A 57,671-nucleotide genomic window follows, 5' to 3' on the forward strand; every position below is an offset into this window, starting at 1 on the left:
GATCCGCACCGACTTCGGCTACCACGTGATCAAGCTCGAAGACGTTCGCGATCTGAAGGTGCCTCCGTTCGAAGAAGCCAAGGCACAGATCGCCCAGCGGCTCGAGCAGCAGACCATCGCGGCGCACGTGAACGAACTTCGCCAGAAGGCTTCGGTCAAATAGGCCTGCGTCCGGTCCCGGGTGCGCTTACCTCAACCTGCGTGTCATCGAGCCGTTAAAGCGGACGGATGAGATGAAGAAGGAGGACGCGAAATGTCTCGCGAAGCACCCGAACCCGGCGTCGAGCCGGGTGACCCGCTGACCATTCCGGCCGAGCCGTTCTGGCGCGTCTGGTGGCGTTTCTTCTGGCCTTTCCTGTACTTCCGTGACTGCACGCGTGGCAGCTGGCTGGAGCGCGTGCAGAGCTACCGTCACAACCGGTCGATGCGACGCTACCTGCCGGGCTTCATCCTGAAGTGGCTGGTATTCACGGCGTTCTTCTTCACCTTCGGCCACTTCTTCGACGATGCGGCCGGTCTGGTCATTCCGGCCGCCTGCTGTTTCGTGACCGGTACCTGGACCGGTGTGGTGTCGATCGTGCTGTTCATCGCCTGGGGATGGCTTGAACGTTTTCCGGAACTGTATTGAGTCGAACAGCGGGTGTCGCCTGACGCCCGCTGCCCTGCCCCTCAGCGGGCGGCCAGCCGCGCCGCCTGCTCCGCCACCCGCCGGCCGAACAGCCGTGCAGTCTGCAGGTCCCCATCCAGCATTTCGTCGACCGACGCATCGGACGGCGTCGAGGCCATCGCGCCGGCGAAGGACGCCACGTAGTTGATGTCGTTGCGCGTGGCGGCCTTGCTGTTGCTCGGCATCAGGCCGGTGCCGACCCACAGCATGCTGTGCTGCATCGCCAGCGTCACCAGGTAGTGCAGTGTCGAGTGCTTGTCACCATTCATAGAGGCGGAGTTGGTGAAGCCGGCCGCCAGCTTGTCCTTCCATTTCTGACCGAACCAGGGCTTCGAACTCGCATCGGCGAATTTCTTGAACTGCCACGACACGGTGCCCATATAGGTCGGGCTGCCGAACACGATGGCATCGGCGGAGGCCAGCGTGTCCCATGCCGCGTCAGGCACATTGCCTTCTGCATCGACTTCGATGGCATGGACTTCGGCCGCCAGTGCGGCGCCGTCGGCGACGGCCTGTGCCATGCGGCGGGTGTGGCCATAGCCACTGTGATAAACGATCGCTACCTGTGTCATGTCGGACTCCTTCGTCAAGATGCGGGGTTGCCAAGGTCGAACAGCAGCACATGTGCGCCCTGCCCGTTTTCAAACTTCACTTCCGTTTCATCGTCCAGCTTCAATGCGTCGCCGCCCTGCAGCCGCTGCCCATTGACGGTCAGCGCGCCATCCACCAGATGCACGTAGGCCTTGCGGCCGCGGGCCAGCGGGTGTTTGACCGACGCGTCGCCGGCATCGAGTCGCATGGCGAGCAGGGCCACATCGGAATGGATACCCAGCGCGCCATCGCGTGCCGGCGGATGGACCAGCGTCTGCAACCGCCCGCGTTGGGCAGCGCCTGGAAAGTGTGCCTGTGCATAATCTGGCGCGATGCCGCGCGCTTCCGGAAGCAGCCAGATCTGCAGCATGCGTACGGTGTCATCGCGGCCGTGATTCCATTCGCTGTGCAGCACGCCCTGGCCGGCGCTCATGCGCTGCACATCTCCAGTGCGCAGCACACCGGCATGGCCCATCGAATCGCGATGGGTCAGTTCGCCGGCCAGCACGACGGTGACGATTTCCATGTCGCGATGCGGGTGGGTGCCGAAGCCGCCGCCGGGCGCAATCGTGTCTTCCATCAGCGCACGCAGCACACCGAAGCCCATGTGCTCCGGATCGTGGTAATCCGCAAACGAAAAGCTGAAATGAGAGTGCCCCCAGCCGTGGTCGTCGAAACCGCGTTCTGAAGATTTGCGCAGACTGATCATGGCCCATCTCCTTGATTCATATGTCGATGACGGAATTCTGCTGAAGCGGAGCCCTGGCGTGTCCGCATGGCGCTGATATCATCGTTCAAAATATTTGATCTCAAGCCAGGCGCGATCGCACGGCCTGCCACCTGCCCACTTCACATCTGGACACCCGATGAGCGACCACGACCACCCGCTGACACCGGAAGCGATCCGCCTGATCGCCACCATCGATGAAGCGGGCAGCTTTGCCGCCGCGGCACGCGTGCTCGGCAAGGTGCCGTCGGCGCTCAGCTACAGCGTGCGTCAGCTTGAAGACGCGCTTGACGTGCTGCTGTTCGATCGCGCCAGCCGCAGCGCCGTGCTGACGCCGGCCGGTCGCGAACTGCTGTCCGAGGGGCGGCGCCTGCTGATCGAAATGGATGCGGTCGCCAGTCGGGTGAAGCGGGTCGCCAGTGGCTGGGAAGGTCAGCTCGCGATCGCCGCCAATGCGCTGCTGTGCCCGCACACCTTGCTCGACCTTGTGGACGCCTTCTACAGCCAGCGCGACACCGCCCGCCTGCCGCCACCGACGCGTATCCGCCTGCGCCAGGAAGTGCTGTCCGGTACCTGGGAGGCCCTTCTGACCGGTGCGGCCGACCTGGCGATCGGCGTCGATGCCGACGACAGCCGGGTCAGCGGCGTTCAGATCGAGCCGCTGGGCGATATACGGTTCGTGTTCGCGGTGGCACCGCAGCATCCGCTTGCACGCATCGAGTCGGTGCTGACACCCGCCGTGATTCGCGCGCATCGTGCCGTCGCGGTAGCAGACAGCGCGCTGAAGCTGTCGCCGGTGTCGCGCAACCTGCAACCCGGCCAGGATGTGCTTACCGTGCCGACACTCGACATGAAGATCGACGCGCAGCTGCGCGGACTGGGCTGCGGCTTCCTTCCGGAAAGCCGCGTTCGCGGGCACATCGCAGCGGGACGTCTGCTGGCGAAGGACACCGGTGACACAAGGGTCTGCGGCTTTTCGATCGCCTGGCGCAGCGGCCCGCGCGGTCGCGCGCTCGACTGGTGGCTGCAGCAGCTGGCGACCCCACGTACCCGAACCGCACTGCTCGAGGGTGTGCCCGCATGAACGACAGCCCGCTTCCGATCATCCTGTTGAGCGGGTTTCTGGGCAGCGGAAAGACCACGCTGCTGAATCGCCTGCTCGCCTCACCCGGCATGTCCGATACGCTGGTCGTCATCAACGAGTACGGCGACGCCTCGCTCGACCATCTGCTGGTGACCCATTCGGCGGAACAGCCCGTGGTCGAGCTGCCGGGCGGCTGCGTCTGCTGCAGCCTGCGCGGCGACCTGGCGCAGACGCTGCGCGACGCGCACTGGCGCTTCGCGCGCGCCGGACGCAGGCAATTCGAACGCATCGTCATCGAAACGACCGGTCTCGCCGACCCGGCGCCCATCCTGCGTACGCTGACGCAGGACGCCCGCATCGCCGCGCGCTACCGCCTGCGCTGCACACTGACCGTGGTGGACGCGCTGCACGCCGCCGGCACGCTGGCGACACAGGATGAAGCCGTGCGCCAGATCGCCGCCGCCGACCGCCTGCTGATCAGCAAGTCCGATCTGACGGACGCCGACGCGCTCGGTGCGCTGCGTACCAGGCTTGAAGGCATCAATCCTTTTGCGCCGCAGACCGACCTTCAGTCGACGCCCGACGGCGCTGAATTGATGACGCTGCTCGACGCGCCACCACTCCTACCGGCCCGCTTCCGGGCGGTGATGACGGATGCACCGCACGCCATCCGTGCAGACAGCTTTGCCTTCGACCGGCCGATTGCCGCCGAGCGACTGGACGCCTTGCTCGCCGGCTGGCCGCACATCGCAGGACCTGGCCTGCTGCGCATGAAGGCGCTGCTCGATGTCGAGGGGCACACCAGGCCGGTGGCGATACACGGCGTGCAGCACACACTGCATCCGCCAACGCCGCTGGCGGGCTGGCCCGACGCGGTCCGCGGCTCGACCGTCGTGTTCATCACGCGCGGCATCGCCGCCGAAGCACTGCGCGAATATGTGGCGCTGCTCGGGCTCGATTGAACCTGCAGCCAGTTACATCGCTCACAATAGGGTCTTGCGTACGCCCTGCCTCGCCCGAGCCCATCACCCATGTCAATTGCCACCCGACGGCTCGATGAAATCGAGTTCGACAACCTGTTCGTGCGCAGCCTGCCCGCCGATCCTTCGGCTGACATGCGTTCGCGCCCGGTCATCGATGCGTCCTACACGCTGACGTCACCGACGCCGGTCGCGGCACCCGAGCTGCTGGCCTGGTCGGACGTGCTGGGCGCCCAGCTCGGTCTGCGCCGCCCGGCGCGCGTCGATGCCGCGGTCGAGGCGCTGGCCGGCAATCGCATCCTGCCCGGCATGCAGCCCTACGCGGCGCGCTACGGCGGCCACCAGTTCGGCAACTGGGCCGGCCAGCTCGGCGACGGCCGCGCCATCACGCTGGGCGAGATGATCGATACCATGGGTCAGCGGCAGGAACTGCAGTTGAAGGGCGCCGGCCCGACGCCTTACTCGCGGCGTGCCGACGGCCGTGCCGTGCTGCGTTCGTCGGTACGCGAATTCCTGTGCAGCGAAGCCATGTTCCACCTGGGCGTTCCGACCACGCGCGCGCTCAGTCTGGTCGCGACCGGCGACCGGGTGGTGCGCGACATGTTCTACGACGGGCATCCCGAATACGAGCCGGGCGCCATCGTATGCCGCGTGGCCCCCAGCTTCGTGCGCTTCGGCCACTTCGAAATCCTCGCGTCGCATGAGGAGCTCGACCTGCAGCGCCGGCTTGCCGACTGGGTGATGACGCACCACTTCCCGCACATCACCGGGTACGCCGACTGGTTCGCCGAAATCTGCCGCCGCACGGCGGTGCTGATGGTCGAGTGGATGCGCGTCGGCTTCGTGCATGGCGTGATGAACACCGACAACATGTCCATCCTCGGCCTGACCATCGACTACGGCCCTTACGGCTGGCTCGAAGGCGTCGACATGATGTGGACGCCGAACACGACCGACGCCCAGGGCCGGCGCTACTGCTACGGGCGCCAGCCGCAGATCGGCTACTGGAACCTGACGCGACTGGCTGCCGCGCTGTCGCCGCTGATCGACGATCAGGCGGCGATCGATGCCGCACTCGAAGGCTACGAGCAGACCTTCTCCGACCGCTGGACACGCATGCTGGCCGACAAGCTCGGTTTGCCGGCAGCAGCGGACGAAGCGGAACAGGACATGCGCAGCGAACTGTTCCAGTTGCTGCAGGCGGAGGAATGCGACTTCACGATCTTTTTCCGCGCGCTGGCAGAGGTGCCTGTGGCGACAGCCCTCGCCGGCGATGCGGCTGCACTGGCGCCGCTGCACGAAGCCTTCTACAGCGCTGATGGCCCTTCCGCTGACCACGGTCGCGCGCTGCTTGCGTGGCTGCAGGGCTGGGCTCAGCGCGTCACGGCCGGCGGCGAAGCGGACGCGGCGCGCATCGCACGCATGAACGCGACCAACCCGAAATACATCGTGCGCAACTGGCTGGCGCAGCGCGCCATCGACGATGCGGGCGCCGGCGACACCGCGATGATCGAGCGACTGCTGAAGATGATGCAGCGGCCGTACGACGAACAACCTGAATTCAATGATCTGGCCGGGCGCCGCCCCGAGTGGGCGCGCAACAAGCCCGGCTGTTCCGCCCTGTCCTGCAGTTCATGAACCACCTTCCACCCCGATGAATCCATCCACGCACAGCCTCACCTCTCACACCTTCCACGGCCTGGAAGCCGGACCGCGCCTGATCGTGCTCGGCGCCGTGCACGGCAACGAAATCGGCGGCACGCGCGGCATCGAGCGCGTGCTCGACGAACTGGCGCGCGGCGACCTCGTCATCGTGCGCGGCACCGTCACCTTTGTACCGATCACCAATCCGCTCGCCTGGACGCTGAAGCGGCGCGCCGGTGACCGCAACCTGAACCGCAATCTGCGCCCGGTGGCCGAGCCGCAGGACTACGAAGACCGCATCGCCAACGTGCTGTGCCCGCTGCTCGCCGCGCACGACGTACTGCTCGACCTGCATTCCTTCCACACCGGCGGCGAACCGTTCGCCATGCTGGGGCCGCAGGACAATGACGGCACGCTGGAAGCCTTTTCACACGCGGCCGCCGAAGAGGCGCTGGCGCTGCGCCTCGGTGCGCGCCGTCTGGTCGAGGGCTGGCTCGACACCTACGCGACCGGCGTGCGCAAGCGACTGGCCCGCACCGCGCCCACCGAACGCGCCCACCTGTTGTCGACCGATCCGGACTACGGCATCGGCACCACCGAATACATGCGCCGCATGGGCGGCTATGCCGTGACGCTGGAATGCGGCCAGCACGACGATCCGGCCGCGCCTGAATTTGCCTGGCGCGCCATCCGGAACACGCTGGCGCACCTGAAGCTGGTCGAAGCGCCCGCGCCGGCGGCGCGCGACAGCTTCGAACTGCTGCGCCTGACTGAAGTGATCGACCGGCTGCACCCGGACGATCAGTTCGCGCGCACCTGGTGCAGCTTCGACCCGGTCAGCGCAGGCGACGCGATCGGCACCCGCCATGACGGTACCCCGGTCATTGCGCCGCAGGACGGCTACATCGTGTTTCCGAACCCGACCTCGACACCGGGCAACGAGTGGTTCTATTTCGCGCAGCGCAGCACGCGGGCGCTGCACCGGAACTGAGCTAGAAGCGCCAGCGCAGGCTGGCGTAGCCATTGCGTTCGGGCATCGGGTAATAGGTTTCCGAAAAGGCGATGGTCGAATACACCTTGTCGAACACATTGTTGATGCCGGCCGCCAGTTGCGCACCGCCGCCCAGATCGAGGCGCAGCGCAAGATCGAACACCGTGTAGGACGGCAGTTCGGCGAAGCTGCGGTTGTCGAGGTCGTTGCCGTCGAAGCGCCGACCGGCGTGGCGCGCGGCGACGATCCAGCGCAGCGACGGCGTCTGCAGCCACTCCGCACGAGCATTCGCGGTCCAGCGCGGCACCAGCGGAATGTCGGCGTCAGTGCCCTTGAAGCGTGGCTGCACATACCCGGCGTTGGCAGCGAACAGCCAGGCGGCCGACGGCTGCCAGCGCGTTTCGAGCTCCACGCCGGTGCGTTGGGTCGGCAGGTCGTAATTGCGGTTCACGCTCGGCACGCCGGTGCTGTCGAAGTAGATTTCATCCTGGTTGCGCAGGCGGAACAGCGTCAACCCGAGCGAAAGACTGTCGTCGGGCTGCAGGCGCACACCGGCTTCGATCGTGCGACCGCGCTGCGCGCGCAGATCGGACGACGCCAGCGCCAGTTCGTCGATGTTCGGGGTGCGGAAGTTGCGCGACACACTGGCAAAGGCGACCAGCGCCTTCACCGGCTGCCAGCTCACACCCAGCTCCGCAGCATGGCTTTTCGTGCTCGACGCGTAGCGGCTGTCAGATTCGAAGCCGGTGACGCAACTGCCCGGAATTTCCACCGGAATGAAGCCCAGTCCCGGAATGAACACGTTCTGGAACTGGCAGGTGCGCCGATAGGTGGCTGCTTCGGTGCGGCTTTTCGTGTCATCGCTGCGCCAGCCGGCGTTCAGGCGCAGCGCATCGGTCGCGCGGAACACCGTCTCGGCATACCAGGCCTGACCGTTCAGGTCGCCGGTACGCACTCTTGACTGGTCGATCACGGTGCGGCCGACGTCGCGCCGCAGGTAGTCGGACGACTGCGTGACAAAGCCCGCACCGAAAGAATGGATGCGGCCGAAGGCGCTGTAGTCGAGGTCGTAGCGCAACTGCACGTCGCGCCGCGTCGATTCGATCGTGTATTGCTGATCGCTGAGCGGCTGTGCCGGATTGACACCGATCAGGTAAGGATTGTCGCGCGTACGGTGGTCGGTCTGGAATTCGACCAGACCGAAATCGCCCAGATCGAAGCGCCACAGCGTGCCGAATTTGCGGTCGTCGGTGCTGCCGCCATCCAGCGGCGACGCCGTGCTCGAACGACGCAGCGCAGCACTGCCGGACAGGAAGCGTTCGCGCGACACCGGACCGGGCAGCTTGTATTCATCGGTGTGGCGCGACACGCGCAGCAGCACGTCCATGAAGGACAGCGCTCCGTCCGGCATGATGCGCAGTTCCGCCGCTGTATCGCGCCGGCGCTGTTCGTCGTTGTCCCGGTAGCCGTTGCCGTCGAGCCGCCCGACATCGATGCGGCCAGACAGGGGCCCCGCGCCGCCGGACGCGCTGAAGCGCAGTTCATGCGTGTCGTACGAAGCGGTGCGCGCCTCGAATTCGCCCTTCAGCGGCCCGTTGCGCGGACGCCTTGTCAGTACGTGGATGATGCCGCCCACAGCGCCGTCACCGTAGCGCACCGCGCCACCGCCACGCAGCACTTCGATGCGTTCGACCTGGGACAACGCGACCGACGACAGGTCGGCGCCTGACAGATCCGATGCGTTCAGCCTGACGCCATCGACCAGCACCAGCACATTACTGACCGCCGTGGCGCCGAAGCCGCGCATGTCGACGGTGGCACCCTTGTCGCGGCCGAAATAGCTCTGGATGTTGAGGTTGGCTTCGCGACCCAGCACTTCGGCCACGGTGCGCGATGGTGAATGCTCGATGTCTTCGGTGGTGATGACGGACACGCTGTGCGGCACCATGCGCAACGTGTCGGCCGCCGACGGTGCGCTGATGACGACTTCGTCGAGCTCGTGCACGCGCGGCGCCGAAGCCTGTGCAAGGGCCAGGCCGGGCAACACGGTCAGCAACAGCAAAAGGCGGAAGCGATGCATCAATGCGCATCACCCGCGAACCGTGGAGGGCGCGCGGGTGATTCCTGGACCGATCAGCCGCGACGGCGACGCGCGACCGCGCCGACCAGCGCCAGACCGGCCAGCAGCAGCGCTGCCTGTTCCGGTTCCGGCACCGCGGTGACGGTCAGATTGTCGAGTGCGAAATAGGCCGGCGTGTTGATGCCGAATTCACCGCTGTCGCTCGAAACCAGCGCGAACTGCAGACTGCTGACCGTGCCGAGCGCCGCGAGATCGACCCAGCGCCAGTCGGTCACCACGTAGTCCTGCGCGTTGTCGGCGAACCGGTAGTCGGCCAGCATGAAGTCGACGCTGCCGGTGGTCGCACCGCCACCGTCCTTGCCGATGATGGTCAGCTTCAGATAGTCGGGGTCATTGCCGCTGGCGCCGCCGAACTTCTTCGAGAAGCCGAACACGGTGTCGCCGTCAAGCATGGTGCGTCCGGTGAACGTCGTGTTGGTGACGTACGCACCCTGCACGCTGACCGCCGACGCAAAGCTGATCGTCGGCGCGCCGAAGTTGGCGATCGCGTAATGGGCCGATCCGTCGACGCCGCCGCCGGTGATCGCGCTGTGCTGGTTGGTGTAATTGCCGGTCGTCGTGTCGGTGCGGTTGGAATACACCCAGTCAACATGGCAGCAGCCGCCGCCGAAGTCCGAGTAAGTGTGATTGAAGGTGGCGGCTCCGCTGGAGAAGGTGGTCGTCACTTGCGGGAAGAAGTGGCTTTCGGACGCCAGCGGCACGTCTTCGAACGTGGCAACCGAGGGCGTCGCTGCATGCGCGCCATGGCTGACTGCCAGTGCGCCCAGCGCGAAGGCGAGAAGTGTCTTGTTCATGTCAGTGATCTTTCGTGGTGAGCTGGGGCGGCATCAGCCGCGGCGACGGGCGACCAGACCGAGCAGGCCGAGTGCGGCGCAGTACATCGCCCATTGCGACGGCTCGGGCACGGCCGGCAGTGCCGCGTAGTGGATGACGCCGACCGCGTCGAGGTCGAAGCCGCTGCTGCCGGTGGTCGGATACGGGTCGTAGATGGGGTGCGGGCCGCCGAATTGGGCCGGGAAGCTGTCGAAGGTCGAGCCATTGCCGACGACATCGATCAGGCGCACGTACTGCACCTTGTTGACATCCAGACCGGCGACGCCGCTCAGCACATCGAGATCGAACGGCGTACCGAAGCCGGCGCGGTACTTGCCGGCCAGACCGTCGATATTGGTCGGGTCGATCAGGCCGAAGCCGCCGACCGGGCTGGCGGTGAAGGAGAAGTTCGGAAAGCGGAAAAAATCGGTACCGTTGGACGACACCTCGACGAACGCCAGTTCGAGGAAGGTGTCCATGAAGCCGTTTTCGAACACCGCGAAATCGGCGCCCGCACCGTTCGTGATGTAGCCGCCGAAGGTGAGCGTGATGCTGCCGCCGTCGCCGAGCACGACGATGTCGGTCGCGCCGCCCTGGGCAACGCCCAGTCCCTTTTCCGGCGTTTTCCACGTGGCATCGACGTTTGCGCCCGGCAGGTAGTCACGGTAGCCGGTCGCCCACTGGACGAAAGCCGGACTGTCCTTGCTGATGGCCGTTGATCCGGGCTGACCGGCGGCCGGCGCGAACGGGCCGGCCTGGGCGGAGCCGGCGAATGCCAGCCCGATGAGGGATGTGAGAAGAATGGTACGCATGCAGACCTCCTTGCAGCGCCGGCAGCACCCGCCGGCGAATTGCGGAAATCCGATGATCTGAAACGAACGGGAAGCGACGCACGACCTGCGCGGAAGAACGACCGGGCAACGGAAATACGCACCTCCGCCGCCCACCGCAGCCATCGGTCAAATGCGTCAGGCCGGTCTCCGGGCTCGCGAGGGAAATGTGCGATCCGCCTTCCCATGCATGGCGCACAGTGGCTGATTGGATCGCTACGACTCGCTTACCGTTGCGGGGGCAGCGCCGGGATCGCGACCTGATTGCAGGCACTCACCGGACTTCCCGTTTCACCCCTCGCAGCGAACGCTGGTCAGGACACCTGAAGCACGCGCAGGGTAGCCGTCAGCCTCACCTGTCGTCAATGACAATACTTGATGCAGGGTCAAAAAAAACCGGGGCACTCGGCCCCGGTTTCAAACTAACGATTGACGGATCAAGCCGTTACCATTTTCGCCTGACCGCCGCCGTAGGTCGTCAGTCGGGTCGGCGTCCCGCCCTTCTTCAAGCGCACCGCGCAGTACTTGAACTCCGGAATCTTGCCGAACGGGTCCAGCGCTGGATTGGTCAGCATGTTGGCGGCGGCTTCGTAATACGCGAACGGGATGAACACGGCACCGATCGGCACGTTGCCATCGACACGCGCGTACAACGCGATCTTGCCGCGGCGCGATTCGACCGTCACCACCTCGCCCGGCCGCAGTTTCAGCTTCGCCATGTCGGCCGGGTTGATCGTGACGGTCGCGATCGGCTCGATGTTGTCGAGAACCGACGCCCGGCGCGTCATCGAGCCCGTGTGCCAGTGCTCGAGCTGGCGGCCGGTGATCAGCACCATCGGGAAATCGGCATCCGGCTTTTCGTTGGCGCTGATCAGCTTGGCCGGCACCAGCTTGGCGCGGCCGGACTGGGTCGGGAAGCGTTCGATGAACACCACCTCATCGCCCGGGTCGCCCTCGTTCTCGCACGGATAGGTGACCGAGTGCTCCGCTTCCAGCCGTTCCCACGTGATGCCGGCGATCGAGTGCATCGCCTTGCGCATTTCGTTGAACACGTCCTTCGCGCCGTCGTAGTGCCAGTCCAGCCCCATGCCGTTGGCCATCTGCTGGATGATCCACAGGTCCTGCCGCGCATCGCCCGGCGGATTGATCGCCTGACGACCCAGCTGCACCTGGCGGTCGGTGTTGGTGAAGGTGCCGGTCTTCTCCGGGAAGGCCGACGCCGGCAGCACGACATCCGCGAAATAGGCGGTTTCGGTCAGGAAGATGTCCTGCACGACCAGGCAGTCGAGCTTGGCCAGCGCATCGCGAGCGTGCTCGACGTCCGGATCGGACATGGCCGGGTTCTCGCCCATGATGTAGCAGCCGTTGAGCTTGCCGGCATGGATGGCGTCCATGATTTCGACCACGGTCAAGCCGGGGTTGGCATCGAGGCGGCTGCCCCACAATTCTTCGAACTTGTCGCGGATGGTCTTGTTGCCGACCGCCTGATAGTCCGGGAACACCATCGGAATCAGGCCTGCATCGGACGCACCCTGCACATTGTTCTGGCCGCGCAGCGGATGCAGACCGGTGCCGCGACGACCGATCTGGCCGGTCATCATGACCATCGAAATCAGACAGCGCGCATTGTCGGTGCCGTGCACATGCTGCGACACGCCCATGCCCCACAGGATCATCGACGCCTTCGAGGTCGCGAACATGCGCGCCACCTCGCGCAGCGTTTCGGCCGGAATGCCGCAGATCTTGGCCATGCGTTCCGGGCTGAAATCGGCCACGTTCTTCTTCAGCGCATCGAAACCCGAGGTGCGGTCGCGCACGAAGGCTTCGTCGACCAGACCTTCTTCGATGATGACGTGCATCATCGCGTTCAGCATGGCCACATCTGTGTCCGGCTTGAACTGCAGGAAGTGCGTGGCATAGCGCTGCAGGTCGTTGCGGCGCGGGTCGCACACGATGAGCCGCGCCCCCTGCTTGACCGCGTTCTTGATCCAGGTGGCGCCGACCGGGTGATTGACCAGCGGATTGGCGCCGATCAGGAAGATCACGTCGGAGTGCAGCACATCGCGTACCGGGTTCGACACCGCGCCCGAACCGACCGCTTCCAGCAGCGCGGCGACCGACGAGGCGTGGCACAGGCGTGTGCAGTGATCGACGTTGTTGGTGCCGAAGCCGGTGCGGATCAGCTTCTGGAACAGGTAGGCCTCTTCGTTCGAGCCCTTGGCCGAACCGAAACCGGCCAGCGCGTTCGGCCCCTTGGTGTCGCGGATCGTGCGCAAGCGGCTCGTCGCGTACTCGATCGCCTCTTCCCAGCTGGCTTCGCGGAACGCCGACAGCGGATTGGCCGGATCGACGACAAAATTCTTGTGCTTCGGTGCATCGGCGCGACGGATCAGCGGCTTCGTGAGCCGCTGCGGGTGACGCGCGTAGTCGAAGCCGAAGCGGCCCTTGACGCACAGGCGCTCTTCGTTGGCCGGGCCGTCGCGGCCGGTCACCATCAGCACGCGGTCGTCCTTGACGTGATACGTCAGCTGGCAGCCGACGCCGCAGTACGGGCAGACGGAATCGACGGTCTTGTCCATCTTCACCATGCCGACACCGCCGGCCGGCATCAGCGCGCCGGTCGGGCAGGCCTGCACGCATTCGCCGCAGGCGACGCAGGTCGACGCGCCCATCGGGTCGTCCTGGTCGAACACGATCTTCGACGCCGAACCGCGGAAGGCATAGCCGATGACGTCATTGCCCTGCTCTTCGCGACAGGCGCGCACGCAGCGGTTGCACTGGATGCAGGCGTCGAGGTTTACGCTCATCGCCGGATGCGACTGGTCGCATGCCGGCTGATCACGGCCTTCGAAGCGCGACCCGGTGACGCCGAGCTTGTCCGCCCAGTGCGCCAGTTCGGAATCGGGCTTGTAGGTCTGGTCCGGCATGTCCGACAGCAGCAGTTCGACCACCATCTTCTGTGCCTTCAATGCGCGCTCCGATTCGGCTTTCACATTCATGCCGGGCGTCGGTGCGCGGCAGCAGCTCGGCGCAAGCACGCGTTCGCCGTCGATCTCGACCACACAGGCGCGGCAGTTGCCGTCCGGACGGTAGCCGTCCTTGTAGCAAAGGTGGGGGATGTCCACACCCTGGCGGGCGGCCGCCTGCAGGATGGTTTCGCCGACACGGGCCGTCATCGACTGACCGTCCAGGGTGAATTCGATCGATTGCGCGATCACCGAAGCATCAATGGGTGCATTCATTTGGGTTGCCGTCCCTTCACTTGATTTCGTCAGGGAAATACTTGATGACGCAGCGCACCGGATTCGGTGCCGCCTGCCCGAGGCCGCAGATCGATGCGTCCACCATGGTCTGTGACAGCTCCTCGACCAGATCGGTGTCCCACACCGGGGCTTCCATCAGCGTGTTCATCTTGGCCGTGCCAACGCGGCAGGGCGTGCATTGACCGCACGACTCATGTTCGAAGAAGTGCATCATGTTGCGTGCCGCATCGGTTGCACGGTCATGGTCGGACAGGATGATGACCGCCGCCGAGCCGATGAAGCAGCCGTAGGGCTGCAGGGTGTCGAAGTCGAGCGGAATGTCGCCGAGGCTGGCCGGCAGGATGCCGCCGGACGCGCCGCCCGGCAGATAGCCGTACAGGGTGTGACCCGGCAGCATGCCGCCGCAGTATTCGTCGATCAGTTCGCGCACCGAAATGCCGGCCGGCGCCAGATGCACGCCCGGCTTCTTCACCCGGCCCGACACCGAGAACGAACGCAAACCCTTGCGGCCGTTGCGGCCGTGGCCGGCGAACCATTCCGCGCCCTTCTCCACGATGTCGCGGATCCAGAACACGGTTTCCATATTGTGTTCCAGCGTCGGATGACCGAACAGGCCGACCTGGGCGACGTAGGGCGGACGCAGGCGCGGCATGCCGCGCTTGCCTTCGATCGATTCGATCATCGCCGACTCTTCGCCGCAGATGTAGGCGCCCGCGCCGCGGCGCAGGTGGATCGGCGGCAAAGCACAGGGCGGATCGGCCAGCAGCTTCTTCAGTTCCTTCTGCAGGATGTCGCGCACGTGCGCGTATTCGTCGCGCAGATAGACGTACACCTCACCGATGCCGACGCAGTACGCGGCGATCAGCATGCCTTCCAGAAAGCGGTGCGGATCGCGTTCGAGGTACCAGCGATCCTTGAAGGTACCCGGTTCGCCCTCGTCGATATTGATTGCCATCAGCCGCGGCGCGGCCTCCGCACGCACGATGCGCCACTTGCGGCCGGCCGGGAATCCGGCGCCACCCAGGCCGCGCAGGCCGGAGTGCTCCATCGTCTGAATGACCGACTCGACATCGCGACGGCCTTCGACCAGATCGCGGAACAGCTGGTAACCACCGGCCTTCAGATAAGCCTTGTAGCCGACGTAACGGGGCAGCGGATGGGTCGATTCACTCGCCTTCACGGCGGCCTTCACGTCCGCTTCGGTGGCGCCGCCGAGCGCGTTCTGGCCGACCACGACGACCGGTGCCTGTTCGCAGCGGCCGACACAGGGTGCCGGAATGACGCGTACTTTGGTGCCCAGGATGCCCGGCAGCTTCTTCAGCAGGTCGTCCGCTCCGGCCATCTTGCAGGACAGCGTGTCGCACACCCGGACGGTCAGTTCGGCCGGCGCGCCCTCGCCCTCGCGCAGCACGTCGAAGTGGTGATAGAACGTCGCGACCTCGTACACCTCGGCCTGCGACATCTTCAGTTCGGCCGCCAGCGCGGCGAGATGGCGCGCATGCACCGCGCGGTAGGTGTCCTGCAGCAGGTGCAGGCATTCGATCAGCAGATCGGGACGGCGCGGCATGCGGCCGAGCAGCGCCTGCACCTCTTCGACGGCAACCGGGTCGAGCGCGCGCCCCTTGGGCGTGGGCTTGACCATGCGGCGCATCTGCTCAAGCGGTATGGAAAACGGTTCCGACATGTAGGCTCATCCTCATCGATCAATCTTGTTGTGTGGGGCACGGCTGCGAGCCGTATCCTGATTCACGTCTGACTTCACTGCGGGCCGAAGGCACGCGATTCCCGGTGCAGATAGGCGAAATGCACGTTGCGGCGGTGCCACAGGGCATAGCCGTGCCAGTCGCGGAATTCCGCCAGTTCGACCTGATCCAGTGCCTCCTCGAGCGTCGCGCCGCCAACGAACAGCGCATCCACGCGCTCGACCAGTTGCTGCAGATAACGGCGCGGCGCGTCGAGAACTTCACGTCCACCCGGCGCGCCATGCGCCGGCACCACCTGCCGCGCGCCCAGCTCGATCAGCGCATCGAGCGCGGCGACCCAGCCGGTTTCATTCGCGTTGTACAGATCGGGCAGGTAATGCGTCGCCGCCAGCTCGCCCGCGAACAGCGTGCCGCTGGCCTCGTCCAGCAGCGCGGTGGCGCCGGGCTGGAAGGTGTGTCCGTAGTGCAGCAACTTCAGCCGCCGGGTTACGCCGGTCAGCCAGCCTGAATGTTCGAAGGTCACGCTTGCGGGGGTGGGTTCAGTACCTGACATCATATTTTCGCCCAGCGCCGCCGTCAGGCGCTCGACACAGGTGTGGCAACTGGCCCGGATGAAGCGGTCTGTTTCAATATGCGCTGTAACCGGCACACCCCGTGACACAAACACGCGGTTGCCCAGCACATGGTCGCCACCGCCATAAAGATTGACCGCCGCGATGACCGGTTTGCCCAGCTCGCGTTCGACGAAGGCGAGCAGATGCTGCGCAAAACGCTGACTGGTGCCGGTGCCGACCAGGATGAGGCCGCGCGGGTCGACCAGCACCCCGATGTGTGTCACGAAACCGGCGTTGTCGGGACTGACTTCGGACGAAGCCGGACGCAGTACGAAGACGCCATCGGCCAGCCGCGTCAGGCGCAGTTCAGGCAGTCGCTGCGCGAGCGCGGGCGCTGCGCTGGCCAGACATCCCGCGAAAATCACGATGACGGCGCACAGCCATCGGGAAAGAATCCTGTGCAACTCGGGCGGCAAATCGGTGGTCTGCGTTGATGTGCTAGCCTTTTTTTCAATGCCAGCCAGCGAGCCCCTGCGGTTCATCAAAAACAAATGAGGAGATCCGGTTTGAAATTTCATCGCTTCCACGTGACAGTCGCTGCGATCGGCGCGCTGATGATGGGTGGCCCCGCTGCAGCCGCCAACGACTACCCGACCAGCTCGCGTGTCGAATTTGCGCTCGAATGCCTGCAGGCTTACGGCAGCAACCATGAGTACATCTACAAGTGTTCGTGCCTGATCGACGAAATCGCGACCAAGCTGACACACGACGAGTACGTCGAACTGTCGAGCTTCAGCCGCACCCAGTCGATGAGCGGAGAGCGTGGCGGCATGTTCCGCGGCACCGACGAGACCAAAGGTGCGGTCAAGAAATACCTGGCTGTCGTTGCAGAATCCAAGAAGCGCTGCTTCATCAAGTAATCGATTCGCGCAGCGCGGCGGTGCGGCTTGCGCCGCACCGCTCAGGAGCCGCGCAGGCCCGGCTTGATCGCCACCGAACTTTCGAAACGCAGGTCCTTGGAATCGACGACGACCGCCTTCAGTTCGCCCTCCTTCGCCGGCAGCACGTAAAACCGGAAGTTCGGATTTTCGCTGATCGAGAAGTCGACGTCCGCGGTCATCACGGGCTCGCCGCCGAATGTGACCTCGACGCGGCGCACGAAATGCGGCGGCACGAAGAGGCGCGTCATCTGATCCATGGCCAGCCCGGAACTGTTCGGGTGGCTGATCATCAGCTGCGCAACGCTGGGCTGGCCGGCAGTGGCCTCCTCGACCTTGAACTTCATCTTGCCCAGCCGTGCCAGTGCCTCTTCCATGTCCTTGCCGGCAGGCGCCGAACAGCCGCCCGACGCCTTGACGAAGCGGCGCGCGACATAGACTTTGCCGTCGCTCGTTTCGGCGATGGCACGTACCCAGCTGTAGGCTTCGATGCGCACCCGGGTTTCGATATCGGCGCGACCGGCCAGCGGCGTGAAGGTGAAGGTGCCACCGATCGGTGACGGGTTTTCGTCGATCACCAGATGCACCTTGCTGACGTAGACACCACCCGGCAACTGCTTGGTGCGGACGGAGATCGGCACTACCGCCGCGTCTTCGGCTCGCACCGGCGCGTCGATTTCCAGGACCGAGCCGATCGTGTCCTCGATCACCGGGCGGTCGCCGACCAGCAAGGTACGCACCTTGCCCCAGATCGGCGTATCCGAACCGTCGTCGGCAGCGTGCGCAACCGGCAGATTCAGAAAGAGGCAGGCCAGCAGTGCCGCCGACCATCCGTTAGTGTGTTTCATCTCGTTCTTGGATTTCATCGTCTTCTCCTCGTGGCCATTCTGCAGCAGACCGCCCGCTGACGGGAATGCTGACATGCGTCATCCATCATTCTTCCCACTCGAGCTCGGCAAACGCCGAAGTCACATTGCGCCGGTGGAACAGATCGACAAGCCCCCAGTCTTTCGCGTCCCCCGGCTCGACTTCGCCAACTGCCTGCGACAGCGTCTTTCCGGCTTTCAAGGCTCTGCGGGTTTGATCGACCAGCCCCTGCAGGTAGTTCCCCTGCTTTGCAAAAGCTTCGCGCCACGCGTCGCCGGCGTCACCATGACCGGGTACGACGCGCTGCACGTCCATCGCCGCCAGTGCTGCGCCGACCTTTATCCAGCCAAGTATCTTTCCGTCCACCACCGGCAGGTGGCCGACGAAAAGCAGATCGCCGGCAAACAGCGTGCCGGTCGCCTCGTCGAGCACCGTGAGGTCGTTGTCCGTATGCGCCGTCGGCCAGGCGCGCAGCTTCAGCGTCCGCCCGCCCAGATCGAGTTCGTCCTCGACCGCCACGGTGCGCGACGGTGGCACCGGCTGAAGACCCTTGCCGGCTTCCCCCATCAGTCGCTCGGCTGCCGCCAGATAGTGGCCGCTGCGCGCCGCCAGCGCGGCCGGCAGCCGGGCATGGCCGACGAACACAGGCTTGTCATCGACAAAGGCCTGATTGCCCAGAATGTGGTCCGGATGCACATGGGTGTTGATCACGTAACAGACCGGCAGATCGGTCTTGCTGCGGATGCTGGCGCGCAACGCCGCGCCCACGGCAGGCGAGCCACCGGTATCGATGACCGCCACACAGCGGCTGCCGACGATGAAGCCGAGGTTGGATATCGCTCCCAGATTCCGCGTGTCCTGCTCGGCGATTTCGCCCTGGAACAGGAAAACGCCGGGCGCCACCTGCCGCACCTCAAGCGCCTCAAGCGCCTGTGCGGCAAGCGCTGTCATCACAAGTATCGTACCGATCAACTTGTGGATGCAGGAGACCCGCGAGCCGGGGCTGAGTTTGCGCACAACAGCGTGCATGGTTAGCATTCGGTGTTGATCAGCTGCCCAGAATAACAAATCAGGATGCAGTGCCTCACCCCTCCGTTCACCTTGCTGCTGCCCTGTATCGTCCTCAGCGCATGTGCGATGCAACAGGTGCCGCCCGCACCGCTGAATGCACAGGCACACCAGACCGCCTTCCTTGGCCGCTCGCTGACCGACGACTCGACGCGCGAGTTTCTTGCGCAGCGCAGTATCAATGCATCGACCTGGCCGCCTGAACGCTGGACGCCAGAGCAACTGGTGCTGGCCGCGCTGCTGCAGCACCCGGCCGCTGCGCAGGCGCGCGCGCGCGCGGCACTCGCCCGCGCCCAGCTGACGACTGCCGGGCTCACACCGCGCACGCTGCTGGCGCCGGAGTCCGAACGCACCAACGAACGCGATGCCGGGCAGTCGGCGTGGAGTGTCGGCCTCGCACTGGACCTCGCGCTGACCGGCGAATCGGTGCGTGAAGCGCGCGTCGAGCGCGCCCGCCTGCTGGCCGATGCGGCGCTGCTCGACGAAGCCGATGCTGCGTGGGCGGTCCGCAGTGGCGCCCAGCGCGCACTCATCGAGTTGTGGTCGGCCAATGCCGAGCTGGCACTGCTCGACCGACTCGTCGTCACCACGCTCGAAGCCCAGGCGGTGATGCAGAAGCGCTATGACCTCGGCGCCGCCGACGCGCTCGAACTGACGCAGACCCGCACCGCCGCCGCACAGGCCGAGTCACGCTATGTACTGGCCGAACAGCGGCAGATCCGTGCGCGTGGGGATCTGGCCCAGGCGCTCGCCCTGCCGCTGTCGACCCTCGACGCACTGCGCATCGATTACACCGCATTCGACGAGCCGGTCGCGGTGCCGGCGATGGAGGCGCTGCGGGCGAACGCCACGCTCGATCGCATCGACCTGCGCCGTGCGCTGGCGCAGCATGCTGCGGCCGAAGCGGCGCTGACGATCGAACTGCGCGCGCAATATCCGGAAATCCGCATCAAGCCCGGCCTGTTGTGGGATCAGGGCGCCACGGTGTGGAGCCTGGGCGCAGCATTGCCGCTGTTCGCGGCGCAGCGTCAGGCCGGACCGATCGCCGAAGCGGTCGCACGGCGCGACATGGCCACGCAGGATTTCCTGGCGCTGCAGTCGCAGGCGCTGGTCGCACTCGAGCATTCGCGGACCCGCGTCAAGGCGGCCGAACTGGACATCGACGGCGCCGAAGCCGAGCACGACGAAGCCCGCCTGCAGTTGACGCGCACCGAGCAACGCTACGCGCGCGGCGACGCTGACCGGCTCGATCGCCTGCTGGCCCGCGTGCGCGTGCTCGAAGCCGACATCCGCCTGCTGTACGCACGTCAGCGAACCCTCGCGTCGCGTCTGGCACTCGAAGACGCGGTGCAACGCCCGCTGACTGCACTGACCGGCCCCACGGAGACCGCACCATGAACCGCATCACTCCCCAGCAACTGCTGTTCGCGATGGGCCTGCTGCTGATCGCACTGGTCTGGGCCGTGGTGTACTACGCCCGCGACGAGTGGAAGTTGTACGCCGACCAGCCCGACGACGATATCGAGGTGCCGTCACTGGTCGAGCGCAATTCAGACGGTCTGACCAGCGTGCGCCTGACCGCCGCCGCGCAGACGGCGAGCGGCATCGAACTCGGGCAGCCGCTGGCCGTGCGGGCCGGCACCGAACACGAGGCGCAGGCAGCGGTTCTCGACCTCGAGCCGCTGTTCGCGCTGCGTGGGCTGTTGCATGAAGCGCGCGCCGACATCGCGCGGCTGGCCGCCCAGCTGGCCCGCGCCGAAACCGAGCGCGATCGCGTCCAGGCGCTGTTCAACGATGACCGCAATGTATCGGAGCGGACGCTGCAGACTGCCCGCAGCCAGGTCGAGCAGGACCGCGCAGCGCTGGCTGCTGCGCGCGCCCGTGCCGACGGCCTGCATGCACGGCTCGTCCAGGGCTGGGGCCCGCTGGCCGGATCGGCATCGGGCGAAGCGCCGGACGAGCTGGAGCGGTTGGCCGACCGGCGAAACTCGCTGGTCGCCGTCGCGCTGCGCGGCTCGGGCGAGGCGCCGCCGCTGATGCTGCTGCGCCTGCCGGACGGCAACGATGCCATAGAGGCACGCCGCATCGGGCCTGCGCCACGCAGCCTCGCCCAGGCAGCCGGCGAGACCTGGCTGTACAAGTCCGAGCGCGTGCTGCCGACCGGCACCCGCCTGGCTGCACGCGGCGTCACCGGCGAGACCATGCTGTCGCTGGTGCCCAACAGCGCCGTCGTCTGGTATGCCGGCCTGCCCTGGGTGTATGTGCGCGACGATGACGAACCGGAGGAATTCACCCGTCAGGCGCTGCCCGCCGAATCGCAGCGTCCGGATGGCTGGCTTGCACCGAAGCTGGAAGATGACGCCCGCGTGGTGACGCGCGGTGCGCAGCTGCTGCTGTCCGAAGAGCTCAAGCACACGCTGGCGGACGAGAACGATGACTGATCGGGCGCTTTCGCTACCGGGCCGAGGCCGGATGTTGGGGTTCGCTGGCTCACCCCACCGTACGAGAGCACCTCGACACCGCACGTCCACAGCCCGTCTGCTTCCCGCATCTTCGTGTCACCGCCTTCCGGCAGGTTGGGGTGAACGCAGCGATGCCCAACACCGCCCCCCCGCCACCCTGCCCCCCCCAACCCGGGCAACCTGTCGCATGGGCCGCACCCGATGATCGAAGCCATCGTCCGCTTTTCGGTGCGCCGGCCCGGCATTGTTTTGGCGCTGTCGCTGGTGCTCGTGCTGTACGCCATCAGCCGCATGTTCGACGCCCGGCTCGACGTGTTTCCCGAATTCGCACCGGCGCAGGTGGTGATCCAGACCGAAGCCCCCGGCCTGCCGGCCGACCTTGTCGAAACACGGGTCACGACGCCGATCGAATCGGCCGTTTCAGGTACGCGCGGGATCAAGGAATTGCGCTCGCAGTCGATTCCAGGCCTGTCCGTCGTCACGGTCATCTTCGACGAAAAATCCGACCTGTTCCGCAACCGGCAGCTGGTATCGGAGCGACTCGGCACGCTGGGCGCGCTGCTGCCGGCCGGCGTGACGCCGGTCATCACACCGCTGACCTCTTCGGCCAGTACCCTGATCGGCATCGGCATCACGTCGGCACAGCGCTCGCAGATGGACATGCGCTATCTGGTCGACTCGGTCGTGCGGCCGCACCTGCTGGCAGTGCCGGGCGTGGCGGACGTGAATGTGTTCGGTGGCGAAGTGAAGCAGTGGCAGATCCAGCTCGACCCGGCGCGGCTGCGCACTCTGGGCGTGACGTTCGCCGATGTCGAACTGGCGGCACGCGGCGCCGCTTCGGTCGCCGGCGCAGGATTCGTCGAAAACGACAACCAGCGCCTGCTGATCGCTATCGACGCCACGCCTTTGTCGCCGCGCAGTCTGGAACAGCTCACCGTCACACTGCCGGACGGACGTTCGCTCGCGCTGGGCGACGTCGGCCGCGTGCGCGAAGCACCGGGCCCGGCGATCAGCGCGGCGCAGATCAACGGCACACCCGGTGTGTTCATGATGGTGCAGGGCCAGCTCGGCGCCGACACACTCGGCGTCACGCTCGAACTGGAGAAATCGCTGGCCGAGCTGACACCGCTGTTCGAACGCGAACAGGTGACGCTGCACCCGGCGCTGTTCCGGCCGGCCAACTTCATCCAGACGGCGCTCGGCAATGTGCGTGCCGACGTGGTGATAGGCGCCACCTTGGTGGTGATCGTGCTGTTCGTGTTCCTTTACAACCTGCGCACCGCCTTCATTTCGGCCGTCGCCATTCCGCTGTCGCTGCTGGCGGCGGTACTGGTCATGCTGGAAGCCGGCGCCAGCCTGAACATCATGGTGCTGGGCGGGCTTGCGATCGCGCTGGGCGAGGTGGTGGACGACGCCATCATCGACTGCGAAAACATCTATCGCCGGCTGCGCGAAAACCGCCACCTGGGCTCGCCGGTGGCCGCCTGGAAGGTGGTGCTCGACGCATCGATGGAGGTGCGCAGCTCGGTCGTGTACGCCACCTTCATCGTTGCGCTGGTGTTCGTGCCGCTGCTCACGCTGTCCGGCGTCGCCGGCAAGCTGTTCGCGCCGCTCGGTCTGGCCTACATCCTGGCCATCCTCGCGTCGCTGGTCGTGGCGCTGACGGTCACACCGGCGATGAGCTTCCTGATGCTGGGCAATCGCGAGCTGCCCGACGAAGACCCGCCACTGGTGCGCTGGTTGCGACCGCGTTACGAGCGGACGCTGCGCGCCATCGAACGCCGGCCGCACGGGTTGATCGCTGGCGTCATGCTGGCACTGGCCGGCGGGCTCGGCGTGCTGCCGCTGTTCGGCGGCGAATTCATTCCGCCGCTGCGCGAAGGCCACTACATCGTTCATCTGTCGACCATTCCGGGCACCGCACCCGGCGAGGTGCTGCGGGTCGGCCAGCGAGTGACCGAAAAGGTGCTGCAGATCGACGGCGTGAAGTCGGTGGCGCAGTGGGTCGGGCGGGCGCAGAACGGATTCGACCCCTTTGGTCCGCACTACAGCGAGGTCGAGATCGAAATCGGTCCGCTGGACGGCGCAACCCAGGAACGCATCCTCGCCGACATCCGGCGCACGGTGACCGGCGACGACGGCGACGAAGATCGCACGGACGAAGAAGCCGCGGAATCGGTCGGTTTCCCCGGCCTTGCCTTCTCCGTGAACACCTTCCTGACGGAGCGCATCGGCGAGACCGAATCGGGTTTTCCGGCGACGCTGGTGGTGCAGGTGTTCGGCACCAATCTGGACCGGCTGGACGCCGACGCCACCGCCGTTGCGCAGGCGCTCGCAAAGGTCAGGGGCGCGACCGACGTGCAGGTGCTGGCGCCGCCCGGCACGCCGGAAATCATCGTGCGGCCGCGCCTCGACAAGCTTGCGGTCTGGCGCCTGTCGCCGGAGGATGTGCTGTCGGCGACCAGCACCGCCTTCGCCGGTCGCAAGGTGAGCGAGGTGTATCGCGGCACGCTGGCGACACCGCTGGTCGTGACGCTGGATCCGGACCACCGCCGCTCGCCGAACGAGATCGGCCGCCTGCCGCTTCGCACACCGGATGGCCGGCTGGTCGAATTGCGTGACGTGGCCGACATCAGTGTCGAGAACGGTCGCTACAAGATCCTGCACTCGGGTGGCAAGCGGGTGCAGACCATTACGGCAAACCTGGCCAGCGGCCACGATCTGGGCGCGTTCAGCGAGGCCGTCCGGCGCACCTTGCGCGACGACGTGAAACTGAACGCCGGCAGTTACTACACCGTGACCGGTGCTGCCGAAGCACAGGCACAGGCGCGACGCGAACTGGTCACGCATTCGGCGCTGGCCGCGGCGGCCATTGCCATTCTTCTGATGCTGGCGTTTTCGAGCTCGCGCAACCTGGTGATCACCTTCGTGAATCTGCCTTTCGCGCTCATCGGTGGAGTGCTGGCGGCGCTTGCTGGTGGCGGCTGGCTGTCACTCGGGTCGGTGGTCGGCTTCGTCACGCTGTTCGGCATCACGCTGCGCAACTCGATCATGCTGGTGTCGCACTTCCAGCACCTCGTGGAGCGGGAAGGTCATCCGTGGAACCTGGACACCGCCATACTCGGCGCGTCGCAACGCCTCCCTTCGATCCTGATGACTGCGCTGGTGACCGGTCTGGGTCTGATGCCCCTGGTCCTGGGCTCAGGCGAACCCGGTCGGGAGATCGAAGGGCCGATGGCCGCCATCATCGTCGGTGGCCTGACGACCTCGACGATATTGAATCTGCTGGTACTGCCTACGCTGTTGCTGCACTACGGCCGCTTCGCCAAAGTGCCGCAGGCGAGCTGAATTCAGGTGCGCGGAGAGCGACGCGCTGCGGCCATCCCGATCAGGCCGAGGCCGACGAGCATCAGCGAAAGGGCGTCCGGCTCGGGCACTCCGGTCACGAATGCCGCACTCAGAAAGGTGCCTTGACTGACCGGCTGATCGATCCAGGCGAACTCCGCGAACGTCGGGCCGACCGTCACAGTGACATTGCTCAATGTCGTGGTGAGCACAACATCGGTCAGCACGACGGACGGACCGAAATCGAGTCCGGACAATTTCAGGGTCAGCTGTTCCCGCACGGCGCCGCAACTGTGGACGCCACAGAAGTTGCCCGGCGAACTCAGCGAAAAACCTGCATCGGTGTAGTCGAACGGCAACACGCCCCTGACCAGACTGCCTTCCACGCCCGCGCCGACGACGGCGGAAAACCGACCGTAATCAGCCGTTTCGGCGTGCAGCGCAGTGGTGACGATATCGCCGTTCAGGCCGGCTACTGCAGGAAAGGACAGCGCGACGCCGAGCGACGTCAGGCCAAACAGGGTGGAAAGTTTCATCGAATACCTCACATCGCGATCCGCAGAACAGCCGCGGCAATTCAGAAGGCGGAAACATCTGTCTGAACGGATGCAAGCAGAGATCGAGCCAGCAGCGGAAAAAAATAACAAAGTCGCGTTAAATCAGCGATCTCCCGGACACTGCCCTTCAGCCTTTCGGGCCAACGTCACCCGGTCCGGTGCAAATGTAAAAAGCGTCGACACAATCCAGGTGCAACCCGCCGCCTTTCAACGGACGGCAATGCATACACCGTCACACACGACCTTCTGGCCGCTGCGGATCTTGGCGGTCTTGCGGACTTCGGTCTTTCCGTCCACCTGCACATCGCCCCGGGCCACCCGCACCTTGCCTTCGCCACCACTGCTGGCCAGGCCGGCAAGCTTGAGCAGGTCGCACAGCGCGACATAGTCGCCGGTCAGCGTGAAATCAACGGTTTGCATGTAAATCCTTCAGTAGGTACGCAGACGCTTGATCGCCTGCGAAATGACGGCTTCAGTCTTGGCGAAGCAGAAGCGGATCAGCCGCGCGTCGTGGCCGTCGTGATGGAAGGCCGATACCGGAATCGCTGCCACACCGGCCTCGCGCATGAGGCGACGCACGAAGGACTGATCCGGCTCGTCGCTGATGGCGCGATACGACGCCAGCTGGAAATAGGTGCCCGCGCAGCCGGGCAGTTCGAAGCGCGAGCCGGCCAGACCGGCCCGGAAGGCGTCGCGCTTGGCCTGATAGAAACGGCCCAGTTCAAGATAGCGCGCGGGCTCGGCCATGTAGTCGGCCAGCCCGAGCTGGCAGGGTGTATTCACTGCGAACACGTTGAACTGGTGCACGCGGCGGAATTCTGCGCTCAGCAGGGGCGGCGCGCAGACGAAACCGACCTTCCAGCCGGTTACGTGAAAGGTCTTGCCGAAACTCGACACCAGCACGGTACGCGCCGCCAGTTCCGGCAAGCGCGCGGCGCTGGCGTGCTCGCGGTCATCGAACACGATGTGCTCATACACCTCGTCGGAAATCACCACGATGTCACGGCCGTCGCACAGTCGGGCAAGCGCGCGCTGATCGTCCATCGTCCACGCGGCCCCCGTAGGATTGTGCGGCGTATTGGTGATGATGAGCCGGGTGCGCGGCGTGATGCAGTGCGCCACCGCATCCCAGTCGGGCAGGAAATGCGGCGCTTCGAGGCGTACGAAAACCGGCGTGGCGCCGGCCAGCCGGATGCCCGGCAGATAGCTGTCGAAGGCCGGCTCGAACACGATGACTTCGTCGCCCGACCCGGCGAAAGCCGTGATCGCCGTATAGACCGCCTGGGTTGCACCGGCAGTGATCGTGATTTCTTCTTCGGCGTCATAGTCGGCGCCATACACCGCGCGCATCTTCTGCGCCACTGCCTCGCGCAGCGCCCGCTGGCCGGTCATCGGCGAATACTGGTTGCCGCCGGCCCGCATGTGCGACGCCACGGCGTCGAACAGCGGCGGATCGGCACTGAAGTCCGGAAAGCCCTGGGCGAGGTTGATCGCGCCGCAGGCCTGCGCCTCGCGCGAAATGACGGTGAAGATCGTCGTGCCGACGTCGGGCAGTTTCGACGTCAGATGGCCGGGAAAGTCCTGCATGGCGGATGGCTGTATCGCGAATCGACGGATTATGCTTCAAGCCCCTGCCCATCCCGATTCGACATGAACGACACACCCAGCCCGCTGCGCCTCGACGGCGACCGCCTCTACATCCTCGACCAGACGCTGCTGCCCTTTGCCCGGCAGGAAGTGGGCCTTGAAACCGCCGCGCAGGCGGCCCATGCCATCGCGACGATGCAGGTCCGCGGCGCACCGTTGATCGGTGCCATCGGTGCCTTCGGACTGGCACTGGCGCTGCGCGAAGCGGCCGGCGATGCCGCGCTAGACGAGGCGGTATGCGCCCTCGGCGCAACGCGCCCGACCGCGGTCAATCTCGCGTGGGCGCTGCATCGCGTCGGCTCGCATGTGCGACCGCTGCCACCGGCCGCACGCGCCGCTGCGGCGTGGAGCGAGGCGCTCGCGATCTGCGACGAAGACCGCGCCGCCAACCGGCGCATCGGCGAACTGACGCTCGAACTGATGCAGACCATCACACCGCGGGCCGGCCGGCTGAACCTGATGACCCACTGCAACGCGGGCTGGCTCGCCACGACAGGCTGGGGCACGGCGCTGGCCGGCGTCTATCTCGCACACGCCGCCGGCGTCGACCTGCACGTATGGGTCTCGGAAACCCGGCCGCGCAACCAGGGCCTGTTGACCGCCTGGGAGTTGGCAGGCGCCGGTGTGCCACATACCGTCATCGCCGACAACGCCGCAGGCCAGCTGATGCGCGCGGGTCAGGTCGACGCGGTCATCATCGGTGCCGACCGCATCGCCGCCAACGGCGACGTTGCCAACAAGGTCGGCAGCTATCTGAAAGCGCTGGCGGCACGCGACAACGGTCTGCCGTTCTGGGTTGCGGCGCCGTGGTCAACGGTCGATGAAGGTTGCGCCCGTGGCGCGGCGATACCGATAGAAGCGCGCCATGGCGACGAACTGCGCGTGCTGCGCGGAGACGCCGGCAGCGTCCGCCAGCTCGATCCGCACAGCCCGGTCGGGAATCCGGCATTCGACATCACGCCGGCGCCGCTCGTGACGGCACTCATCACCGAGCGTGGCATCGTCGACTTGCAGTCCGGACGCATTTCGCTCGCCATGCCCTGCTGAATGATCCACAGAACCTAAAGTGAATTCTAGGAGCGTGAAACCCACGGCGAGAAAGCGTCTCAGCGATGTTGCATCGCGAAACACCTGATCTATCGTCAATTTTTAATGTAAACCCGCTTGTATTCTGGGCTCCGGTCAGGATAATCCACCGTTAATCCACAATACAGGGGCACACCCTGATGAACGAGGTCAGCGGCAGCGATGTGCTTGAAGCAGCGCGCCGGTTGGAAGTTTGCGGACTTAACCGCGGTGCGGCTGGCAACGTCAGCGCGCGCCGCGGTCCCGCATTCCTGATCACTCCAAGCGGGCTCGAACCTGCGGAATGCACCGCTGACGACATGGTGGAAGTGTTCAGTGATGGCCGCAGCAGCGGCTGCCGCAAACCTTCTTCGGAATGGCGCATTCACCGGGATATCTACGCCGCCCGCGCCGACGCCGACGCCATCGTGCATGCGCACTCGCCGTTCGCCACGGCGCTCGCCTGCATCGGCGAACACATCCCGCCCTTTCACTACATGATCGCCCGCTTCGGTGGTAGCACCGTGCGCTGCGCACGCTATGCGACCTTCGGCGAGCAGGCGCTGTCCGACGCGGTGCTGGACGCCCTGCCCGGCCGCTGCGCCTGCCTGATGGCGAACCATGGCATGCTGGTTTTCGGACGCAGCCTTCGCCACGCGGTCGCGCTCGCGGTGGAACTAGAAACGCTGTGCGAACAGTATTGGCGCGCATTGCAGGTCGGCACGCCGAAGCTGCTCGACGACGACGAGATGGAGCGGGTGCTCGGCAAGTTTGCGGGTTACGGCCAATGAGCATGAAGCGCGAGCGGCCCGCACATGCTCAAGAATGGGGCTCGGCAGCCGTGAACCCTGTCAGCCTCCGGCGTTGCAATCCGGCGGCGATTCGCCCCTGATGCCGAGTCCGTCCATGCCCACCAGCCTCCTTTCACACGGCACCACGCCGCGCAGCGAGAACGCAGAACGCCAGGTCGAGGCGGAACTGGTCGCGCTCGCCTACCGGCTGACACCGTTCACGCTGGTGATGGCGATCGTGCTGGCCGGCCTGATCTGGGGTGTGCTGCACAAGGTTGTCGACGTCAACGCACTGACCACCTGGCTGGTTGCCATGGTGCTGATCAATGTCGGTCGCTTCGGACTGATCATGGCCTGGCGCCATGTCGGGCCAGGCGTCAATGAGACGCTGATCTGGAAGTGGCTGTTCATGCTGGGCGTGTTCGTCGCCGGTTGCGGCTGGGGGGCTCTCGGGGTCGCCCTGATGCCGCCGCCCGGACACCCCTACGAAATGGTGGTGCCGCTCTGTCTTGTGGCGGTGGCGGCCGTCGGGCTGTTTTCGCTGACCGGCATGTGGAAGGCCTATGTGCTGATGGCACTGCCCACCTTGCTGCCGACCGCCTTCTTCTACCTGATGTCGCCTGAACCGGAGCGCGAAGTGCTCGGCGGCTTCATCCTGCTGTTTCTGCTGATCGCCGTCGTCAACGCCAAGCGCTTCCAGAAGAACACGGCCGAATTCATCCGTCTGCGCCTGCATCACGCGCATGTGGCGAAGGAAAACGAAGAAGCCAAGGAAGCCGCCGAGCAGGCCAATCAGGCAAAGAGCCAGTTTCTGGCCAACATGAGTCACGAAATCCGCACGCCGATGAACGGCGTGCTGGGCATGGCGCAGCTGCTGCTGCGCAGCGAACTGAATGGCGAACAGCGGCGCTATCTTGAAACGCTTTATCGCTCGGGCGAAAACCTGCTCGACCTGCTGAACGACATTCTCGATCTGTCGAAGATCGAAGCCGGTCGCTTCGATCTGGTGCGCAGCGAGTTCGACCCGCGTCGCACGCTGCGCGAAGTGACCGAACTGCTCGGCGCGCAGGCACGCGAAAAGGGCCTGACGCTGGCGCTCGACGTCGATGATGCGGTGCCTGGCCGGGTCGAGGGCGATCCGGGACGGCTGCGCCAGATCGCGGTCAACCTGATCGGCAACGCCATCAAATTCACCGATCACGGCGGCGTGTTCGTCACGCTGCGTGTTCACTCGATGGACGATGACCTGATGCTGCAGCACCGCCCGACAACGGGTGCGGTACGCATGGTGATGGCGGTGCGCGACACCGGCATCGGCATCACGGAACCCGACCAGGCACGTATCTTCGACGCCTTCGCGCAGGCCGACAACACGGCATCGCGCCGCTTCGGTGGCACCGGGCTGGGTCTGGCCATCTCGCGGCAACTGGCCGAAATGCTCGGCGGCGCCGTCACCTTGCGCAGCGCCTCAGGTATCGGCTCGACCTTCACGCTGTCGTTGCCCTGCAAGGTCGTGAGCACCGGCATGGAAGAGGCACAGCACAGTCTGTCCCTGCCCAACCTGCCCCGCCTGTCAGGCACCGTGCTGCTGGTGGAAGACAGCACGGTCAATGCCGAAGTCGCTTCCAACATGCTCGAAGCCTTCGGGCTGCGCTGGACGCTGGCGCGCGACGGCAGACAGGCACTGCAGGAGCTCGAGCACGCACGCTTCGACCTTGTGCTGATGGATTGCCAGATGCCGGGCATGGATGGTTTCGAAGCATGCGAACGCATCCGGGACCGCGAGCGACTTGTCGGTCTGCCTGCCACTCCGCTGATTGCGCTGACCGCGGGCGCCAATGACGGCGACCGCGAAAACTGCATTGCCGCCGGCATGGACGACTATCTCGCCAAGCCTTTCCGCGAAGACGATCTGTACGCGATCGTGCGCAAGTGGCTGCCCGACAACGCCGTATCCGGTACCGGCACGATCTCCGTTGACGCCATCAGCCAGCACGACCGGGCCCGCTTCGCCGTGCTGTACGAAAAGGAATCGCAACGCAATGTGGTGGCGATGCAGGAAGCCCTGCGCGGCCACGACGACCACACGCTGCGCCGTGCCGCGCACACGCTGAAATCGCTCGCGGTACATGCCCAGGCCTTCGACCTCCACGACACGATGCGCAGGCTCGAGGCAGCGGCCGTCGAAAAGGACTGGGCACTGGCGACCGCGCTGGTGCCGATCGCCAGTCGCATGCAGCTCGAATCGGTGCGTCGCGTCGCCGAATGCAGCGCCGATGGTGACTCGGGCGGTGGATCGCTGCCCGGTGCGGTGGACATCCTGGTCGTCGATGACGATGAAGCGGAACGTTTCCTGATGCGCCGATCGCTGGAGAACGCCGGCTGCACAGACGTGCGCGAAGCGGAAAGCGGTGAGGAAGCGCTGCTGATGGTTGGTCAGCAGTGCCCGCACGTGGTGCTGCTCGACGGCCTGATGCAGGGCATGGATGGCATCGCGACGTGCCGGGCATTGCGTGAGCACTACGCCCCGGAGCGATTGATCATCGTCATGCTGTCCGGCATCGAAGATCCCAACTGGCAGCGCGCCGCACTTGACGCAGGCGCCAGCTGCTTCGTCGCCAAGTCTGTGTCGCGCGATGCACTGATGGATGCACTGGCCACCAAGCTGGCCGAACTCGACCGCCCGCTGCGCAGTCGTACGCGTGGAAGGCCACGCCTCAGCGTTGCCTGACCGACGCGTCGCGGCTGATGCGCGACGCCGACATTCCGGGAGCGCGCGATGAACAAGTCACTGATCACCCTTCTGTTTTGCCTGTGCGGCAGCGCGTCGGCAATCGATGTATCCGATGTTCCGGCCGACAAGCGCACCACACTCGATCGCTATCTGACGGCCGTGGAAGCACACCGGATGGTCAGCGAGAGTGCGGCGAACGTCCTGTTTCTCGATGTGCGCACACAGGCCGAGGTGAGCTATGTCGGCGCGCCGGCAGGCATGGATGCCAACATTCCCTTCATGCTGGTCGATTTCGACCACTTCGACAGCAGATCGCGCCGCTTCACGCTGCACAAGAATCCCGCCTTCGTCGGCGCGGTCGAGGAGCGCCTCAAGGCCAAGGGCCTCGACAAGACGGCCGACGTCGTATTGATCTGCCGGTCCGGCGATCGCACCACACGCGCCGTCAATGCGCTGGCAGCCGCCGGATTCACCCGCGTCTGGACAGTGATTGACGGATTCGAGGGCGATACGGCGTCGGCGGGTGCCGACCGCGGCAAACGAACCGTGAATGGCTGGAAGAATTCCGGCCTGCCGTGGTCCTATGCGCTGGATAGCTCGCAGGTATGGCTGCCTGCAGGCGCGCGCTGATCAGCGGCCGGGCAGCATGCGCGACAGCAAGCCGTCGCGATCGATGAAATGGTGCTTGACCGCAGCCAGAACGTGCCCGATCACGACCGCCATGAAGAAGTAGTTGAGGAAGCGGTGCACCAGAAGCAGCGCGTCACCCATCGCCTCGTTCTTGTCCAGCAGATCAGGCAGCGGCAGCACGCCGAACCACACCGTCTGGAACCCCTTGGCCGAACTCATCAGCCAGCCTGACAGCGGCGCTGCAATCATCAGCACATACAGCAGATGATGTCCTGCGGCGGCGGCCCTGGCCTGCCACGCAGGTGTGCTGAGCGGCAGCGCAGGCGGCCTGTGCGTGGCACGCCAGCCCAGACGCAGCAGTACAAGCAGGAACACCGTGACGCCGGCCCACTTGTGGTACGAGTACAGCTTGAGCTTGGTCGGCGACAGCGGCAATTCGGTCATGTACAGGCCGAGCCCGAACATGCCGAACAACATCAGTGCAATCAGCCAGTGCAGGGACATCGCAGTGCGGGTGTAGCGCATGGTTTTCCTTTTTGGGGGTGCCGTCGCAGGCTTTGCCGACCCGGGGTTCGATGGCCGGGGCCGGCCCTGGTCTGTCATTGTCGCAGCCCGGCAGTTCCCTTACGGCACAGGCACGCGCACAACCAGACGCCATGCATGCTTCAGAGACTGATCTGCGTACCCAGTTCGACCACCCGGTTCGGCGGCAGATGGAAGTAATTGGCCGGCCCCTCCGACTGCCTCAGCATCCAGCCGAACAGCGCACGGCACCATGCCGACAGATCACCCACGCCTTCGACGACAGTCGAACGCGCGACGAAATAGGTCGTATCCATCGCTTCGAGTTCCAGAACTTCAGCCGGCAGCGCCTGCAGCGCTTCGGGAATATCCGGCTCCTCGCGGAAGCCGTAACGCACTTCGATCGCCCAGGTGTTGTCGGCCAGCCGCTGCACGTTCATCCGTTCTTCCGCCGCCACCCGGGGTACTTCCTCGATCCGTACATGAAGGAACAGCACGGACTCATGCAAGACCTTGAAATGCTTGAGATTATGGAACAGCGCACTCGGAACGGTTTCCGGATCGGACGTCAGATAGATCGCCGTACCCGGCACGCGCGGCACCTCGGGAATCGGGCTGGACAGAAAGTCCTCCATCGGAATGTTGATGCGCCTGCGCTCGCGCGCCAGCAGTTCGCTGCCACGCTTCCAGGTGGTCAACATCGTGAACAGCGCCGCACCGAGCAACATCGGCAGCCATCCGCCATCGAGGAATTTGGTCAGGTTGGACGCGAAGAACAGCAGTTCGATGACGAAGAACACCCCCAGCACGGCAAGCAGTGCAATCTTCAGGCGCCGCTGCGACATGCTGGTGATGAAGATCATCAGCAGCGTCGTGATGATCATGTCACCCGATACGGCAATGCCGTAGGCCGCCGCCAGATCGCTGGAGGTGTCGAATTCGAGCACCAGCACGACCACGCCGATCAGCATCAGCCAGTTAACGGCCGGAATGTAGATCTGCCCGCGCTCGGTGTCCGAGGTGTGCAGCTGGCGCAAGCGCGGCAGATAACCCAGCCGCGAGGCCTGTGCGGTGATCGAGAAGGCGCCGGAAATGACCGCCTGCGACGCGATCACGGTCGCCATCGTGGCCAGCAGCAGGAGCGGCAGGCGCAGCGCCTCGGGTGCCAGATTGAAAAAGGGATTGCTGACCGTTTCGGACGCCCGCAACACCAATGCGCCCTGACCGAAGTAATTGATCAGCAGCGCCGGCGACACGATGAAATACCAGGCCAGGCGCACCGGTCGCTTGCCGAAATGCCCCATGTCGGCATACAGCGCCTCGCCGCCGGTCAGCGCGAGAAACACGGCGCCGAGCAGCAGGAAAGCCTGCGCCGGTTTGTCGATCGCGAACACGATGGCGTACGTCGGATCGAGTGCGCGCAACACGTCGGGCGTCTGCACGATGCTGTTGATTCCGAGCAGCGCAAGCACTGCGAACCACACGATGGTGATCGGGCCGAAAAAACGTCCGACCAGCGCAGTGCCCTGACGCTGCACCGAAAAGAGCACGATGATGATGAGGATGGTGATCGGTTCGATCCAGTGCTCCAGCGTCGGCGCCACGACAGCCAGCCCCTCGACCGCCGACAGCACGGAAATGGCCGGCGTGATCACCGCATCGCCGTAGAACATCGCCGCCGCGAACACGCCGGCAGCGGTGACCGCCGCCACCCGCCGGCGCACCCCTGCACGGGCCGCCCGCTGCGCCAGCGACGCCAGTGCCAGCGCACCGCCTTCGCCGTCGTTGTCGAAACGAAGCACAATGAACACGTACTTGAAGGAAATGATCAGCGTGACGGACCAGAACAGCGCCGACAGCGCGGCCAGCACGTTCGCTTCCGACAGCGGAAGGCCGTGATTGCCAGTAAAGGCTTCCTTGAAGGCATACAGCGGACTGGTGCCGATGTCGCCGAAAACCACGCCCAGTGCCGCCAGCATCAGCGGGCCGAGCGCCTTCGCATCGGCTGTATGTCGAGTCATTTCTGCATCGTGGAATGACAGGCCGCCGATATTGCGCCGCAACATATGCAAGATCAAGCGGTCCTGTCCGTCCTGCGTCACATTTGCAACAATCCCCCCGACTTCCCATGTCGAACCCACCATCGCCCCGCACACCATGGATGACACCGCCGACCTGCGTTCACTGCGCAACCTGATCCGCCAGTTCGTCGCCGAGCGCGACTGGGCGCAGTTCCATACTCCGAAGAATCTCGCGATGGCGATGAGCATCGAAGCCGCCGAAGTGATGGAACACTTCCAGTGGCTGGTCACCGGCCATGAGCTGCCTGACGCCAAAAAGCGGGCGGTCGGCCACGAACTGGCCGACACATTGGTCTATCTGGTCCGGCTGGCGGACACGCTGGACATCGACCTGCCTGCCGCCATCGCCGAAAAGATGCAGATCAACCGGGACAAATACCCCGCCGAGCGGGTGCGCGGCGACGCGCGCAAATACGACGAGTACGAGTGAGGCGGCCGGCGGCCGTTTCCGCGATAATCACGCCCTTCGTCACGCCCTTCGCCGCCTGGCGTCCTCAAGCTTTTTCTCGGTGCGCGAACCTTGGCGTACCGCAGTGTTCCCAGCTGCCCATGACTACATCGCCCTCCCTGCTGAAAGCCCTGTCACGCCCGCGCCCGGCCAGCCGCATCGATTGGCCGCCGCTGCCCGGTGGCGCCCAGGCGCTCGCGCTGGCCGGCCTTGCGAAAGACGCCGGTGCGCCGCTGGTCGTCGTCGCGGCACGTCCGATGGACGCACAGCGCCTGGTCGACGAACTACGCTGGTTCGCGCCGACGCTGCGCAGCTTCCAGCTGCCGGACTGGGAAACCCTGCCCTACGACCAGTTCTCGCCGCACAACGACCTGGTATCCGAGCGACTGGAAACGCTGTACGCGCTGATGCGCGGCGAACTGGACGTGCTGGTCGTGCCGGCCTCGACCGCGCTGTACCGGCTGGCGCCACGCGAATACCTCGCCGCCCACACCTTCTTCGTCAAGCAGGGCGAAAAGCTCGACGTCGAGCGCCTGCGCCTGCAACTGACAGTGGCCGGCTACGGCCCGGTGACCCAGGTGGTGGCGCCGGGCGAATACAGCGTACGCGGCGGTCTGGTCGACCTGTATCCGATGGGCGCCGCCCTGCCCTACCGCATCGACCTGTTCGATGACGAAGTGGAAAGCATCCGCACGTTCGACGTGGACACCCAGCGCACCGTTTTCCCGACCAAGGAAATCCGCCTGCTGCCGGCGCGCGAGTTCCCGATGGACGACAAGGCGCGCACCGCCTTCCGCTCGCGCTTCCGCGAAGCTTTCGAGGGTGACCCTTCGAAGTCGGTCATCTACAAGGATGTGTCCAACGGCGTACCGACCGCCGGCATCGAGTACTACATTCCGCTGTTCTTCGAACACACCGACACGCTGTTCGACTATCTGCCGGCCAACGCGATGGTGGCGCTCGACGCCGAGGTGAATGACGCGATCGGCGACTTCTGGCGCGACACGAAGAGCCGCTTCGACCTGATGAAGGGCGAACGTGCGCGGCCCATCCTGCCGCCGACCGAACTGTTCCTGTCGGAAGAGCAGTTCCACGTGTCACTGGCGAATCGCGCCATCGTGCGTCTCGGGCGCGGCGCACCGGACACGTCGGCGGGGGCGTCGGCATTGCCGGAGCTGGGCATCGAGCGCAAGGCGGCCGACCCGCTGCACCGGCTGCGCGCGCAGGTCGCGGCACAGCGCGTCGTGGTGATCGCCGAATCGGCCGGGCGACGCGAAACGCTGATCGACTACTTCGCCGAATACGGGCTGGCCAGTGCGCAGGTCGACGGCTTCGACGCCGCCGTCGCGGCAGACGCCGCCCTGACGGTCGCCATCGGTCCGCTGGTCGAGGGCTTCGCGCTGTTGTCGCCGGCAATGGTGCTGGTGACCGAAAGCGAGCTGTACCCGACGCAGGCGCGTTCGCGCGGCAAGCGCGACGGCCGCAAGGTCACTGCCGAGAATTTCCTGCGCGACCTGACCGAGCTGAAGATCGGCGATCCGGTGGTGCATCTGCAGCACGGCATCGGTCGCTACATCGGCCTGACCCACATGGACCTGGGCGAGGGTGAAACCGAATTCCTGCATCTGGAATACGCCGACGGCGACAAGCTCTATGTGCCGGTGTCGCAACTGCACCAGATCAGCCGCTACAGCGGCGCGCCGGGCGACCAGGTGCATCTGCACAAGCTCGGTTCCGGCCAGTGGGACAAGGCGAAGAAGCGCGCCGCCGCCCAGGTGCGCGACACCGCTGCCGAACTGCTGGCGCTGTACGCCCAGCGCTCGGCGCGCAAGGGCCATACCTTCGGTTTCAAGCAACACGACATGGATGCCTTCGCCGAAGGTTTCGGCTTCGAGGAAACGCCGGACCAGATGGGCGCGATCACCGCGGTGGTCGGCGACATGACGTCCGGCCGGCCGATGGACCGCCTGGTGTGCGGCGACGTCGGCTTCGGCAAGACCGAAGTCGCGCTGCGCGCCGCCTTCGTCGCGGTGGCCGACGGCAAGCAGGTGGCCGTGCTGGCACCCACCACGCTGCTGGCCGAACAGCACTACCAGACCTTCAGCGACCGCTTCGCACAGGTGGCGCACGAATGGCCGGCACGCATCGCCGAAATTTCGCGTTTCAAGAGTGCGAAGGAACAGACGCAGGCACTGAAGGAAGCGGCCGAAGGCAAGATCGACGTGCTGATCGGCACGCACCGCCTGCTGCAGAAGGACGTGAGCTTCGCCCGCCTCGGCCTGGTCATCATTGACGAGGAACACCGCTTCGGCGTGCGCCAGAAAGAGGCGTTGAAGTCGCTGCGCGCCGAGGTCGACGTGCTGACGCTGACCGCGACGCCGATTCCGCGCACGCTGGCCATGTCGCTCGAAGGCATCCGCGACTTTTCGGTCATCGCCACCGCGCCGCAGAAGCGGCTGGCCATCAAGACCTTTGTCAGCCCGTGGTCGCGCGGCCTGATCCGCGAAGCGGTGCTGCGCGAATTCAAGCGCGGCGGGCAGGTGTATTTCCTGCACAACGAGGTCGACACCATCGAAGAGATGGGCACCCGGCTCGCCGACCTGCTGCCCGAGGCGCGCATCGTCATCGGCCACGGTCAGTTGCCCGAGCGCGAGCTGGAGCGCGTGATGCGCGAATTCACGCAGCGCCGGCACAACCTGCTGCTGTGCACGACCATCATCGAAACCGGCATCGACAACCCGAACGCCAATACCATCATCATCAACCGCGCCGACCGCTTCGGTCTGGCCCAGCTGCACCAGCTGCGCGGCCGGGTCGGCCGCAGCCACCACCAGGCTTACGCCTACCTGCTGACCGACGCGCACGCCAAGCCGACCGAACAGGGACGCCGCCGGCTGGAAGCCATCACCATGATGGAAGAACTCGGGTCCGGCTTCTACCTCGCGATGCACGACCTCGAGATCCGTGGTGCCGGCGAAGTGCTTGGCGAATCGCAATCCGGCGAAATGCAGGAAATCGGTTTCAACCTCTACACCGACATGCTCAAGAGCGCGGTCAAGTCGCTGCAGAAGGGCGAAGACGCCGACCTCACGCAACCGCTGGACATCGTGTCGGAAATCAACCTGCACACGCCGGCGCTGCTGCCGACCGCCTACTGCCCGGACGTGCACGAGCGGCTCACGCTTTACAAGCGCCTCGCAAACTGCGAAACCGTCGACGAAGTGTCGGCGCTGCGCGAAGAACTCGTCGACCGCTTCGGCCAGATGCCCGACCAGACACGCGCCCTGCTCGAAACGCACCGGCTGCGCATCGCCGCGAAACCGCTCGGCATCACCAAGATCGACGCGCACGACACGCAGATCCTGGTGACCTTCGTGCCCAACCCGCCGATCGAGCCGATCCGCATCATCCAGCTCGTGCAGAAGGACCGGAACTTCAAGCTGGCCGGGCAGGACCGGCTGTCGTGGAAGCGTTCCAGCATAGATCTAGATGCGCGCGTCGCCGGCGTGCGCGAACTGATGAAGAAGCTCACCTGCTGAGGCGATCATTCAGGCGTTTCGACTGATCGAGGGCTGCGGACAGCGTTGGGCATCGCCTGCGGCTCACCCCAACCTACGGCGCGATGATTCACCCAATCGCCGCGGACCGCACCGGTAGGTTGGGGGTGAGCCGCAGGCGATGCCCAACAACGACACGTCGATCACACGCCACGTCCGAATGGAAAGCGCACATTGCATGCAACGATGTCTGTTGAGTGCTGTATCGGTTCGATGTTTGCACGCCGTCCCGAAACGAGGTCCTGCCGACGCCCTGGCTCGATTTCGCGCCATTCGCGCTGCGGGTCCGGGAAGCCGTACGGCGGCGACTGTCGGCATCGTCCGGCTGATGAAGCCCTCTTGCTTCCCTATCATGTGAGGTTCCCGGGTTTCGACCCGCACCCCGGCACCTTCGATGTCCACCCCGCTTTCCTTGCAGGCCCCGCCGTTGTTCATCGTGCTCAACGCCGCCTCCGGCAGCAGCGACGCCGCACAGACCTGCGACACCATCGCCACGGTGCTGGCGGCCGCCGGTCGAACGCACCACATCCTGATGGTCGGATCGACGCAGACACTGCCCGAGCTGGCGCGCGACGCCGTGGCACGGGCGCACGCCGAACAGGGCATCGTCGTTGCGGCCGGCGGCGACGGGACGATCAACACTGTCGCGCAGGCAATGCTGGGCAGCGGTCTCACCTTTGGCGTGCTGCCACAGGGCACGTTCAACTACTTCAGCCGCGAACACGGCATTCCGGCCGACACCGAAGCTGCCTTGCTGTTGCTGCTTGACGGCGAAGTGCGGCCGGTGCAGGTCGGCCGCGTGAATGAACGCGTGTTCCTGGTGAATGCCAGTCTGGGTCTGTATCCGGCGCTGCTGGAAAACCGCGAGGAGTGGAAGCGCCAGCTCGGACGCAGCCGCATCGTCGCCTTCTGGGCCGGCCTGCTGACGCTGCTGCGCGAACACCGGCGACTGACGCTGGACATCGAACACGGCGGCGAGCGGCGCACCATCCGGACGGTGACGCTGTTCGTCGGCAACAACCGTCTGCAGCTGGAGCAACTGGGTCTGCCCGAGGCGTCGGACCTCGCCCGCGGCAGGCTGGCCGCCATCACGCTGCGCCCGACCGGCAAGCTGGCCATGCTGTTGCTGCTGGTGCGCGGGGCGCTGGGGCGACTGGGTGACGCCGACCGCGTGATGAATTTCAGTTTCCGCACGCTGAACCTGAGTTCGCGGCGACGCCGGCACATCAAGGTGGCCACCGACGGTGAAGTCGCGTGGATGAATGCACCGCTGCATTTCGAGGCGCTGCCGGACGCGCTGAATCTCATCGTGCCGCGCGGCCCGGCGGCATGAGCACACTGCTGATGCAGATCTCCGACACCCATTTCGGCGTCGAACGCCCGCCGGTATGCGACGCCCTGCGCCGGCTGGCGCGGGCACAGCAGCCCGGCGTGCTGCTGCTGTCGGGCGACATCACGCAGCGCGCGCGCGCCAGTCAGTTTGCCGCCGCGCGCAGCTTTGTCGACAGCCTGGGCATCCCGGCGCAGGTCACCCTGCCCGGCAACCACGACATTGCCCTGTTCAACATTTTCGAGCGGCTGCTCGCGCCCTACCGCAGTTACCGGCGCGCCTTCGGCGTCGCGCACGACGCGGTGTTCGATGCCGGGGGCGTGCGTATCGTCAGCGTCGACTCGACACGTGCATACCGCCATGTCGATGGCGAACTGTCGGCCGGACAGATCGAATCGGTCGCGCGTGCGCTCGACGGTGCACCGGACGGCGCACTGCGCATCGTCATGCTGCATCACCCGGTGGAGGTGAGCCGGCCCGACGAAACGCACAACCGCGTACATGGCCATCGCGCGGCGGTCATCCGATGGCGGGCCGCCGGCGTCGACCTCATTCTGGGCGGCCACATCCACTTGCCGTTCGTGCGCCGGCTCGACGGCGACGGCCTGCGCACGGCGTGGGCCGTGCAGGCAGGAACCGCCGTGTCGGAGCGCACGCGACCGGAGGCCGGCAACTCGGTCAATCTGATCCGTGCAATCACGCTGCGTGGCGCGCGTACCGCCGTTGTCGAGCGTTGGGACTACTGCGCGGAAAGCGATCGCTTCGAGCCTGGCGCACTGAGCGCGCTGGCGCTTGATGCGCATCACTGAGCACTGATGAGCGCCCTTCCTGCCGACCCGCAGCAGCTGGCCGACTTCATCGCGCGGCACGCGGTGCCGCTCTGCCTGGGCGCTCTCGGTATCACCTTCGCACTGGCCATCGCCGGTCACACCACCACCCGTCGCCTGTGGCCGGCGGGCACCCGCACCCGCGTGCAGATCGCAACCACCGGCGCCATATTCCTTTTGTGTGCGCTGCTGCTGTTCGCTGCCGTCGCATCGGCAGTGTCTGGCGACGGCCGACTGGTGCAGTTCGACCACGCGCTGGCCGACGCCATGGCCGCGCATCAGCCCGCCGGTACGCTGCGTGTGTTCGCCCGTCTCACGCACTTCGGCGACACGATCGTGCTGACGACGCTGTGCATCGTTGGCGCAGCCGCACTGCTGGCCGGCGGCGAACGCCTGCTGGCCGCTTCGTGGGTGGCGGCCATCGGTGGAAATTCGCTGCTCAATCATTCACTGAAGGCGATGTTCGAACGCGTTCGCCCGCTGCACGAACACGGCCAGACCTGGGAAACCAGCTGGAGTTTTCCGAGCGGCCACAGCTCGGGTACGCTGGTGGCCTATGGCATGGCCGCCTGGATATTGATGCAACTGTTGCCGGCGCGCTGGCATCTGCCGGTGCTGCTGGGCGCCGTCGCGATCGCGCTGGTGACCGCGCTGAGCCGCATCGTGCTGCACGTGCATTTCGCCAGCGATGTGATGGCCGGCTTTGCCTCCGGGTCGGCGTGGCTCACGTCGTGCATCACCGTCGCGGCGCTGTTTCGTCGACGCACTGGCCGCGTCATGCAACCATCCGGACAGCGAAATGCCTGACCGCACAACGGTACACAAGGAGCAGCAACCATGATCGATCACTCGCGCCTCGAAGCGGCCTGGTGGGCCAGCTTCATCGGCGACGCACTGGCCATGCCGGTGCATTGGTACTACACGCGTAGCCGCATCGCGGTCGATTACGGCGAGATCGACCACTACATGGCGCCGCACAATCCACATCCGGACAGCATCCTGTGGCGCAGCACGTACCAGCACACCGACGCGACCGACGACATCCTGCATGATCAGGCCCGCTTCTGGGGCGGGCCGCGCGGCATCCACTACCACCAGTTCCTGCACGCCGGCGAAAACACGCTGAACATCCGGCTCGCCGCACTGCTGGCCGAGTCGCTGGTCGAGTGCGGCCACTACGACCGCGACGACTTCGCGCGCCGCTACCTCGACTTCATGCTGACGCCCGGCATGCACGGCGATACCTATGTCGAGGAGTACCACCGCGCCTTCTTCAGGCACTACGCCGAAGGCCGTGAACTGGGCGACTGCGGCATCGAGGATATCCACATCGGCGGTCTGGCGACGCTGACACCGCTCATCCTTTTCCACGCGGCCAACCGCCATGCGATGCTGGAGGCCGTGGCGTCGCACATCGATCTGACGCACAAGGGGCCGGTCGCAGCCGAGGCGGCGAAAGTGTTCGCCGACCTGATGTACTTCCTGCTGCAGGGCGTGCCGATCGACGACGCCATCGAGCGCGCGGGCGGCGCCGCGCACACCGCACTGACCTGGCCCTACCGTTCGTGGGTGCGCACGCGACCGGACGAAGAAGTCGTCGGTACCCAGTTCAGCCCGGCCTGCTACCTGGAAGATTCACTGCCGGCGACGCTCTTCCTCGCCGTGAAATACGGATCCGACCTGCGCGCCGGACTGAAGTCCAACGCGCGACTGGGCGGCGACAACTGCCACCGTGGCGTCGTGCTCGGCGCGCTGCTCGGCGCGCAGGGCGGCATGCATGCCGTGCCGCAGGCGTGGATCGACGGGCTGCATGAGCACGACCGCTTGAAGGGTCTTCTGGAAAAACTGTCGGCGCTGGCGCTGAAGGGCGGCTGACGAAAAACCCGGCCGCGTCGCACGCGTCGATGCCTGGCATGCCGGCCCTGCGGGAACGGTGGCCTTGTGGGAGCGGCACCTGTGGGAGCGGCGGCCTCGCCGCGATAGTGCTGTGACAAGCGTTGTGCAGCGCGCGGATCGCGGCGAGGCCGCCGCTCCCACAAAACCGTCGCAGCTCCCACAGGTGCTGCGCTCACCGGTGCCGCGCCCGCGGGCGGTGCGCGACGGGCAAGTTCATGTCGGCGGCCTGTCTGATGGCGACGCTGTGATCAGTCGCCCGCTTCGCTACGACCTGCACTTTCACGATCCGACCGCCCCGGCTTCGCACTGCGCACCCAGTTCGCGCAGATAGGCCCACGGATAGATGCCGCGCCGGTGGCCGTCGGAGAACACGAGGTTCACGCCGGTGCCTGCCATTTCATGAACCTCCGTCAGCGCGACTTCGCTGCAGTCCTCCGGCGCCGCACCGGCGCGCGCCGCCTTCGTGCAGAAAGCGCAGCGGCAGCGCTGGCGCAGCAATGCATGGGACAGCGCGCTCTCGGTGTCGTCGTCCCACTCGATGTGCAACAGACGCGACGCGCTGTGCACCGTGATGCGCCTCGGCAGCGCACTCACAGCATCGCGCCCACGCCTTCCGCGCCGACATGCCAGTCGTGCCCGGCCAGACCGCCTTCCTTCAGCTCGCCGCCCATGGCCGCGAGGCTTTCTTCGCGGATCAACGCCTTCAACTGACGGTGCAATGCGAGAAAGGTCGGCGACGAGGTCATTTCAGGCGTGCGCGGGCGCGGCAGCGGCACCGGAATTTCCGCCTTGATGCGGCCGGGGCGCGCGGTCATCACGTAGATCTTGTCCGACAGGAAGATCGCCTCTTCGATGTCGTGGGTGATGAACAGCACCGACAGCTGCAGCTGCTGCCACATATTGGTCAGGATTTCCTGCATCACCACGCGCGTCTGCGAGTCGAGCGCTCCGAAGGGCTCGTCCATCAGCATGACCTGGGGGCTGGTGGCCAGCGCGCGCACGATGCCGACGCGCTGCTTCATGCCGCCGGACAATTGCTCCGGATAGTGATTCTCGAACGACAGCAGGCCGGCCAGCCCGAGCAGGGTGCGCGCTTTTGTTTCGCGCGCGCTGCGGCTGACGCCTTTCATCTTCAGGCCGAATTCGACGTTTTCGCGTACGCGCAGCCAAGGAAACAGCGAGTACTGCTGGAACACCACGCCGCGGTCGGCACCCGGACCGCCGACCGGCGAGCCATCGACCGAAACGATGCCCTGATGCGGCTTCAGGAAGCCCGCGACAATGTTGAGCAAGGTCGATTTGCCGCATCCGGACGGCCCGACGATGGATACGAATTCACCGGGCTTCACGTCGAGCGACACCTCGCTCACCGCATCGAGCGGCACGCCGTTCTGGGTGAAGCGGACGCAGACATCGCGGATTTCGATGTGCCCCTTGCCGGGTACGGACGTGGCGTTCATCGCGTGTTCTCCTTGCCGACCGATACCTGCCATGGCATGGCGAGCCGGGCCAGCAGGCGGATGGCACCGCTGCACAGCAGACCCAGTACGCCGATGACGAGCATGCCGATCACGATGTGTGAATACTCGATCAGCGAATACGCTTCCCACGTGAAGTAGCCGACGCCGTACTGACCTGAAATCATCTCCGCAGCAATCAGCGATACCCATGCCACGCCCATGCCCACGGACAGTCCGGTGAAGATGTGGGGCATCGCGCCGCGCAGCACCACCTGGGTCATGAGTGCGTATTCGTTGGCCCCCAGGCAGCGCGCCGCCCGCACCAGCACGCTATCCATCGTCGCCACACCGTGCATGGTGTTCAGCAGGATGGGAAAAAAGGCGCCGAGAAAGGTGATGAACACGATGCTGGTTTCGGTGGTCGGCCACAGCATGATGGACATCGGCACCCAGGCGATCGCCGGTATCGGACGCAGGATTTCCATGGCGGGAAAGAGCAGCCCGCGTACTGTGCGGTAGCGTCCGATCAGCAGGCCGAAGCCCACGCCAAGCACCGTGGCCACGATGAAGCCGAGCATGATGCGACGCAGGCTGATCGTGATGTTGGTCATGAACTTCGGGTCGCCGAACAGGGCCAGTGCATCGCGATAGACCTCGACCGGCCCCGGGATGTGCGTGAAGCGGATGTAGAAATCCCAGCGATAGGCGGTCGCCAGATACCAGAAACCGATCAGCAGACCGATGGAAACGAGGGCCAGCAGCATTGCCGGCCCTTCGCTGCGCAACAATCGCCGGAATGCCGATGACCTGAGTGTGCCCACGGGAGCCGCTGTATCGGACCGTTCCACGTGCCTGACGGCGGGCGTAGCCGGCACCTCACGAAGCGATGTCGCGCCGTCGTCCGGCTCCGGCGCGAACGATCGCACGTCATCCGCGGGCTGAATCCTGATAGCGGTTCCCATGGCTCACTTCCTTACCGTTGCGACGGCCAGTGCATCGGCATAGAGCCCCGCCTTGCCACCGTTGGCGGCGGCGTGCGCCTCTGCATCCTTCTTCAGCAGGAAAGGCACGATCTGCGTGGCGCCATCCTTGCTGACCAGCGAGTAGAAGGCCTTGTCGGCGAACAGCTTGATCTTGAAGGTCTGATCGAACACGAATGCCACCCCGACCTTCTTGCCGGATTCCGTTGCCTTGCGGACCGCCGCCAGCGTGCAGTTGGCCGATTTGTAGGCGGTCAGCGCCCCGCCTTCTATCCAGACCTCGCCCGCCTCGCGCGGCGCCGTGATGCTGCCGCCGCACAAGGGGTCGGTGCCCGAAATTTCATAACTCGAATAGCCGGCCTTCTGCGCCGCGTAGTCGAGCCCGAGTTCCTTGTAGGCCTGCATCACATAGGTTTCATCGACCCACGCATCGGCGTCGAACTCCTTCACCCGGCCCATGCGGCTCAGCACGCCGTGGTCGTACTTCACCGTTTCGATCCACTTCGGCTTGATGGTGGGATCCAGCGTATGGACACCGCTCGGGCCAAGGAACATGTAGGCGACCTCCTTCTCGACGCGGGTCCATTCCTCGATCTTCGTTGCCGCTTCAACCGGGTTCTTGCGTACCCAGTCGTTGGCTTCCATCAGCGCCTTGATGTAGGCGACGACGAATTCCGGATACTTTTTGGCGAAATCTTCGCGTACGACCACACCATGAAAGGTCGGCACCTTGGTTTCGACGCCGTCGAAAATCTTTCGCGCAAAGCCCCGATAGGGCAGCAACTCGGCGAACGGCACGAAGTCGGCATGGCCGTCGATGCGCTTTTCCTGCAGATTCGACGTGCCGACCTCTGGGCTCTGGCTGGCCAGTTCCCAGTAATCGGACTTCCAGCCACGGTCTTCCATGGCCTTGAGCAGCATGCCGTGCGCGGCGGAACCGAACGGCACCGACACCTTCTTGCCCTTCAGGTCGGACAGCTGGAAGTACGGCGAATCCTTGCGCACCACCATGCCGTTACCGGCGCCATCGATGTTGTAGGCGATCAGCGCGATCAAACGACTTTTCGTTTCCGGCCCCGCCTGGAAGGTCGCGCCGTTCACCAGCAGCGGATAGTCACCCATCATGCCGATCTGCAGGGTGTTGGCCACCATGCCGTTGGTCACCGGCGGGCCCGAGGTGAAGTTCTGCCATTCGATCTTGAACTGCAGGTCCTTGTACTTGCCGGTCTTCGGCAGGTGCTTTTCGAGCAGACCCAGTTCCTTGATGACGATGCCGCCGGTCACGGTGTTGGTCGTCGTGTTCTGCGTACCGATTCCCACCGTGATCACCTCGGCCAGCGCGGCCGGCGCACAGAGGGCGATGGACATGCCCAGTGCGAACACGCGCGATACGGCAGCCAATCGATCGAAACCTGCATTCAGTGCATTCATGGCGTTCACCTCTCCCTGTCAATTCAATAAAAGACGACGAAGTGCTGCTGCGGTTGTTGTTGCGGAAGCCTGTCTCCTGCCCAGCCCATCCACCGCTTTTTCATGCGCCCTGAAGGGCGTCGAGGTACTGCCGTTTTTCGCTCACCTGGGCCCAGGTCTCGGCATCGGCGAGTGGTTCGTGTGCCTCGGCGATCACCGGCCACTGCGCTGCGAGACGCGCATTGAGCTCGATGAACACCTCCTGTCCTGCGGGCAGATCGTCCTGCGCATAAATCGCACTGACCGGGCATTCGCTGACGCACACGCCGCAATCGATGCAGATGTCCGGGTTGATGACCAGGAACTCGGGGCCCTCGTGAAAGCACTCCACCGGGCAGATATCCACGCAGTCCGTGTACTTGCAGCGCACGCATGCTTCGGTCACGACATAGGTCATGGCTTTCTCCTTATTTCTGCGCCAGGGTGATGGCGGTGAGCGCAAGCCGCGACAGCTTGCGCACATCGGGATCGGCATCGCCGAGCGCCGCCTCGAGCGCCGGAATCGCGCGCGGATCGGCGATCTCGCCGAGGGCGATGGCGGCTTCCTTGCGCACGTTTCCTATCGTGTGGGTCAGCGCTTCGATCAGCGCCGGCAGTGCGGCGACGGCCTTGAGCAGACCCAGCGAGCGGGCGGCCTTCACGCGCACCTGCCAGTACTCGTCATGCATGGCGCGGATCAGGTCGGGAATGGCCAGACCGAGGCGCAGCTTGCCCAGGGTCTGGGCTGCCTCATCGCGCACCATCCAGGCGGTGTCGGCAAGACCACGCGTCAGCGCCGGCAGCACGCTCACCTCGCTGGAATAGCCGATGGCGCCGATGGCGATGCGCCGCACGTCGGCGTCCGCATCGAGTGCCGCCACCTGGGCCAGCGCACCGATCGCCTCCGGCATCCGCAGGTAGCCGAGTACCCCCACCGCCTCGCGCCGCACGCCGGCATCGGCGTCCTTCAGCGCCTCCATCGCCGGTGCGAAGGCTTCCGGCACGCGCAGCGCACGGATGGCACGAAGCGCCAGCATGCGCACCTCGGCAGAGTGGCCGTGCAAAAAAGGCAGCAATGGCACGGCGGACGCGCTTTCCTTCAGCTCGGACAGCACGACACCCGCCGCAGCGCGGACATCGGCATCGGCATCGAGCAGCATCGGGGCCAGCGCCGAAACCACCTCGGGCTCTTCGTAGCCCTCGAGCGCACGCACCGCTTCGGTCCGCACCGATGCATCCGGGTCGGCAAGGCGCGGCAGCAGCAGCGGCACGATGTCGTCCTCGTCGCCATAAGGCAGGTCGATCACGGCGAGCCGCCGCACTTCCGCGTCCGCGCTGCCGAGGCGCTCGGCGACTGAACAGTTCTGGATATCCATCGTCCGGCTCCTCAGCGCAGCAGGTAGGGAATCGACACGCTGACTGCGCCGGTCGGGCAATCGGTTTCGCACGGCAGGCAGTACCAGCATTCGTCGAACTTCATGAAGGCCTTCTTCGTCAGCATGTCGATGGCGAGCACGTCGAGCGGACAGACATCGACACAGACGGTGCAGCCCTTCTCGGCGATGCATTTGTCGTTATCGACATTCACCGGAACCTGGGTCTGCGTGGTGGCTATGGTCATGGCGTAACTCCTCTGGATTCGGGCGATGTGATCGGGGTGTCAGGCGGCTTCGGCGTTGTGCGCGACGCGCAGGCGCTGATAGGCGCTGCGCTCTTCCTCGTCGATCGGCACGATGTAGGGCTCGATGGCCTTCTTGCGCATCTGCATGCGGCCTTCCGCGCTCTTGCTCAGCAGCGAATGACAGAACCAGTTCTCGTCGTCGCGCTCCGGGTGATCGAGGAAATAGTGGTAGAGGCCCCAGCGGCTTTCGGTGCGGAACATCGATGCACGCGCCGCCATTTCCGCGCAGTCGAGAATGGAATGCGCTTCCATCGCACGCATCAGTTCGTGCGGGTTGGCTGCGAACATCGACTCGGCGTCTTCGCGGATCTCGTCGAAGCGACGCAGCGCGATCTCGTACTTGCGCGTGATCTTCGGCGGCTGCAGGTAGTCATTCACCAGGCGGCGCGTCTTGTACTCGATCTGGTAGGGCGTCAGCCCGTCGGTCCGGCCCAGCGGCGCGAGAATGCGGCGCTCCTCGGCGGCGACGTCCCCTGCATCGATCACGCCCTGGCCGTGGCCGGCGCAGTAGGCGGCGGCGTTCTCGCCGCACAGCCGGCCGTAGACGAAGGCCCCCAGCATGTAGTTGTGCGGCACGCTGGCGCAGTCGCCGGCGGCATACAGACCGGGCACCGACGTCTCGCCCATTGCGTTCGTGTGGATGCCGGACGCGCTGTGGCCGCTGCAGAAGCCGATTTCCGAGATGTGCATCTCGACCATCTGCTTGCGGTAGTCGTTGCCGCGCTTCTCGTGGAAGCGGCCGCGGCTGGGCCGCTCGTTGGTATGCAGGATGGTTTCGATCTCCTGGATCGTTTCTTCCGCCAGGTGGTCGAGCTTCAGGAAAACCGGGCCGTTGCCGCCTTCGAGTTCGTTGTAGAACTCCATCATCATCTGGCCGCTCCAGTAGTCGCATTCGATGAAGCGCTCGCCCTTGGAGTTGGCGGTGAAGCCGCCGAAGGGGCCGGTCACGTAGGCGCAGGCCGGTCCGTTGTAGTCCTTGATCAGCGGATTGATCTGGAAGCACTCGAGATTGGCCAGATCGGCCCCGGCGTGATAGGCCATCGCGTGGCCGTCACCGCAGTTGGTCGGGTTTTCGTAGGTGCCCATCAGATAGCCCGAAGCCGGCAGGCCGATGCGCCCGGCAGCACCGGTACAGAGCACCGCCGCCTTCGTGCGGATGACATAGGTGTCGGCGGTACGGCAGTCGAAGCCCATGACCGCCACGACTTCTCCATCCGCGCCGGTGAGCACGCGTGTCACGACCACCCGGTTGGTCACCTCGACACGCGCCTTCTTCAACTGGCGGTAGAGGATCTTCTTCATGTGATGCCCTTCGGGCATCGGCAGCACGTAACTGCCGAGGTGATGCACCTTGCGCACCGCGTAGTCGCCGGTTTCGTCCTTCTCGAACTTGACGCCCCACTGATCGAGCTGGTTGATCATGTCGAAGCTGTTGGCGGCGTAGGCCATCACCGCTTCCTGATCGACGATGCCGTCATTGGCGATGGTGATTTCCTTGACGTACTGCTCGGGCGTCGCATGGCCCGGAATGACCGCGTTGTTCAGGCCGTCCATGCCCATCGAGATCGCGCCGCTGCGCTTCACGTTGGCCTTGTCGACCAGCAGCACGCGCAGCTTCGGGTTCTTCTCCTTCGCCTTCACCGCGGCCATCGGGCCGCCTGTCCCGCCGCCGATGACGACGAGATCGAATTCCAGGTCAATGCGCTTCATGTTCTCTCCTTGATTGGGACTGCACCGTCGCGCGTCGGCGCGCCGCTGCGATCGAAGAATTCCTGCGTTGCTTTCCAGTGGTGGATCAACTTCGGTCGATGCGCAGGCGGTACTGGAAGGCGTCGCCGCGGTAGTAGAGAAATTCGAAATCGATGGGCCGGTCGTCGGCCCAGGTCAGTCGCTCTATGCGCAGCAACGGCGAGGCCTCGGCGATGTCGAGATGACGGGCCAGCGACTCGTCCGACGAGATCGCCTCGATCTGCACGTCGGCGTGCGTGAGGTTGCGTCCGAGGTCGTTTTCGAGAATGACGAAGATGTCTCGTGTGGCCAGGTCTTCCTGGGCGAGCCGTTCGCCGATGTCCGGCGGGAAGTAGCTCACGTCGACCGAAATCGGTTCGCGGTTCAGGTAGCGCAGGCGCTGGATTTCGAACACCGGCGCTTCCGGCCTGAGCTGCAGCCGCTGTGCCACGACTGCGCTCGCGGGCACCGGTCTGGCACTGAGCAGCAGGGAGTAGGTTTCGTAGCCGGAGGTGGACATCGCCTCGCCGAATCCCTGCAGCCGCGACAGACTCTGGAAGGCCTTGGGCTTGGCGACGAAGCTGCCCTTGCCCATCACCTTGAAGATGAGCCCTTCCTTCTGCAGGTCGCCCAATGCCTGCCGGATCGTGATGCGGCTGACGGCGAATGCCGAAATCATCTGGCTTTCCGATGGCATCTGCGAATGCGGCGGATAGCTGCCGTCGAGAATGCGCCGGCGCAGGATTTCGCGGATCTGCGTATACAGCGGCATCTGCGATACCGGCGACAACGCATCCGCGACCTTGGCAGCGCCCGGGGGCGCGATCTGCTTGCGGTGGGGTGCCATGATCGATCTCCTGTTCGGGAACCTGTTATGACGGGTCATGTCATGCAAGGTCAGTGCCAATTCTTCCGCCTCGCACCACATATCTATAAACCATTGCTTTTAATCAACTTTTCAGACTTGACAGCACATCTTCCGCACCGATGCACGCACCGGTTTGCTGCACCGCGACAGGCGCTTGCACCAAAGCGGTCGCGTGCGCCGGCCAGGCCGCGAACGCACCGGTGGCCATCAGCAGGCACAGCACGACACGACGGAAATGTCGCGGGTCCAGACTGCGATACAGACGCTCGCCCAACAGGCCGCCGCCATGAAAAAGGGGCGCCAGCAGAAGCCCCTGCAGCAGCAGCGACAAGCCGAACAAGCCGGACAGCACGATGGCAATCAGTGCCAGCGGATACAGGCATCCGAAGTACACGAGGAAGCTGGCCCGCGCGCGATGACTGTCGGCTCCCACGCCCAGCAGGTAGAGGATGGCCGGCGGTCCGCCGACACCACCGAAGCCGGTCAGTACCCCGCTGAACAGTCCCGCTCCGATGGAACCGGCATGACTGGAGCCGCGCACCAGGCGTACGCCGGTCAGCAAGACCGCTGCGCTCGCGATGACCGCAAGGCCGATCACCTGTCCGAACAGTCGCGCCGGCAACACGCTCACCAGCCACAGACCGAGCGGAATCCCGAAACACGCTGCGCCGAGCATGGGCAAAAGCACCCGGTGATCGACCATCCGCCGTACCGACGGCCCCAGCGCGTGGGTCAGCGGCAGCGCGTTCAGCAAGGTGACGATGCACAGCGTGTCGCGCGCCGACGCCACCGTGGACAGCAGGGGCGCCATCAGCAGCGCCGCGCCGAAGCCGGTCATGCCACGCAGCACGCCGCCTGCGACCACTGCACCGGCAATCACCGCCCAGCTCGCGATGTCGCGGTCCGGCCACAGCGTGTTCAGCAGCGAAGCATCCAATCGGTTCTCCCGGGCGGGACAAGCGGCGCGCATTCCGCGTCGGTGCGACGCCAAACCTGTCATGACAGGTCATTTCAAGCAAAAGCCGGGCCGGTGATCCGGCAAACGACTCATCCACCGCAAGGCCTTGCCAGCCGTGCCTTCGCTTTACCTGCCCGGACTTGCCCTGCGACGCCGGCATGGACCGCCGCGGTGCGTCGGCACGATCTGCGCTCTGCTTTCGTGCATTCATGACAGCGCCCCGAGGCTGACCAGGCCGAAGCCGGCAAGCAACAGCCATATCCAGAGCAGCGCAGCGAGCGCCCACACCCGCCAGCCGGCCAGCGCCATGTCGGCCAGCCGGGTGTTCGCACCGAGCGCCGCCAGACCGACTGCCAGCAGCGCCTGCGCCGCTTCGGCACCCAGGGCGTGCAGCCACACTGGCAGCAGACCGGACGCATTGAGCGCCATCGTCGCGATGAAGCCGTAGAGGAAAAGCGGCACGCCCGGGCTGCACGAACCGGTCGTGCCGCCATCGCGCCAGCGGGCAGCGATCAGCATGACGACCGGCGCCAGCAACATCACGCGCATCATTTTCTCGACCAGCGCACTGGCGGCCGCGCCCGGTCCGGCCGCCTCAGCCCCGGCCACTACATGACCGAGTTCGTGCACCGTCAGCCCCACCCATAGACCGAAGGACTGATCACTCAAGCCCGTCAGGGGATGGAGAAGGGGCAGCAGATACATGCCCAGCGTGCCGAACACCACCACCGCCAGCACCGCCGCGGACACATGCCGTGCCCGGGCACCGATCACGCTGTCGGCGGCCGCAACCGCTGCGGCACCGCAGATCGCGCTGCCGCAGCCGACCAGCACGGCCAACTGGGGGTCGAGTCCGAGACGACGCCCCAGTGCCAGCGCCAGCCCGAGGGTGCTGAGCACCACGACCACCGCCATCAGCAGACCGCTCCAGCCCACCCGGCCCAGTTCGTCGATGCCGATGCGCAGTCCGTACAAGGCGATGCCGGCGCGCATCAGGGTGCCGCGAGCCAGACGGAATCCTTCGGCGCCGCGCGACGGCAGCGAAGGCCACAGATTGCCGATCACGATGCCCAGGGAGACCGCCAGGGGCAGCCAGCCAAAGCCGTATGCCGACACACCGGTCAGGCCGGAAAGGGCAGCCGCTGCACCGGCAACCGCGACCGACGCGGCAAGACCGGTCGGCAGGCTGGGCGGTGCGAGGGCAGTCGTCGTATTCATGGGCGGGTCGCGGGCTGCAGAAAGTGAATGCAGCGTACGCGGCGAGCCATTCATTCTTCTATATCATGCAAATCACCATTCGATTACTTTGAGTAATACATGAACCTGCATCTTCTGCGCATCTACGTGAAGGTCGTCGAAGTTCAGAGCTTCTCGCGTGCGGCCGAAGCACTGAACATCACGCAGCCTGCTGTCTCGAAGGCGGTGCGTGAGCTCGAATCGCAGCTCGAAACCGTGCTGCTCGACCGCCGAGGCAAAACCTTCAAGCCCAGTGAGTCGGGCCGTGCGCTGTACGAATACGGGCGCAGCATCCTGGCGCTCGAACGGGAAGCGACCGAAACCATCCGCGCCTACAGTTCGCTCGAACGCGGGCGGCTGACCATAGGTGCCAGCACCACCATCGCCACTTACTGGCTACCGCCCTTCCTGGTCGATTTCCACGCCCGCCATCCGCAGGTCGAACTGCAGGTGATCAGCGGCAACACGCGGCAGATCGCCGATCTGTTGCTGGACTGCCGAATCGATGTGGCACTGGTCGAAGGCGACGTGGATGATGCGCGCTTGAACCGCCGCGTCTGGCGCCGCGACGAAATGGTGATCATCGCGCCGCGCGATGCCGAATTGCCGACCGGCGGCGCGCTGCGGCCGGCCGATCTGGCTGATCACAGCTGGATCGTGCGCGAACGCGGCTCCGGCAGTCGCGCCGCCACTGACCGTGTGCTCGATGAAATGGGGCTGACGCCGGCACGCACGATAGAAGTGGGCAGCAATGAAGCCATCGTGCAGACCGTGGCGGCGGGACGCGGCCTGGGCATGGTGCCGCGCATCTGCGCGCGCGACCAGCTGGCACTGGGGCGCATACGCCGTCTGCACCCGGGCGGTGCGGCGATACAGCGCACGCTCTATCGCATCCGCCTGCCCGAACGCCCGATCAGCCCGGCCGCCCTCGCCTTCGAAGCCCTGTTTGCGAATGCGCAACCCTTGCCTGCCGAGGAATCGGCGTAGCGCCTTCTGCTCAATGGGCCGAGGGCGCAGCTGTGGGAGCCAGCTGCTGTGGAAACGGCGGCCTGTGGGAGCGGCGGCCCCGCCGCGATCAGTGCTGCGATGGTCGCTGTGCGAAGTGAGTATCGCGGCGAGGCCGCCGCTCCCACAGGCGCCACTCCCACTGAGGTCGTTCCGACAGGCCGCCGTTTCCACAAGGGCCGCTCCCTCTGGAGATTGAGGTCAGTCGCGCACGCCCCCCCGGAACAAGCCGAGCTCGGATCAGCCCACCCAGGCCCGTGCATTCCTGAACATGCGCATCCACGGGCTGTCCTCGCCCCAGTGTTCCGGATGCCAGCTCATCTGCACGCTGCGGAAAACGCGCTCGGGGTGCGGCATCAGGATGGTGGCCCGGCCGTCATCGGTGGTGACCGACGTGATGCCGTCGGGCGAGCCGTTCGGATTGCGCGGATAGCGCGTCGCGACCTTGCCGTCGTGGTCGATGTAGCGCATCGCGACGCGGGCAAGCGACTGCGCCTGCAGGTCGTCGAACACCGCGCGCCCTTCGCCGTGCGACACCGCGATGGGCAGCTTCGACCCGGACATGCCGCGGAAGAAGATGGACGGCGACTCGACCAGTTCGACCATCGTGAAGCGCGCCTCGAACTGCTCCGAGCGGTTGCGCTCGAAGCGCGGCCAGTGTGCCGCGCCCGGAATGATGTCGCGCAACTGGCTCATCATCTGGCAGCCGTTGCACACGCCGAGCGCGAACGTGTCTTCGCGGTTGAAATATTCGGCGAAGGCGTCGCGAAGCTGCGCGTTGAACAGGATGGATTTGGCCCAGCCGGCACCCGCGCCAAGCACGTCGCCGTACGAAAAACCGCCGCAGGCGGCCAGACCCTTGAAGTCGGCCAGTTTGACCCGCCCGGCCATCAGGTCTGACATGTGAACGTCATGCGCTTCGAAGCCGGCGCGGTCGAAGGCGGCCGCCATCTCGACCTGGCCGTTCACGCCCTGCTCGCGCAGGATGGCGATCCTTGGCCGCTTTCCGCTGCTCACGAAGGGCGCTGCAACATCTTCCTGCGGATCGAAGGTCAGCGCAGCGAACAGACCGATGTCATCCTTGTCGTCGAGCAGTGCAAACGCCTCTTCGGCGCAGCTCGCGTCGTCGCGCAGTGCGGCGATGCGGTGGCTGACTTCGCTCCACGCCTTCAGCAGATCGCTGCGCGCTTCGCTGAAGATGACCTTGGCGTTGTGCCACAGACGGATTTCGTCGCGATCGTTCGGGCTGCCGATGCCGTGCGTCACGCCGGAAAGTCCGGCTTCGCGCAGCACATCCATCACTTTCGAACGCTCCGCGACGCGGATCTGGATCACCGCGCCCAGTTCCTCCGCGAACAGCGCCGAGAAGGTGCGGTCATTGAAGCGGCCGCGCACCGCGTCCGGCTTCTTGGCCAGCGAATCGACGTCGACCAGCAGCGGGTCGTAGGCCAGCGTGTCGAGGTTGATCGACAGACCGACCCGAGATGCGAAGGCCATTTCGCACAGCGTGGAGAACAGGCCGCCGTCCGAGCGGTCGTGATACGCCAGCAGGTAGCCTGCGTCGCGCAGGCGGTTGATCGCCGGCAGGAAGCGGCCCAGCAGCACCGCGTCGGCGTCCGGGGCATGTTCGCCCACCACGCCATAGGCCTGGGCAAACGCCGAGCCGCCGAGGCGGTTCTTCATCTGGCCGAGATCGAGCAACAGCAGTTCGGTGTCGACCTCGGGGTCGATCAGCAGCTGCGGCGTCAACGTCTTGCGCACATCGCCGACCGGCGCAAACGCGGTGATGACCAGCGACAGCGGTGACACCACCTCCTTCTGCTTCGCCTCATCCCCCTCGCCCTCGGTCCAGCGCGTCTTCATCGACAGGCTGTCCTTGCCGACCGGAATCGACAGGCCGAGCCCGGGGCAGAAATCCATGGCCACCGCCTTCACCGTATCGAACAGCGCGGCGTCTTCGCCCTTGTGCCCGGCAGCGGCCATCCAGTTGGCCGACAGCTTGATGCGGTCGAAGCTGCGCACGTCGGCGGCGACAAGATTGGTGATCGCCTCGCCGATCGCCATGCGACCGGATGCCGGGCCGCTCAGCAGCGCCACAGGCGTGCGTTCGCCGATCGCGAACGCTTCGCCCTGGTAGCCGCTGAAACCTGCGCTGGTCACGGCCACATCCGCCACCGGCATCTGCCAGGGGCCGACGAACTGGTCGCGCGCAGTCAGGCCGCCGACCGATCGGTCACCGATGGTGATCAGGAAGGACTTGCTGGCGACCGACGGCATGCTAAGCACGCGGTAGGCGGTGTCCTTCAGGTCATAGCCGGCGACGTCCATCGGCGGCGCAAAGGCCGGGCGGCGCTGCACGGTACGGTGCATCTTCGGCGGCTTGCCGAGCAGCACGTCCATCGACATGTCGACCGGCCTGGTGCCGAAGTGCGGGTCTTCGACCGTCAGCTGGCCGTCCGGCGTCGCCTCGCCGAGCACCGCATACGGGCAGCGCTCGCGCTCGCACAGGGCGCGGAAGTCGTCGACGCGTTCGGGCGCGATCGCCAACACGTAACGTTCCTGCGATTCGTTGCACCACAGCTCGGCCGGACTCATGCCCGACTCTTCGCTCAGGATGGCGCGCAGATCGAACCAGGCACCGTGGCCGGCGCCATGCGCCAGCTCGGGAAGCGCGTTCGACAGACCGCCGGCGCCGACATCGTGCACCGCAAGAATGGGGTTGTCGTCCTGCATCTGCCAGCAGCGGTCGATCACTTCCTGCGCGCGGCGCTCGATTTCCGGGTTGCCGCGCTGCACCGACGCGAAGTCGAGATCGGCGGTGTTGGTACCGGTGGTCATGCTCGATGCCGCGCCGCCACCCAGACCGATCAGCATGGCCGGGCCGCCCAGCACGATCAGCTTAGTGCCGGCCGGAAACACGATCTTCAGTGCGTCGCGCGCGCTGATGTTGCCGATGCCGCCGGCGATCATGATGGGCTTGTGATAGCCGCGCATTTCGCCCATGAAAGGCAGCTCGAAGGTGCGGAAATAGCCGGCGAGATTGGGCCGGCCGAATTCGTTGTTGAACGCCGCCGCACCGAGCGGGCCGTCGATCATGATCTGCAGCGCGGAGGCGATGCGCTCCGGCTTGCCGTAAAGCACGCCATCCACCCGCTCCCACGGCTGTTCGAAGCCCGGGATGTTCAGGTTGGACACGGAAAATCCGGCCAGACCCGCCTTGGGCTTTGCACCGCGGCCGGTCGCGCCCTCGTCGCGGATCTCGCCGCCGGCACCGGTCGCGGCGCCGGCAAAGGGCGAAATCGCGGTCGGATGGTTGTGCGTCTCGACCTTGGCCAGGAAGTGCATCGACTCGGCATGCCAGCCCCAGCGGCCGTCGCGCCCCGGGTAGAAGCGGTCGACCGGCGCAGTCGTTGCGCCTTCGATCACCGCCGCATTGTCCGAATACGCCACCACGGTGTGCTGCGGCGTTGCGCGGTGGGTTTCGCGGATCATGCCGAACAGGCTCAGGTCCTGCGTCGCGTAATCGATGTTCCAGCTCGCGTTGAAAATCTTGT

48 protein-coding genes and 1 riboswitch (2 of these 49 cut by a window edge) are annotated in these 57,671 nt (G+C 65.5%); of the genes, 21 read left to right on the forward strand and 27 right to left on the reverse strand.

What is annotated here, in order from left to right:
* Both NMQ16_RS01090 and NMQ16_RS01095 read left to right on the forward strand, forming a co-directional pair.
* Nucleotides 1-163, forward strand: the final stretch of a protein-coding gene (locus NMQ16_RS01090; RefSeq protein WP_257078615.1) for a peptidylprolyl isomerase. Its footprint begins 656 nt before the window's first position; the window shows 163 of its 819 coding nt (coding positions 657-819); its start codon lies beyond the left edge, outside the window; its stop codon occupies nucleotides 161-163.
* A gap of 90 nt (nucleotides 164-253) precedes the next feature.
* Nucleotides 254-628 (forward strand): hypothetical protein, encoded by a 375-nt coding sequence (locus NMQ16_RS01095; RefSeq protein WP_257078616.1) that lies wholly within the window; start codon nucleotides 254-256, stop codon nucleotides 626-628.
* A 41-nt stretch (nucleotides 629-669) separates the two neighbouring features.
* Here NMQ16_RS01095 and NMQ16_RS01100 read toward each other — a convergent pair whose 3' ends face one another.
* Both NMQ16_RS01100 and NMQ16_RS01105 read right to left on the reverse strand, forming a co-directional pair.
* Nucleotides 670-1,239 (reverse strand): flavodoxin family protein, encoded by a 570-nt coding sequence (locus NMQ16_RS01100; RefSeq protein ID WP_257078619.1) that lies wholly within the window; start codon nucleotides 1,237-1,239, stop codon nucleotides 670-672.
* A 14-nt stretch (nucleotides 1,240-1,253) separates the two neighbouring features.
* A complete protein-coding gene (locus NMQ16_RS01105; RefSeq protein ID WP_257078621.1) occupies nucleotides 1,254-1,967 on the reverse strand; it encodes a pirin family protein in 714 nt (237 codons plus the stop codon).
* A gap of 157 nt (nucleotides 1,968-2,124) precedes the next feature.
* On the opposite strand from NMQ16_RS01105, the gene NMQ16_RS01110 reads away from it, so the two are divergent.
* The 4 genes from NMQ16_RS01110 to NMQ16_RS01125 all read left to right on the forward strand — a co-directional run bounded on the left by NMQ16_RS01110 (nucleotide 2,125) and on the right by NMQ16_RS01125 (nucleotide 6,684).
* A complete protein-coding gene (locus NMQ16_RS01110; protein WP_257078622.1) occupies nucleotides 2,125-3,069 on the forward strand; it encodes a LysR family transcriptional regulator in 945 nt (314 codons plus the stop codon).
* The gene (locus NMQ16_RS01115; protein ID WP_257078625.1) at nucleotides 3,066-4,031 is read left to right on the forward strand and encodes a GTP-binding protein; all 966 of its coding nucleotides are present in this window, start codon (nucleotides 3,066-3,068) and stop codon (nucleotides 4,029-4,031) included. The genes NMQ16_RS01110 and NMQ16_RS01115 overlap by 4 nt, the downstream gene beginning before the upstream one ends.
* A gap of 69 nt (nucleotides 4,032-4,100) precedes the next feature.
* The gene (locus NMQ16_RS01120) at nucleotides 4,101-5,687 is read left to right on the forward strand and encodes a YdiU family protein (protein ID WP_257078627.1); all 1,587 of its coding nucleotides are present in this window, start codon (nucleotides 4,101-4,103) and stop codon (nucleotides 5,685-5,687) included.
* Nucleotides 5,688-5,703: 16 nt separating this feature from the next.
* Nucleotides 5,704-6,684: a succinylglutamate desuccinylase/aspartoacylase family protein gene (locus NMQ16_RS01125; protein ID WP_257078629.1), complete on the forward strand. Its 981-nt coding sequence runs from the start codon at nucleotides 5,704-5,706 to the stop codon at nucleotides 6,682-6,684.
* A gap of 1 nt (nucleotide 6,685) precedes the next feature.
* Here the strand turns inward: NMQ16_RS01125 and NMQ16_RS01130 are convergent, their stop codons facing one another.
* The 6 genes from NMQ16_RS01130 to NMQ16_RS01155 all read right to left on the reverse strand — a co-directional run bounded on the left by NMQ16_RS01130 (nucleotide 6,686) and on the right by NMQ16_RS01155 (nucleotide 16,565).
* On the reverse strand, nucleotides 6,686-8,764 hold the full coding sequence (locus tag NMQ16_RS01130; protein WP_257078630.1) for a TonB-dependent receptor: 2,079 nt from the start codon (nucleotides 8,762-8,764) through the stop codon (nucleotides 6,686-6,688).
* Between the two features lie 53 nt (nucleotides 8,765-8,817).
* A complete protein-coding gene (locus NMQ16_RS01135; protein WP_257078632.1) occupies nucleotides 8,818-9,618 on the reverse strand; it encodes a DUF4465 domain-containing protein in 801 nt (266 codons plus the stop codon).
* Nucleotides 9,619-9,651: 33 nt separating this feature from the next.
* A complete protein-coding gene (locus NMQ16_RS01140; RefSeq protein ID WP_257078635.1) occupies nucleotides 9,652-10,449 on the reverse strand; it encodes a PEP-CTERM sorting domain-containing protein in 798 nt (265 codons plus the stop codon).
* A gap of 141 nt (nucleotides 10,450-10,590) precedes the next feature.
* A riboswitch (cobalamin riboswitch) is annotated at nucleotides 10,591-10,809 on the reverse strand.
* Between the two features lie 95 nt (nucleotides 10,810-10,904).
* The gene (fdhF, locus tag NMQ16_RS01145; protein WP_257078637.1) at nucleotides 10,905-13,709 is read right to left on the reverse strand and encodes a formate dehydrogenase subunit alpha; all 2,805 of its coding nucleotides are present in this window, start codon (nucleotides 13,707-13,709) and stop codon (nucleotides 10,905-10,907) included.
* A gap of 16 nt (nucleotides 13,710-13,725) precedes the next feature.
* Nucleotides 13,726-15,414: an NAD(P)H-dependent oxidoreductase subunit E gene (locus NMQ16_RS01150; RefSeq protein ID WP_257078640.1), complete on the reverse strand. Its 1,689-nt coding sequence runs from the start codon at nucleotides 15,412-15,414 to the stop codon at nucleotides 13,726-13,728.
* 74 nt (nucleotides 15,415-15,488) lie between these two features.
* Nucleotides 15,489-16,565, reverse strand: a complete 1,077-nt coding sequence (locus tag NMQ16_RS01155; RefSeq protein ID WP_257078912.1) for an MBL fold metallo-hydrolase — start codon at nucleotides 16,563-16,565, stop codon at nucleotides 15,489-15,491.
* On the opposite strand from NMQ16_RS01155, the gene NMQ16_RS01160 reads away from it, so the two are divergent.
* On the forward strand, nucleotides 16,554-16,907 hold the full coding sequence (locus tag NMQ16_RS01160; protein WP_257078643.1) for a hypothetical protein: 354 nt from the start codon (nucleotides 16,554-16,556) through the stop codon (nucleotides 16,905-16,907). The two genes, NMQ16_RS01155 and NMQ16_RS01160, sit on opposite strands and share 12 nt — an antisense overlap.
* Nucleotides 16,908-16,948: 41 nt before the next feature.
* Here the strand turns inward: NMQ16_RS01160 and NMQ16_RS01165 are convergent, their stop codons facing one another.
* Nucleotides 16,949-17,791: a quinoprotein dehydrogenase-associated SoxYZ-like carrier gene (locus NMQ16_RS01165; protein ID WP_257078645.1), complete on the reverse strand. Its 843-nt coding sequence runs from the start codon at nucleotides 17,789-17,791 to the stop codon at nucleotides 16,949-16,951.
* A gap of 67 nt (nucleotides 17,792-17,858) precedes the next feature.
* The gene (locus NMQ16_RS01170) at nucleotides 17,859-18,743 is read right to left on the reverse strand and encodes a quinoprotein relay system zinc metallohydrolase 2 (RefSeq protein ID WP_257078647.1); all 885 of its coding nucleotides are present in this window, start codon (nucleotides 18,741-18,743) and stop codon (nucleotides 17,859-17,861) included.
* Nucleotides 18,744-18,929: 186 nt separating this feature from the next.
* On the opposite strand from NMQ16_RS01170, the gene NMQ16_RS01175 reads away from it, so the two are divergent.
* The 3 genes from NMQ16_RS01175 to NMQ16_RS01185 all read left to right on the forward strand — a co-directional run bounded on the left by NMQ16_RS01175 (nucleotide 18,930) and on the right by NMQ16_RS01185 (nucleotide 24,670).
* A complete protein-coding gene (locus NMQ16_RS01175; protein WP_257078649.1) occupies nucleotides 18,930-20,258 on the forward strand; it encodes a TolC family protein in 1,329 nt (442 codons plus the stop codon).
* Nucleotides 20,255-21,301: a hypothetical protein gene (locus tag NMQ16_RS01180; RefSeq protein ID WP_257078650.1), complete on the forward strand. Its 1,047-nt coding sequence runs from the start codon at nucleotides 20,255-20,257 to the stop codon at nucleotides 21,299-21,301. Before NMQ16_RS01175 ends, NMQ16_RS01180 begins: the two co-directional genes overlap by 4 nt.
* A gap of 222 nt (nucleotides 21,302-21,523) precedes the next feature.
* Nucleotides 21,524-24,670 carry an efflux RND transporter permease subunit gene (locus tag NMQ16_RS01185; RefSeq protein WP_257078652.1) on the forward strand — a complete coding sequence of 1,049 codons (3,147 nt, stop codon included), beginning with the start codon at nucleotides 21,524-21,526 and terminating at the stop codon, nucleotides 24,668-24,670.
* 2 nt (nucleotides 24,671-24,672) lie between these two features.
* Here NMQ16_RS01185 and NMQ16_RS01190 read toward each other — a convergent pair whose 3' ends face one another.
* The 3 genes from NMQ16_RS01190 to NMQ16_RS01200 all read right to left on the reverse strand — a co-directional run bounded on the left by NMQ16_RS01190 (nucleotide 24,673) and on the right by NMQ16_RS01200 (nucleotide 26,811).
* Nucleotides 24,673-25,314 carry a PEP-CTERM sorting domain-containing protein gene (locus NMQ16_RS01190; protein ID WP_257078655.1) on the reverse strand — a complete coding sequence of 214 codons (642 nt, stop codon included), beginning with the start codon at nucleotides 25,312-25,314 and terminating at the stop codon, nucleotides 24,673-24,675.
* A 117-nt stretch (nucleotides 25,315-25,431) separates the two neighbouring features.
* On the reverse strand, nucleotides 25,432-25,644 hold the full coding sequence (locus tag NMQ16_RS01195; RefSeq protein ID WP_257078657.1) for an RNA-binding S4 domain-containing protein: 213 nt from the start codon (nucleotides 25,642-25,644) through the stop codon (nucleotides 25,432-25,434).
* Nucleotides 25,645-25,653: 9 nt separating this feature from the next.
* Complete coding sequence (locus tag NMQ16_RS01200; RefSeq protein WP_257078659.1) at nucleotides 25,654-26,811, reverse strand: methionine aminotransferase; 1,158 nt, start codon at nucleotides 26,809-26,811, stop codon at nucleotides 25,654-25,656.
* A gap of 63 nt (nucleotides 26,812-26,874) precedes the next feature.
* Between NMQ16_RS01200 and mtnA the strand changes: the two genes are divergently transcribed.
* The 4 genes from mtnA to NMQ16_RS01220 all read left to right on the forward strand — a co-directional run bounded on the left by mtnA (nucleotide 26,875) and on the right by NMQ16_RS01220 (nucleotide 32,091).
* Nucleotides 26,875-27,918: an S-methyl-5-thioribose-1-phosphate isomerase gene (gene mtnA, locus NMQ16_RS01205; RefSeq protein ID WP_257078660.1), complete on the forward strand. Its 1,044-nt coding sequence runs from the start codon at nucleotides 26,875-26,877 to the stop codon at nucleotides 27,916-27,918.
* Between the two features lie 179 nt (nucleotides 27,919-28,097).
* The gene (locus NMQ16_RS01210; protein WP_257078661.1) at nucleotides 28,098-28,727 is read left to right on the forward strand and encodes a class II aldolase/adducin family protein; all 630 of its coding nucleotides are present in this window, start codon (nucleotides 28,098-28,100) and stop codon (nucleotides 28,725-28,727) included.
* Between the two features lie 115 nt (nucleotides 28,728-28,842).
* Entirely contained in the window at nucleotides 28,843-31,458 is a 2,616-nt protein-coding gene (locus NMQ16_RS01215; protein ID WP_257078662.1) for a response regulator, read from the forward strand.
* A gap of 48 nt (nucleotides 31,459-31,506) precedes the next feature.
* Nucleotides 31,507-32,091, forward strand: coding sequence for a rhodanese-like domain-containing protein (locus NMQ16_RS01220; protein ID WP_257078663.1), 585 nt, complete (start codon nucleotides 31,507-31,509; stop codon nucleotides 32,089-32,091).
* Here NMQ16_RS01220 and NMQ16_RS01225 read toward each other — a convergent pair whose 3' ends face one another.
* The gene (locus NMQ16_RS01225; RefSeq protein WP_257078664.1) at nucleotides 32,092-32,616 is read right to left on the reverse strand and encodes a cytochrome b; all 525 of its coding nucleotides are present in this window, start codon (nucleotides 32,614-32,616) and stop codon (nucleotides 32,092-32,094) included.
* Nucleotides 32,617-32,756: 140 nt separating this feature from the next.
* Nucleotides 32,757-34,634 carry a potassium transporter Kup gene (locus NMQ16_RS01230; protein WP_257078665.1) on the reverse strand — a complete coding sequence of 626 codons (1,878 nt, stop codon included), beginning with the start codon at nucleotides 34,632-34,634 and terminating at the stop codon, nucleotides 32,757-32,759.
* A 136-nt stretch (nucleotides 34,635-34,770) separates the two neighbouring features.
* Between NMQ16_RS01230 and NMQ16_RS01235 the strand changes: the two genes are divergently transcribed.
* From NMQ16_RS01235 to NMQ16_RS01260, 6 genes are all read left to right on the forward strand, one after another.
* A complete protein-coding gene (locus tag NMQ16_RS01235; protein ID WP_257078666.1) occupies nucleotides 34,771-35,124 on the forward strand; it encodes a nucleotide pyrophosphohydrolase in 354 nt (117 codons plus the stop codon).
* Between the two features lie 119 nt (nucleotides 35,125-35,243).
* Nucleotides 35,244-38,681 carry a transcription-repair coupling factor gene (gene mfd / locus NMQ16_RS01240; RefSeq protein WP_257078667.1) on the forward strand — a complete coding sequence of 1,146 codons (3,438 nt, stop codon included), beginning with the start codon at nucleotides 35,244-35,246 and terminating at the stop codon, nucleotides 38,679-38,681.
* A gap of 412 nt (nucleotides 38,682-39,093) precedes the next feature.
* The gene (locus tag NMQ16_RS01245; protein ID WP_257078668.1) at nucleotides 39,094-40,032 is read left to right on the forward strand and encodes a diacylglycerol kinase family protein; all 939 of its coding nucleotides are present in this window, start codon (nucleotides 39,094-39,096) and stop codon (nucleotides 40,030-40,032) included.
* Nucleotides 40,029-40,838: a metallophosphoesterase gene (locus NMQ16_RS01250; RefSeq protein WP_257078669.1), complete on the forward strand. Its 810-nt coding sequence runs from the start codon at nucleotides 40,029-40,031 to the stop codon at nucleotides 40,836-40,838. The genes NMQ16_RS01245 and NMQ16_RS01250 overlap by 4 nt, the downstream gene beginning before the upstream one ends.
* Nucleotides 40,839-40,844: 6 nt before the next feature.
* Entirely contained in the window at nucleotides 40,845-41,663 is an 819-nt protein-coding gene (locus NMQ16_RS01255; protein ID WP_257078670.1) for a phosphatase PAP2 family protein, read from the forward strand.
* Between the two features lie 30 nt (nucleotides 41,664-41,693).
* Nucleotides 41,694-42,731 (forward strand): ADP-ribosylglycohydrolase family protein, encoded by a 1,038-nt coding sequence (locus tag NMQ16_RS01260; protein WP_257078671.1) that lies wholly within the window; start codon nucleotides 41,694-41,696, stop codon nucleotides 42,729-42,731.
* Nucleotides 42,732-43,031: 300 nt separating this feature from the next.
* On the opposite strand, the gene NMQ16_RS01265 is transcribed toward NMQ16_RS01260, so the two are convergent.
* From NMQ16_RS01265 to NMQ16_RS01315, 11 genes are all read right to left on the reverse strand, one after another.
* Complete coding sequence (locus tag NMQ16_RS01265; RefSeq protein WP_257078672.1) at nucleotides 43,032-43,346, reverse strand: DUF971 domain-containing protein; 315 nt, start codon at nucleotides 43,344-43,346, stop codon at nucleotides 43,032-43,034.
* Nucleotides 43,343-44,212: an ABC transporter ATP-binding protein gene (locus NMQ16_RS01270; RefSeq protein WP_257078673.1), complete on the reverse strand. Its 870-nt coding sequence runs from the start codon at nucleotides 44,210-44,212 to the stop codon at nucleotides 43,343-43,345. The genes NMQ16_RS01265 and NMQ16_RS01270 overlap by 4 nt, the downstream gene beginning before the upstream one ends.
* The gene (locus tag NMQ16_RS01275; RefSeq protein WP_257078674.1) at nucleotides 44,209-44,976 is read right to left on the reverse strand and encodes an ABC transporter permease; all 768 of its coding nucleotides are present in this window, start codon (nucleotides 44,974-44,976) and stop codon (nucleotides 44,209-44,211) included. The genes NMQ16_RS01270 and NMQ16_RS01275 overlap by 4 nt, the downstream gene beginning before the upstream one ends.
* Nucleotides 44,977-45,177: 201 nt before the next feature.
* Nucleotides 45,178-46,623 (reverse strand): ABC transporter substrate-binding protein, encoded by a 1,446-nt coding sequence (locus NMQ16_RS01280; RefSeq protein WP_257078675.1) that lies wholly within the window; start codon nucleotides 46,621-46,623, stop codon nucleotides 45,178-45,180.
* Between the two features lie 100 nt (nucleotides 46,624-46,723).
* Nucleotides 46,724-47,059: a ferredoxin FdxA gene (gene fdxA, locus NMQ16_RS01285; RefSeq protein WP_257078676.1), complete on the reverse strand. Its 336-nt coding sequence runs from the start codon at nucleotides 47,057-47,059 to the stop codon at nucleotides 46,724-46,726.
* 10 nt (nucleotides 47,060-47,069) lie between these two features.
* A complete protein-coding gene (locus tag NMQ16_RS01290) occupies nucleotides 47,070-48,017 on the reverse strand; it encodes a HEAT repeat domain-containing protein (protein WP_257078677.1) in 948 nt (315 codons plus the stop codon).
* Nucleotides 48,018-48,028: 11 nt separating this feature from the next.
* Nucleotides 48,029-48,262: a ferredoxin family protein gene (locus tag NMQ16_RS01295; RefSeq protein WP_069040201.1), complete on the reverse strand. Its 234-nt coding sequence runs from the start codon at nucleotides 48,260-48,262 to the stop codon at nucleotides 48,029-48,031.
* A 39-nt stretch (nucleotides 48,263-48,301) separates the two neighbouring features.
* Nucleotides 48,302-50,032 (reverse strand): fumarate reductase/succinate dehydrogenase flavoprotein subunit, encoded by a 1,731-nt coding sequence (locus NMQ16_RS01300; RefSeq protein ID WP_257078678.1) that lies wholly within the window; start codon nucleotides 50,030-50,032, stop codon nucleotides 48,302-48,304.
* A gap of 85 nt (nucleotides 50,033-50,117) precedes the next feature.
* A complete protein-coding gene (locus NMQ16_RS01305) occupies nucleotides 50,118-50,897 on the reverse strand; it encodes a GntR family transcriptional regulator (protein WP_257078679.1) in 780 nt (259 codons plus the stop codon).
* A 103-nt stretch (nucleotides 50,898-51,000) separates the two neighbouring features.
* Nucleotides 51,001-51,855, reverse strand: a complete 855-nt coding sequence (locus NMQ16_RS01310) for a sulfite exporter TauE/SafE family protein (RefSeq protein WP_257078680.1) — start codon at nucleotides 51,853-51,855, stop codon at nucleotides 51,001-51,003.
* Between the two features lie 228 nt (nucleotides 51,856-52,083).
* Nucleotides 52,084-53,094 (reverse strand): YeiH family protein, encoded by a 1,011-nt coding sequence (locus NMQ16_RS01315; RefSeq protein ID WP_257078681.1) that lies wholly within the window; start codon nucleotides 53,092-53,094, stop codon nucleotides 52,084-52,086.
* A gap of 99 nt (nucleotides 53,095-53,193) precedes the next feature.
* Here NMQ16_RS01315 and NMQ16_RS01320 point away from each other — a divergent pair, with 99 nt between their 5' ends.
* Nucleotides 53,194-54,099 carry a LysR family transcriptional regulator gene (locus NMQ16_RS01320; RefSeq protein ID WP_257078682.1) on the forward strand — a complete coding sequence of 302 codons (906 nt, stop codon included), beginning with the start codon at nucleotides 53,194-53,196 and terminating at the stop codon, nucleotides 54,097-54,099.
* 258 nt (nucleotides 54,100-54,357) lie between these two features.
* Here the strand turns inward: NMQ16_RS01320 and purL are convergent, their stop codons facing one another.
* Nucleotides 54,358-57,671 carry the 3' portion of a phosphoribosylformylglycinamidine synthase gene (gene purL, locus NMQ16_RS01325; RefSeq protein WP_257078683.1) on the reverse strand. The gene runs 685 nt beyond the window's last position, so only the last 3,314 of its 3,999 coding nucleotides appear in the window; its start codon lies beyond the right edge, outside the window; its stop codon occupies nucleotides 54,358-54,360.

This window comes from Methyloversatilis sp. XJ19-49 (genome assembly GCF_024580145.1).
Classification (GTDB): domain Bacteria; phylum Pseudomonadota; class Gammaproteobacteria; order Burkholderiales; family Rhodocyclaceae; genus Methyloversatilis.

Coding starts and splice junctions, on each gene's coding strand:
- NMQ16_RS01305 (WP_257078679.1), bottom strand. CDS start 50,897: ATGGCACCCCACCGCAAGCAGATCGCGCCCCCGGGCGCTGCCAAGGTC.
- NMQ16_RS01210 (WP_257078661.1), top strand. CDS start 28,098: ATGAACGAGGTCAGCGGCAGCGATGTGCTTGAAGCAGCGCGCCGGTTG.
- NMQ16_RS01225 (WP_257078664.1), bottom strand. CDS start 32,616: ATGCGCTACACCCGCACTGCGATGTCCCTGCACTGGCTGATTGCACTG.
- NMQ16_RS01125 (WP_257078629.1), top strand. CDS start 5,704: ATGAATCCATCCACGCACAGCCTCACCTCTCACACCTTCCACGGCCTG.
- NMQ16_RS01185 (WP_257078652.1), top strand. CDS start 21,524: ATGATCGAAGCCATCGTCCGCTTTTCGGTGCGCCGGCCCGGCATTGTT.
- NMQ16_RS01100 (WP_257078619.1), bottom strand. CDS start 1,239: ATGACACAGGTAGCGATCGTTTATCACAGTGGCTATGGCCACACCCGC.
- NMQ16_RS01165 (WP_257078645.1), bottom strand. CDS start 17,791: ATGAAATCCAAGAACGAGATGAAACACACTAACGGATGGTCGGCGGCA.
- NMQ16_RS01095 (WP_257078616.1), top strand. CDS start 254: ATGTCTCGCGAAGCACCCGAACCCGGCGTCGAGCCGGGTGACCCGCTG.
- NMQ16_RS01230 (WP_257078665.1), bottom strand. CDS start 34,634: ATGACTCGACATACAGCCGATGCGAAGGCGCTCGGCCCGCTGATGCTG.
- NMQ16_RS01105 (WP_257078621.1), bottom strand. CDS start 1,967: ATGATCAGTCTGCGCAAATCTTCAGAACGCGGTTTCGACGACCACGGC.
- NMQ16_RS01270 (WP_257078673.1), bottom strand. CDS start 44,212: ATGAACGCCACGTCCGTACCCGGCAAGGGGCACATCGAAATCCGCGAT.
- NMQ16_RS01110 (WP_257078622.1), top strand. CDS start 2,125: ATGAGCGACCACGACCACCCGCTGACACCGGAAGCGATCCGCCTGATC.
- NMQ16_RS01140 (WP_257078635.1), bottom strand. CDS start 10,449: ATGCGTACCATTCTTCTCACATCCCTCATCGGGCTGGCATTCGCCGGC.
- NMQ16_RS01180 (WP_257078650.1), top strand. CDS start 20,255: ATGAACCGCATCACTCCCCAGCAACTGCTGTTCGCGATGGGCCTGCTG.
- mfd (WP_257078667.1), top strand. CDS start 35,244: ATGACTACATCGCCCTCCCTGCTGAAAGCCCTGTCACGCCCGCGCCCG.
- NMQ16_RS01215 (WP_257078662.1), top strand. CDS start 28,843: ATGCCCACCAGCCTCCTTTCACACGGCACCACGCCGCGCAGCGAGAAC.
- NMQ16_RS01170 (WP_257078647.1), bottom strand. CDS start 18,743: ATGACAGCGCTTGCCGCACAGGCGCTTGAGGCGCTTGAGGTGCGGCAG.
- NMQ16_RS01235 (WP_257078666.1), top strand. CDS start 34,771: ATGGATGACACCGCCGACCTGCGTTCACTGCGCAACCTGATCCGCCAG.
- NMQ16_RS01300 (WP_257078678.1), bottom strand. CDS start 50,032: ATGAAGCGCATTGACCTGGAATTCGATCTCGTCGTCATCGGCGGCGGG.
- NMQ16_RS01120 (WP_257078627.1), top strand. CDS start 4,101: ATGTCAATTGCCACCCGACGGCTCGATGAAATCGAGTTCGACAACCTG.
- NMQ16_RS01255 (WP_257078670.1), top strand. CDS start 40,845: ATGAGCGCCCTTCCTGCCGACCCGCAGCAGCTGGCCGACTTCATCGCG.
- NMQ16_RS01260 (WP_257078671.1), top strand. CDS start 41,694: ATGATCGATCACTCGCGCCTCGAAGCGGCCTGGTGGGCCAGCTTCATC.
- NMQ16_RS01315 (WP_257078681.1), bottom strand. CDS start 53,094: ATGAATACGACGACTGCCCTCGCACCGCCCAGCCTGCCGACCGGTCTT.
- NMQ16_RS01115 (WP_257078625.1), top strand. CDS start 3,066: ATGAACGACAGCCCGCTTCCGATCATCCTGTTGAGCGGGTTTCTGGGC.
- NMQ16_RS01200 (WP_257078659.1), bottom strand. CDS start 26,811: ATGCAGGACTTTCCCGGCCATCTGACGTCGAAACTGCCCGACGTCGGC.
- NMQ16_RS01290 (WP_257078677.1), bottom strand. CDS start 48,017: ATGGATATCCAGAACTGTTCAGTCGCCGAGCGCCTCGGCAGCGCGGAC.
- NMQ16_RS01220 (WP_257078663.1), top strand. CDS start 31,507: ATGAACAAGTCACTGATCACCCTTCTGTTTTGCCTGTGCGGCAGCGCG.
- NMQ16_RS01150 (WP_257078640.1), bottom strand. CDS start 15,414: ATGTCGGAACCGTTTTCCATACCGCTTGAGCAGATGCGCCGCATGGTC.
- fdhF (WP_257078637.1), bottom strand. CDS start 13,709: ATGAATGCACCCATTGATGCTTCGGTGATCGCGCAATCGATCGAATTC.
- NMQ16_RS01175 (WP_257078649.1), top strand. CDS start 18,930: ATGCAACAGGTGCCGCCCGCACCGCTGAATGCACAGGCACACCAGACC.
- mtnA (WP_257078660.1), top strand. CDS start 26,875: ATGAACGACACACCCAGCCCGCTGCGCCTCGACGGCGACCGCCTCTAC.
- fdxA (WP_257078676.1), bottom strand. CDS start 47,059: ATGACCTATGTCGTGACCGAAGCATGCGTGCGCTGCAAGTACACGGAC.
- NMQ16_RS01155 (WP_257078912.1), bottom strand. CDS start 16,565: ATGAAATTTCAAACCGGATCTCCTCATTTGTTTTTGATGAACCGCAGG.
- NMQ16_RS01195 (WP_257078657.1), bottom strand. CDS start 25,644: ATGCAAACCGTTGATTTCACGCTGACCGGCGACTATGTCGCGCTGTGC.
- NMQ16_RS01320 (WP_257078682.1), top strand. CDS start 53,194: ATGAACCTGCATCTTCTGCGCATCTACGTGAAGGTCGTCGAAGTTCAG.
- NMQ16_RS01280 (WP_257078675.1), bottom strand. CDS start 46,623: ATGAATGCACTGAATGCAGGTTTCGATCGATTGGCTGCCGTATCGCGC.
- NMQ16_RS01275 (WP_257078674.1), bottom strand. CDS start 44,976: ATGCTGCTGGCCCTCGTTTCCATCGGTCTGCTGATCGGTTTCTGGTAT.
- NMQ16_RS01250 (WP_257078669.1), top strand. CDS start 40,029: ATGAGCACACTGCTGATGCAGATCTCCGACACCCATTTCGGCGTCGAA.
- NMQ16_RS01295 (WP_069040201.1), bottom strand. CDS start 48,262: ATGACCATAGCCACCACGCAGACCCAGGTTCCGGTGAATGTCGATAAC.
- NMQ16_RS01245 (WP_257078668.1), top strand. CDS start 39,094: ATGTCCACCCCGCTTTCCTTGCAGGCCCCGCCGTTGTTCATCGTGCTC.
- NMQ16_RS01130 (WP_257078630.1), bottom strand. CDS start 8,764: ATGCATCGCTTCCGCCTTTTGCTGTTGCTGACCGTGTTGCCCGGCCTG.
- NMQ16_RS01135 (WP_257078632.1), bottom strand. CDS start 9,618: ATGAACAAGACACTTCTCGCCTTCGCGCTGGGCGCACTGGCAGTCAGC.